Here is a 57,671-nt window from a genome sequence, read left to right as displayed (position 1 = left end):
CGGGATCCTGTCGCTGGAGGACGCTGCCAAGATCGTGGCGTTGCGCAGCCGGGCGCTGATCGCGCTGTCCGGGCGCGGCGGCATGCTCTCGATCGCCGAGCCCGCGGCCGCGGTGGAGAGGCGGGTGGCGCCGTGGGACGGCCGGGCCTCGGTGGCGGCCGTGAACGGCCCGGCCGCCACGGTGGTTTCCGGTGATCCGGAGGCTCTGCGCACGCTGCTCGCGGACTGCGAGCGTGACGGGGTCCGAGCCAGGATCCTGCCGGTGGACTACGCCTCGCACGGCCCGCAGGTGGACTCGTTGCGGGAGGAGATCCTGAACCTCCTGGACGGCGTCGCCCCGCAGCCTGGTCGGGTGCCGATGGTGTCTGCGATGACCGGGGAAATCCTGGAAGGCCCGGAGATGGACGCGGGCTACTGGTACGCCAGCCTGCGGGCCGGCGTCCAGTTCAGCCGGGCCATAGAAGCGCTGGATCGGACGGGCCACGGGGTGTACGTCGAGGTCTCCGCGCATCCGGTGCTGACGGCGTCGATCGCCGGCACGCTGGAGGAGCTCGCGAACCCGGAGGAGGCCGAACGTCTCTCCCGGCCGGCGCCGATCGTGACCGGGACGTTGCGCCGCGACGACGGCGGCCCGGCCCGGCTGCTGGCCTCGCTGGCCGAGGCGCACGTACGCGGCGTGCCCGTGGACTGGACCACCGTCGTGCCGGCGGCGCCGTGGGTGGAACTGCCGACGTACGCCTTCCAGCGGCAGCGGTACTGGCCCAAGCCGGTCCCGGCCCCGGTCGCCGTCAGCGGTGGCGGCGGGACCGCGGCCGAGGCCCGGTTCTGGTCGGCGGTCGAGGCCGGTGACCTGGACGGCCTGTCCCAGGCGCTCTCGGTGGACGGAACGACCCTGGGCGAGCTGGTGCCTGCTCTGGCGTCGTGGCGGAGGCGGGAGCGGGACGAGTCGCTGACCGCGGACTGGCGGTACCGGGTCTCCTGGGTGCCGGTTCGTGACCCGGCCCCGGCGGCGCTGACCGGGACCTGGCTGGTCGTGGTCCCGTCCGCCCTGGCCGGCGGCGACCTCGTGTCCGCCTGCGCGCGGGCGCTGAGCGAGCGCGGGGCCCGGGTGCTGTTCGCCGAGGTCGCCCCCGGCGAGGTGACCCGGTCGGGCCTGGCCGAGACGATCAGCGGTGCCCTCGCCCCGGTGACGGACGACGGCGGGCCGGCGGGGGTGCTCTCCCTGCTGGGACTGGACGAGTCGCCGCTGGCCGACCGGCCCGTGGTGCCGTCCGGCGTGGCCGGGACGCTGGGCCTGCTGCAGGCGCTCGGCGATGCCGGGACGACCGCGCCGCTGTGGGTGCTGACCCAGGGGGCCGTCACGACCGGCGACGGCGATGTCCTGACCAGCCCGATCCAAGCCCAGGTGTGGGGTCTGGGCCGGACGGCCGGGGTGGAGCATCCGGACCGGTGGGGTGGCCTGATCGACCTGCCGCCCGTCCTGGACGAGCGGTCGGCGGCGCGGCTCGCCGGGGTGCTCGCCGGCAAGAGCGAGGACCAGGCCGCGATCAGGGCCGGTGGGACTCTGGCCCGCCGCCTGGTCCGGGCCGCCCCCCGCCGCAACGGCGACGGCGCATGGGCGCCGCGCGGAACGATCCTGCTCACCGGGGCCAGCGGCGCGATCGGCCCCGATCTGGCCGCCTGGCTGACCGATGCGGGGGTCGAGCACGCGGTGCTGACCAGTCGCCGGGGGCCGGGGACGCCCGGTGCGGGGGTGCTCGCCGCCTTCTTGGCGGAGGCCGGTTCGGCGGTCACGATGGTCGCCTGTGACGTGGTGGATCGGGATGCGCTGGCCGGTTTGCTGGCGTGGATACCGACGGTCGCCTCGCCGTTGTCGGCGGTGATTCACGCGGCGGTGGCGGTGGAGCTGATGGCCCTCGACCAGGCCGATGTGGACCAGCTGGCGCTGGCTTTGAGCGCGAAGGTCGCGGGTGCGACACATCTGGACGAGCTGACCGCTGATCTGGATCTTGATGCTTTTGTCCTGTTCTCCTCCATCACTGCGACGTGGGGGGTGGGGGAGCACGGTACGTACGCCGCCGCGAACGCTCACCTGGACGCGCTGGCGGAGAACCGGCGTGCCCGGGGTCTGCCGGCGACGTCGGTGGCGTGGGGGGTCTGGAGCTCGGGCGGTCGCTTCGACGACTCGGCGAACGCCGCCCAGGACCCGGCCGAGCCGGCCCGGCCGCAGAGCCTGGTCCCGGACCGGTTGCGGCGTCAGGGCCTGCGGTTGCTGGATCCGGAGCGGGCGTTGACGGTGCTGGGGCAGGTGCTCGCCGATGACGAGACCGTGCTGTCGGTGGCGGATGTGGACTGGCCGAGGTTCTCGGCGGTGTTCAACGCGGTCCGGTCGTGGCCGCTGCTGGAGGAGATCCCCGAAGCCCGTCAGGTCGACTCCGGTGCCACCGTCGTCGCCTCGGGTGAGGCCGCGGCGCTGCTGGCGCGCCTGGCCGGCGTATCGGCCGGTCAGCGGGAACGGATCGTCACCGACCTGGTGGGCGGCCACGCGGCGGCGGTCCTCGGCCATGCCCCGGGCGAGGCGGTGGAGGCCAACCGGGCCTTCCGGGAGATGGGTTTCGACTCGCTGACCGCGGTCGAGCTGCGCGGCCGGCTCAATCAGGCCACCGGCCTGCAGCTGCCTTCCACGGTGGTGTTCGACTACCCGTCCCCGGTGATGCTGGCTCGGCAGATCGTGACCCAGCTGATGGGCACGCAGCAGCTGATGACGGCCGGATCGCGGGTCACCCCCGTCTCGGTCACCGATCCGGTGGTGATCGTCGGGATGGGCTGCCGGTATCCCGGCGGCGTGGACAGCCCGGAAGCGATGTGGAAGCTGCTGGCGAGCGGTGGGGACGCGATCGGCGGCTTCCCCGCTGACCGGGGGTGGGACATCGCGGGGCTGCTCGACGCCGTGCCCGGCTCGGCCCTGGGGTCGGTGACCCGTGAGGGTGGTTTCGTCGCCGGTGCGGCGGACTTCGACCCGGCGTTCTTCCGGATCAGCCCGCGTGAGGCGCTGGCGATGGACCCGCAGCAGCGCCTCCTGCTCGAAACGGCCTGGGAAGCGCTGGAGCGCACCGGGCTCGACCCGATGTCCCTGCGCGGCTCGCTGACCGGCGTCTTCGCCGGCGCGGCCTCGTCCGGGTACGCCGGGCAGACCGGCTACGGCGCCGACCTCGACGGCTCGGAAGGACACCTGATCACGGGCAATGTGACCAGTGTGATCTCGGGTCGGATCTCGTACACGCTCGGTCTTGAAGGTCCTGCCGTCACCGTTGACACGGCTTGTTCGTCGGCTCTGGTGTCGTTGCATCTGGCGGCGCAGGCGCTGCGGGCGGGTGAGTGTGATCTGGCTTTGGCCGGTGGTGTGATGGTGATCGCGGATCCGGCTGAGTTCATCGGTTTCTCGCAGCAGGGGGCGCTGGCCCTGGACGGTCGGTGCAAGGCGTTCTCGGCCGGCGCGGACGGGATGGGGTTGTCCGAGGGCGCGGGCATGATCGTGCTGGAGCGGTTGTCGGACGCGCGCCGTAACGGGCACACGGTGCTGGCCGTGGTGGCCGGCAGTGCCATCAACCAGGACGGCGCGTCGAACGGGCTGACCGCCCCCAACGGACCTTCGCAGCAGCGGGTCATCCGTGCCGCGCTCGCCAGCGCCGGCCTCGGCACCGCCGACGTGGACGCGGTCGAGGCGCACGGCACCGGCACCCGGCTCGGGGACCCGATCGAGGCCCAGGCGCTGCTGGCCACCTACGGTCAGGACCGCCCCGAGGGACGGCCGCTGTGGCTGGGCACGGTGAAATCCAACATCGGGCACGCCCAGCAGGCCTCCGGCGCGGCCGGGATCATCAAGATGGTCCTCGCCCTGCGGAACGGCCTGCTCCCGGCCACCCTGCACGCGGACGAGGCGACGCCGGAGGTCGACTGGACCGCCGGTGACGTCCGGCTGCTGACCGAGCCGGTGGACTGGGCGGCGGGCGATCGACCCCGCCGGGCCGGCGTCTCGGCCTTCGGGATCAGCGGCACCAACGTTCACGTCATCCTCGAAGAGGCACCGGCCGCGAGCGATGTTGAGGAAGGAGCACCTGCACGGGCCGGGTTCGAGGACGGGGCACCTGCACGGGCCGAGGTTGAGGACGGTGCGCCTGTACGGGCCGGGGTCGGGGAGGAAGTACCTGCACTGGTAGGGGTGGGCGATGGATCGGCCCACGCCGGGCCCGCGCCGGCGCTGTCGGGTACCCCGGCCTGGCTGGTGTCCAGTCAGGCCGCGTCCGGCCTCGTAGAGCAGGCCCGGCGGCTGGCCGAGCACCTCGCGGACCGGCCGGACCTCGACCCCGTCGACGTCGGCTGGTCGCTGGCGACCACCCGGTCCCTGTTCGAGCACCGTGCCGTCATCACCGGCGCCGACCGGGACGAACTGGTGGCCGGCCTCGGCGCGCTGGCGGCCGACGAGCCCGCCGCCGGGGTCGTGACCGGGGTGGCCGGCGGCACCGGCCCGGTCGTGTTCGTGTTCCCGGGACAGGGATCCCAGTGGGCAGGGATGGGCCGGGAGTTGGCGGCGTCGTCGCCGGTGTTCGCGGCCCGGCTGGCCGAGTGTGGTCGGGCGCTGGCCCCGTACGTGGACTGGTCGCTGGATGATGTGCTGCACGGCCGGGAGGGTGCGCCGGGCCTGGACCGGGTCGACGTGGTGCAGCCCGCGCTGTGGGCCGTGATGGTCTCGCTGGCCGAGTTCTGGCAGGCGGCCGGAGTGACCCCGGACGCGGTGCTGGGGCATTCGCAGGGGGAGATCGCGGCGGCCGTGGTGGCCGGGATCCTGTCGCTGGAGGACGCCGCCAAGGTGGTGGCGCTGCGCAGCCGGGCCCTGACCGCCCTGTCCGGGCACGGCGGCATGATGTCCCTCGCCGAACCGGCCGAGGCGGTGTCGGCCCGGATCGCGTCCTGGGACGGGCGGATCTCCGTCGCGGCCGTGAACGGCCCCGCGGCGACGGTCGTCTCGGGCCGGCCGGAGGCCCTGGCCGCACTGCTCGCCGCCGCTGAGCGGGACGGCGTCCGGGCGCGGATGCTGCCGGTGGACTACGCCTCGCACGGGCCGCAGGTCGACGCCATCCGCGACGAGGTGCTGAGCCTGCTGGCGACGATCACGCCGCGGCCCGGCCTCATCCCCATGGTGTCGGCGATGACCGGTGAGTTCCTGACCGGCCCCGAGCTGGACGCCGGCTACTGGTACGCGAGCCTGCGGGCGCCCGTGGAGTTCGCCCGCGCCACCGAGGTGCTGGGCCGGGCCGGATACGGGGTGTTCATCGAAACCTCCGCCCACCCGGTCCTGACCGCCGCCATCACCGACACCCTCGAAGATCTCCGGCAGCGGTCCGAGACCGACGAGGGATCGGGACCCGTGCGGGAGCCGGTCGTCACCGGCACCCTCCGGCGGGACGACGGCGGACCCGTCCGGGCGCTGACCTCGCTGGCCCTGGTGCACGGCCACGGCGTCTTCGTGGACTGGACCGCGGTGCTGCCGGCGGGCAGGCGGATCGACCTGCCGACGTACGCGTTCCAGCGGCAGCGGTACTGGCCCAAGCCGGCCACGGCCCCGACCGCGACGAGCGTCGTACCGGCGGCCGAGAGCGCGTTCTGGGCCGCCGTCGAGGGCGGCGACCTGGATGGCCTGGCGCAGACGCTGGCCGTCGACGGGCAGCGGCTGGGCGAGATCCTGCCCGCGCTGGCCGCCTGGCGGCACCGCGAGCGCGGTGAATCGACGGCCGCCGACTGGCGTTACCGGATCACCTGGGCCCCGGTCACGGTGCCCGGCTCCGCGGCCCTGTCCGGCACCTGGCTGCTGGTCGTCCCGGCCGGTGAGACGGGCACGGACCAGACTGAGCGATGCGTACAGGCTCTGACCGGTCACGGCGCCCAGGTGCTCCGCGCCGAGATCGCCCCGGACGAGACCGACCGGCAGGCGCTGGCCGGCCGGATCAGCGAGACCCTCCACGCGGAGACCGACCCGGATAGCGGCCCGGTGGTGGCCGGAGTGGTGTCGCTGCTGGCGCTGGACGAGTCGCCGATGGCCCGGTGGCCGGTGGTGGCGACCGGGCTCGCCGGGACGATGGGGCTGGTCCAGGCGCTGGGTGACGCCGGGATCGGCGCGCCGCTGTGGGTGCTGACGTTCGGTGCGGTCGCCGCGGGCGCCGGTGAGGTGCCGACCGGCCCGGTTCAGGCACAGACGTGGGCGTTCGGCCGGGTCGCCGGCCTGGAACATCCGGATCGGTGGGGCGGACTGATCGACCTGCCCCGGGCATGGGACGCGCGGGCGGCGGGACGGCTGGCCGCGGTCCTGGCCGGGTGCGGCGAGGACCAGGTCGCCATCCGGGCCGGGGGAGTGCTCGGCAGACGCCTGATGCGCGCGCCCCGGCCGCGTCCCGGTGACCGCTGGCAGCCAGGCGGCAGTGTGCTGGTGACCGGCGGTACCGGCGGCGTCGGCGGGCACGTGGCCCGCTGGCTGACCGGGCGCGGCGCCACCCGGCTGGTGCTGTCCAGCCGCTCCGGTCCGGCCGCGGCCGGGGCGCCGGCCCTGGCCGCCGAGCTGGCCGCCGCCGGGACGGCCGTGGCCGTCGTCGCCGGTGATGTCGGCGAGCGCTCGCAGGTCACCGGCCTGGTGAACTGGATCGGCGCCACCGGCCCACGGCTGAGCTCGGTCATGCATGCCGCCGGGGCCGGGCTGGGCGGCCCGATCGACGACATGGCGGCGTCGGATCTGGCGGAGGTGTCGCAGGCGAAGGCCGGTGGCGCCGGACACCTGGACGAGGCCACCGACGGCCTCGATCTGGACGCGTTCGTGGTGTTCTCGTCCGGCGCGGCGGCCTGGGGCAGCGGCCGGCTGGCCGGGTACGCGGCGGCGAACGCGGCGCTGGACGCCCTCGTCGAGGACCGTCGCGGGCGCGGACTCGCCGGGACGTCCATCGCCTGGGGGCTGTGGGGCGGTGGCGGCATGGGCGACGGTCCGGCCGGAGAGGTCCTGCAGCGCCTCGGCGTGCGGGAGATGGACCCGGAGCCGGCGATCGCCGCACTGGCCGGAGCGCTCGACGCCGGCGAAGCCCTGGTGGCGGTCTCGGACATCGACTGGGCCCGGTTCGCCCCGGTGTTCACCGTGCAGCGGCCCAGCCCGCTGCTGGCCGATCTGCCGGACGCCCAGCGGGCGCTCAACGGCCTCATGGCCTCCGACGACGGCGCGAAGGAGGCCGGGACGGCGCTGGGACAGCGGCTGCTCGGCCTGAACCGGCCGGAGCAGGACCGGATCCTCACCGACCTGGTCCGGGCCGAGGCCGCCGCCGTCCTCGGGCACGCATCCGCGGAGGCCGTGCCTGCCGGGCGGGCGTTCAAGGACCTCGGCTTCGACTCCCTCACCGCCGTCGACCTGCGCACCAGGCTCAACACGGCCACCGGCCTGAAACTCCCGGCCACGCTCGTCTTCGACCACCCCACCCCCGCCGCGGTCGTCCAGCTCCTGCGCGCCGAGCTGCTCGGCGCCCGCACCGCATCCGCGCCGCCGACTCACACGGCCGTGGATCCGGGCGAGCCGATCGCCATCGTCGGCATCGGCTGCCGCTTCCCCGGCGGCGCCGGCACCCCCGAGAGCTTCTGGGAACTGCTGGCCACCGGCACGGACGCAGTCTCCGGCTTTCCCGCCGACCGCGGCTGGGACGTCGAACGTCTCTACGGCGACGGTACGTCCACCACCCGGCAGGGCGGATTCGTCTACGACGCCTCCGGTTTCGACGCCGGGTTCTTCGGCATCAGCCCGCGTGAGGCGCTGGCGATGGACCCTCAGCAGCGCCTGCTGCTGGAGACCACCTGGGAAGCGCTGGAACGCGCGGGCATCGACCCCGTGTCACTGCGGGGCAGCCAGACCGGCGTCTTCGCCGGAGCCACCTATTCGGCCTACGGCGCCGGGCTGGCCGAGAGCGGCGGCTCCGAGGGCTACATGCTCACCGGGAACGCGACCAGCGTGATCTCCGGGCGGATCTCGTACACCCTCGGTCTTGAAGGTCCGGCGGTGACCGTGGACACGGCCTGCTCGTCCTCGCTGGTCGCGCTGCACCTGGCCGGCCAGGCGCTGCACGCCGGAGAATGCTCGCTCGCCCTGGCCGGCGGCGTCACCGTGATGGCGACCCCCGGAGCGTTCGCCGAATTCGCCCGGCAGCAGGGACTGGCCGCGAACGGCCGGTGCAAGTCCTTCGGCGCGGACGCCGACGGCACCGGCTGGGGCGAAGGCGCGGGCGTCCTCGTGCTGGAACGACTCTCGGACGCTCGCCGTCACGGGCACCAGGTCCTGGCCGTCATTCGTGGCAGCGCGGTGAACCAGGACGGCGCGTCGAACGGACTCACCGCCCCCAACGGGCCCTCCCAGCAGCGGGTGATCCGGGCCGCCCTGGCCGCCGCCGGCCTGGCCGCCTCGGACGTGGACGCGGTCGAGGCACACGGCACCGGCACGGTACTCGGCGACCCGATCGAGGCCCAGGCGCTGCTGGCCACCTACGGTCAGGACCGGGCCGAGAACCGGCCGCTCTGGCTCGGCTCGGTGAAGTCCAACATCGGCCACACCCAGGCCGCGGCCGGGGTGGCGGGCGTGATCAAGATGGTGCTGGCCCTGCGGCACGACGCGCTGCCGGTGACCCTCTTCGCCGACGAGCCGTCCCCGCACGTGGACTGGTCCGCCGGTGACGTGCGCCTGCTGACCGAGCCGGTGGCATGGCCGGCGACCGGCCGCCCCCGGCGCGCGGGCGTGTCGGCGTTCGGGGTCAGCGGCACCAACGCCCACGTGATCGTCGAAGAACCCCCGGCCCTCGCCGACGAGGTCACCGAGACCACGCCACGGCGGACGGTTCCGGTGCTGGAGCCGGCCCCGGCCGCGTGGCCGGTGTCCGGTCAGTCGGCCGCCGGTCTGGCCGCCCAGGCCGCACGGCTCGCCGCGCACCTCTCCTCCCGCCCGGATCTCGACCCGGTCGACGTCGGCTGGTCGCTGGCCCGTACCCGGTCGGTGTTCGAGCACCGGGCGGTCATCACCGGCGACCTGGCCTCCGGGCTGACCGCGGTCGCCGCGGGCACCTCCCCGGCCGGGGTGATCCAGGCCGCGGTGTCCGCCGGCGGCGCCGGCCGGGTGGGCTTCCTCTTCGCCGGGCAGGGGGCCCAGCGCGCCGGGATGGGCCGGGAGCTGTACGCGGCCTCCCCGGTCTTCGCCGAGGCGTTCGATCACGCCTGCGCGCTGCTGGAAGCCGAGCTCGGGCTCCCGATCCGGGACGTGGTGCTCGGCACCGGCGAGGACGCTCAGGCCACGCAGACCTTGTACGCCCAGACCGGGTTGTTCGCGGTCGAGGTGGGGCTGGTCGCTCTCCTGGCGGCGGCCGGGATCGTCCCGGACGTGGTCGCCGGTCACTCGGTCGGCGAGATCGCCGCCGCGCACGCGGCCGGCGTGCTGACACTGGCGCAGGCGTGCCGGCTCGTCGCGGCCCGGGCCCGGCTGATGCAGGCCCTTCCCGACGGCGGGGCCATGGCGGCGATCGCCGCCACCGAGGCCGAGATGCTCGCCACGCTCGCCAGCACGCCCGAGGTGTCGATCGCGGCGGTGAACGGCCCCTCGTCGACGGTGATCTCGGGCGACGAGGCCGCCGTGGACGCGATGGTCGAGGAGTGGCGCGAACGCGGGCGACGGGTGCGCCGGCTGCGGGTCAGCCACGCCTTCCACTCGGCCCGGATGGACCCGGTGCTGGACGAACTCGGCTCCCTGGCCGCCGGGCTTGAGCATGCGCCACCCGCCGTGGCCTGGGTCGGAGCGCTGACCGGTGAGCTGATCACCCGACCGGACGCCGGTTACTGGGTGGACCAGGCACGGCAGCCGGTACGGTTCGCCGACGCGGTGACGACGATGGCCGGACAGGGCGTCACGGTGTTCGTCGAGATCGGCCCCGACGGGACGCTGTCGGCCATGGGCCCGGCGGCTCTGCCCGGCGCTTCGGCTGACGCCGCGTTCATCCCGATGTCGCGGGCCGGCACCGACGCGTCGACGGCCGTACTGACCGCCTTGGCGCGGGCACACGTACAGGGCGTGAACCTCGACTGGTCCGCGGTCCTGCCGGCCGGGCGGCAGGTGGACCTGCCCACGTACGCCTTCCAGCATCAGCACTACTGGCCGCGGCCCGCGCCCGTCGCGGTTCGTACGGGTGACGGGACCGAGGCCGAAGCCCGGTTCTGGGCCGCGGTGGAACACGGTGACCTGGCCGGACTGGCCGGAGCCCTGGACGTCGACGGCGAACGCCCGTTCAGCGAGGTCCTCCCGGCACTGGCGTCCTGGCGTCAGCGCGACCGGGAGGAGTCGCTGACGGCGGGCTGGCGTTACCGGGTCGCTTGGACACCGGTGCCCGATCCGGCTCCGGCTCCGCTGACCGGAACCTGGCTCGTCGTCTCCGCGAACCCAAGCCGGGACATTTCTGATCGTACGTGCGCGCACGCGGGGGAGCTGACCCGTGCCTGCGCCGAGGCGCTGACCAAGGCCGGCGCCCGGGTGGTCGTCGCCGAGGTCGCGCCAGGCGAGGTGGACCAGGCCGCCCTGGCCGCCCGCATACGTGGGGCCCTGGCCGACACCCAGAACGACAACTCCCCGGCGATCTCTGGGGCCAACCTCCAGGAAGGCTCCCAGAGCGACTCCCTTGCGGACTCCGAGGGCGACTCCCGAGACGCATCCCGAGACGCGTCCCGGGGCGATGACGCTGCCGGGACACTGGCTGTGGCCGGGGTGTTGTCACTGCTGGCCACCGACGAGACGCCGCTGAGCGACTCACCGGCCGTCATCGCCGGCTTGGCCGGGACCCTCGGCCTGGTCCAGGCACTGGCCGACCTGGAGATTCAGGCCCCGCTGTGGGTGGCGACCTCCGGAGCCGTCGCGACCGGCCCGAGCGAAACGCTGACCAGCCCAGCACAGGCCCAGGTCTGGGGCCTGGGCCGCATCGTCGGCCTGGAACACCCCGACCGCTGGGGCGGCCTGATCGACCTGCCACCCGCCCTCGACGAGCGCACCATGGCCCGGCTCGTCGCCGTCCTAACCGGATCCGCTGAGCAGGGCGAAGACCAGATCGCCATCCGTGGCAGCGGCATCCTGGGCCGCCGACTCCTCCCAGCCCCGCAACCACGCGTGAACCCGGCTCCGCAGCCGGACGTAAGCCCAGCTCCGCACCCGGGCGGAAACCCCGCACTTCAGCGCGGCGGAAACCCGTCCTCGCGACCACGCCGTAACGGAGAGTGGACGTCGGCGGGTAGTGCGCTGATCACCGGTGGCACTGGTGCGATAGGCGGCCGGGTGGCCCAGTGGCTGGCCGGGCGTGGCGTGCCCCGGGTCGTGCTGGTCTCGCGGTCGGGCGCCCGCGCCTCCGGGGCGGCCGAGCGGGCCGCGCGGCTGGCCGCCGCCGGCACCGCCGTCTCGGTGGTCGCCTGCGACACGGCCGACCGGGCGCAGCTGGCCGGACTGCTGGACTGGGTCGACGGGAGCGGGGCCGCGCTGCGGGCCGTCTTCCACGCCTCCGGCGTCGCGCAGGGCGCCCCGGTCATCGGCACCACGGTCGCGGATCTGGACACCGCCGCGACCGCCAAGACGGCCGGAGCCGCGCACCTGGACGAGCTCACGGCCGGCCGCGAACTGGACGCCTTCGTGCTCTTCTCCTCCGGCGCCGCGATCTGGGGCAGCCGCCTCCAGGCGGCCTACGCCGCCGCGAACGCCTACCTGGACGCGCTGGCCGAGAACCGGCTGGCCCGTGGCCTGCCCGCGACCTCGGTGTCCTGGGGCCTGTGGGGCGGCGGCGGGATGGGCGAGGGCGAAGGCGGCGCCCAACTGCAACGACTGGGCCTGCGGGACATGGACCCCGAGCGCGCCATCGGCGCGCTGGCCACCGTCCTCGACCACGGCGAAGGCCTGGTCACCGTGGCCGACCTGGACTGGGCCGCCTTCGCCCCGGTGTTCACCCTGCACCGGCCCAGCGCGCTGATCAGCGAGCTCCCGCAGGTCCGGCTGGCGCTGTCCGAGGCCGCCTCCGACGACGGCCGGGCCCCGGGCGTCACGACCGAGCTGGGACGGCGACTGCAGGGCCTCGCCCAGGCCGACCAGGACCGGATCCTGACCGATCTGGTCCGGGCCGAGGCGGCGCTCGTCCTCGGGCATCCCTCACCCGACGCGGTGGAGGCCGGCCGGGCGTTCAAGGACGTCGGCTTCGACTCCCTGACCGCCGTCGAGCTGCGTAACCGGCTGAACACGGCCACCGGCCTGAAGCTCCCCGCCACCCTGGTCTTCGACTACCCCACCCCGGTCACCCTGGCCGAGCACCTGCGGGCCGGCCTGGTCGGCGAGCAGGCCGGAGCCCAGGTCCCGGTCCAGGCGGCGGCGACGTCCGACGAGCCGATCGCCATCGTCGGCATGAGCTGCCGCCTGCCCGGCGGGTCGGGCACGCTGGAGGACTTCTGGACCCTGTTGACCACCGGTACGGACGCCGTCTCCGGCTTCCCCGCCGACCGCGGCTGGGAGGCTTTCGGCTCCGCCGACGGTGACTCCTCCTTCACCCCGGTCGGCGGGTTCGTCTACGACGCGGGCGACTTCGATCCCGCGTTCTTCGGGATCAGCCCCCGCGAGGCGCTCGCGATGGACCCGCAGCAGCGAGTCCTGCTCGAAACGTCCTGGGAAGCCCTGGAACAGGCCGGAATCGACCCCGGATCGCTGCGCGGCACCACGTCCGGCGTGTTCGTCGGCGCCTGGTCGTCCGGCTACGGGATGAGCCTGCAACCGTCCGCCGATGCCGCCGGTACCGAGGGCTACTTCCTCACCGGCAGCGCCACCAGCGTGATCTCCGGGCGGGTGGCGTACACGCTCGGTCTGGAAGGCCCGGCGGTGACCGTGGACACGGCCTGCTCGTCGTCCCTGGTCGCGCTCCACCTGGCCTGCCAGTCCCTGCGTTCGGGGGAGTCGTCGCTGGCCCTCGCGGGCGGGGTGACGGTGATGGCGACCCCCGGGGCGTTCGCCGAGTTCGCCGTGCAGCAGGGACTGGCCGGGGACGGCCGGTGCAAGTCCTTCGGGGCGGGCGCGGACGGCACCGGCTGGGGTGAGGGCGCCGGGGTGCTGGTCGTGGAGCGGCTGTCCGACGCGCGCCGCAACGGTCACCGGGTGCTGGCCGTGGTCCGCGGCAGCGCGGTGAACCAGGACGGCACGTCGAACGGGCTCACCGCGCCGAACGGGCCCTCCCAGCAGCGGGTGATCCGTACCGCTCTGGCCGAGGCCCGGCTGACGCCGGCGGACGTCGACGCCGTCGAGGCGCACGGGACCGGCACGGTGCTGGGCGACCCGATCGAGGCGCAGGCCCTGCTGGCCACCTACGGTCAGGACCGGCCCGGCGATCGGCCGCTCTGGCTCGGCTCGGTGAAGTCGAACATCGGTCACACCCAGGCCGCCGCAGGCGTCGCCGGGATCATCAAGATGGTCCTGGCGATGCGGCACGAGGTCCTTCCGGTCACCCTGCACGCGCATGAGCCGTCCCCGCACGTCGACTGGACCTCGGGCGAGGTCCGGCTGCTGAGCGAGCCGGTGCCCTGGCCGGCGAACGGCCGGCCGCGCCGGGCCGGGGTGTCGTCCTTCGGGGTCAGCGGTACGAACGCGCACGTCATCCTGGAGGAACCGCCCGCCGTCGAGGAGGACGAGCCCACTCCGGAGACGGACCCGGCCGACGCCGGGCGGCGGGTCCTCACCGGTGGGCCGACCGCATGGGTGGTGTCCGGCAGGACCGCCGCCGGCCTGGCCCGTCAGGCGCACCGGCTGGCCGAGTACGGGCGGGCCCGTACCGGACCGGAGGGGCACCGGTCGGCCGAGTACGGGCGGGCCCGTACCGGACAGGAAGCCGGTGACGTGGCCGACATCGGCTGGTCGCTGGCCACCACCCGGGCGGCGTTCGAGCACCGGGCCGTGGTCACCGGCACGGGCTCCGGCGACCTGATCGCCGGACTGGCCGCGGTGGCGACCGGCGAACCGGCCGCCGGGGTCGTGACCGGGACCGTCCCGGCCGGTGACCGGCGAGCGGTGTTCGTGTTCCCGGGGCAGGGGTCGCAGTGGGTGGGGATGGGCCGGGAACTGGCCGAGACCAGCCCGGTGTTCGCGGCGCGGCTGGCCGAGTGCGGTCAGGCGTTGTCGCCGTACGTGGACTGGGTCCTGACCGACGTCCTGGCGGGCGCCGAGGGCGCGCCGGGGCTCGACCGGGTCGACGTGGTGCAGCCCGCGCTGTGGGCCGTCATGGTGTCGCTGGCCGCCGTCTGGCAGGCCGCCGGTGTCGAGCCTGACGCGGTGGTCGGGCATTCGCAGGGTGAGATCGCGGCGGCGGTCGTGGCGGGGATCCTCTCCCTGGACGACGCCGCCAAGGTCGTGGCCCTGCGCAGCAAGGCGCTGACGACGCTGTCCGGGCGCGGCGGCATGCTCTCCATCGCCGAACCCGCGGACGCCGTGGAGATCCGCGTGGCGGCCTGGGACGACCGGCTGACGGTCGCGGCGGTCAACGGACCGGACGCCACGGTGGTCTCCGGCGACCCGGACGCCATCGAACGGCTGGCGGCCGAGTGCGAGCGGGACGGCGTCCGGGCCCGGATCCTGCCGGTGGACTACGCCTCGCACGGCCCACAGGTGGATGAGCTCCGCGAGGAGATCCTGGAGCTGCTGGCGGGGGTCGTCCCGCAGCCGGGCCGGGTGCCGATGATGTCGGCGATGACCGGCGAGCTCCTCGACGGCTCCCAGGCCGGCGCCGGCTACTGGTACGCGAGTCTTCGCGCGCCCGTGCGGTTCTCGGCGGCGATCGAGGCGCTCGGCCGGGCCGGGTACCGGGCGTTCATCGAGTCCTCGCCGCACCCGGTGCTGATCGCGGCGATCACCGCCACCCTTGAGCAGACCGATGACGGCTCCTCCCACCGGACGCCGGTGGTGACCGGGACGCTCCGCCGCGACGACGGTGGCCCGGCCCGGCTCCTGCTGTCCCTGGCCGAGGCGCACGTGCGCGGAGTGGGCGTGAACTGGCCGGCCGTGCTGCCCACCGGCCGCCCGATCGACCTGCCCACGTACGCCTTCGAGCACCAGCGCTACTGGTCCCGGATGTCCCTGGGCGGCGCCGGGGACGTCCGGTCGGCCGGGCTCGGCGCGGTCGGGCATCCGCTCCTTGGCGCGGCGGTCGACCTGGCCGGCGGCGACGGGGTGGTCCTGACCGGACGGCTGTCCCTGCGCGCACAGCCGTGGCTCGGCGATCACGCCGTCGGCGGCACGGTGTTGCTGCCGGGCACGGCGTTCGTGGAGTTCGCGGTACGGGCCGGCTACGAGGTCGGGTGCGCCCGGATCGTCGAGCTGACCCTGGCCGCGCCGCTGGTCCTGCCGGCCGCCGGCGCGGTCCAGGTTCAGGTCATGGTCGGCGCACCGGACGAGGACGGCCAGCGAACCGTCGAGATCTACTCGCGCGCCGACGACGACGTCCCGTGGACGCGGCACGCCGGTGGCCGGCTCGCGCCGGACCAGCCTGACGGCCTGCGCGCGCCCGCCGACTTCCTGGTCTGGCCGCCCGAGGACGCCGAACGCGTCGACGTCTCCGGCCTGTACGAGATCCAGGCCGCGGGCGGGTACGGCTACGGTCCGGTCTTCCGTGGGCTGCGGGCGGCCTGGCGGCGTGGCACCGACGTCTTCGCCGAGATCGCCCTGCCCGACGCCGCCGCCTCCGACGCCGGCCGGTTCGGCATCCACCCGGCCCTGCTGGACGCGTCCCTGCACGCGGCCGCCCTGCTCACCGACCCTGGCCCGGCCGATGGCGAGTCGGGCGGCGAGTCGGCCGGCGTACGGCTGCCTTTCGCCTGGACCGGAGTGTCGCTCCAGGCGGCCGGCGCGGCCACGCTGCGGATCCGGCTCTCCCGGGACGGCGCCGGCAGCCTCGTCCTGGACGGGGCCGACCCCACCGGACAGCGGGTCGTGTCGGTGGAGTCCTTGGCGATGCGGCCGATCGCGGCCGGAGCCTTGCAGGCCGCCGGGAACGGGCTGCGCGACGCCCTCTTCAGCGTCGAATGGATCCCGGTCAGCGGCCCGGAGGCGGTGCCTGCCGGCCGGTGGGCGCTGATCGGCGCGGACCCCTTCGGGATCGGGGCGGCCGTCGGCGGCGCGGCGGTGGAGTCCTACCCGGACCTGACCGCCCTGACCGAGGCGATCAAGGCCGGACTGCCCGCACCGGACCTGGTGCTGGCCGAAATCGGCTCCGAGATCGCACCTGAGATCGGCTCCGAGACCGGACCTGAGATCGGCTCCGAGACCGCGACGGCGGGAATCGAGGCGGGCCGCAGCGTCGGCGAGACGTCCCGGCTGATCGCCGGCCAGATGCTGGGCCTGGTCCAGCACTGGCTCACCCTCTCGGCGCTGTCCGAAGCCCGGCTGGCCATCGTGACCCGGGGCGCGATCGCGGCACGGCCCGGCGAGCCGGTGACCGACCTGGCCGCGTCCTCGGCGTGGGGGCTCATCCGCTCCGCGCAATCGGAGGAGCCGGGCCGCCTGCTCCTGGTCGACCTCCCTGCGGACGACACCGCGCAAGCCATCGGCCACCTGCCGGCGGCCGTGGCATCCGAGGAGCCGGAACTGGCGATCCGCGAGCGGATCGCCTACGGACGGCGCCTGACCCGCCCGGACGCGAACCTCGGTGGGGACCCGCAGGCGGGCCGTCCGGTCGGGGGCGTGCTGATCACCGGCGGGACCGGCATGCTCGGGGCGCTGGTCTCCCGGCACCTGGCGGCGACCGGGCGGGCCGAGCGGCTGACGCTGCTCAGCCGTTCGGGGCCGGCCGCCTCGGGGGCCGCGCTGCTGGCCGCCGACTGCGCGCAGGCGGGGGCCGGGGTGCAGATCACGGCCGGCGACGCCGCCGACCGTCCCGCTCTGGCCGAGGTGCTCGCCCGGACCGAGGGCCCGCTGACCGCTGTCGTCCACACCGCCGGAGTCCTGGACGACGGCGTGATCGGCTCGCTGACGACCGAGCGGATCGACGCGGTGATGCGGCCCAAGGCCGACGCCGCCTGGAACCTCCACGAACTGACCCAGGGCCTCGACCTGGACGCCTTCGTCCTCTTCTCGGCGGGAGCCGCGACCTTCGGCGCCCCCGGACAGGGCAACTACGCCGCCGGGAACGCCTTCCTCGACTCCCTGGCCGCCTCTCGTCAGGCGGCCGGGCTGCCCGCGATCTCGCTCGCCTGGGGCCTGTGGGCCGACGCCAGCGCGATGACCGGACATCTCAGCGCCGACGACCGGCAGCGGGCCGGTCGCAGCGTGATGACGGAAATCACAGCCGACGACGGTCTGGCTCTGCTGGACCTGGCTCTGACCCGGGACGAGGCGCTGCTGGTTCCGGCTCGGCTGAATGTGGCCGTACTGCGAGGTCAGGCCGCCCGAGGCGAGCGACCGGCGGCCGTCTGGCGCCTCCTGGCCGGAAATCTGCCGCGGTCCGCGTCCGCCGCCGGCGGCGCGGAAGCGGGGCGGTTGTTGCGGCAGCAGTTGAACGCGCTGGTCGAATCGGACCGCGACCGGATACTACTGAACCTGGTTCGCACGCATGCGGCCGCCGTTCTCGGTCATTCCTCGGCGGACGCTGTGGGAGCCGGACGGGCTTTCAAGGATTTGGGTTTCGACTCGCTGACCGCTCTGGAGCTACGGAATCGGTTGAACGCAGCCACTGGGCTGAAATTGCCCGCGACTCTCGCATTCGACTACCCGACGCCGGTCGTTCTCTCCGATTTCATCAAAAAGGAAATCGGCTATGACCAGGTCAGCGCTGGTTCAGCCGCCCTGGATGAAATCAGCAAACTCGAAAAGCTAGTCAAGGGAGTTCCTTCCGGTGATGGTGCGCGAACTGCTCTGGCCGCGCGGGTGAAAGCTCTGCTGCTCACCTTGGAGAGCGATCACGACGCGACGGCCGACGACGCGGCCGACAACGATTTGAAAGCAGCCACGGCCGAGAACATCTTCGATCTTCTCGACAACGAGCTCGCCGAATAACGAGGGTCAAGGCTGACGCCGGGACGATGTGCGAGGAGCCGTCTCCATGGACAACGAAGCAAAATTTCTCGAATACCTGAAGCGGGCCACGGCAGATTTGCGCAAGGCCCGCCGACGGGTACGGGAACTGGAGGATCGCGACCAGGAACCGGTGGCGATCGTCGGCATGGGCTGCCGGTTCCCGGGTGGGGTCGGCGATCCGGACGGCTTCTGGCAGTTGCTCGCCACCGGCGTGGACGCGATCTCCGGCTTTCCGGCCGACCGCGGCTGGGACACCGAGAGCCTTTACGGCGCCGTTTCCGGCTCGGAGGCGTCGACGACGCGTCAGGGCGGGTTCGTCTACGACGCGTCCGGGTTCGACGCCGACTTCTTCGGGATCAGCCCGCGCGAGGCCTTGGCCATGGATCCGCAGCAGCGGGTCCTGCTCGAAACGTCCTGGGAAGCCCTGGAACAGGCCGGGATCGACCCCAGCGGGTTGCGCGGCTCCGCCACCGGGGTCTTCGCCGGGGCCGGGTTCTCCGCCTACGGCGCGGCGGTGCCCGCCAGTGACGCCGAAGGCTATGTCGTCACCGGCAACGCCACCAGCGTGATCTCCGGGCGGGTGGCGTACACGCTCGGCCTTGAAGGTCCTGCGGTGACGGTGGACACGGCCTGCTCGTCCTCCCTGGTCGCGCTGCATCTGGCGGTGCAGGCGCTGCGTACGGGCGAGTGCACGCTGGCTCTGGCCGGTGGCGTGACCGTGATGGCCGAGCCGGGAACGTTCGCCGAATTCTCCCGGCAGGGCGGCCTCGCCTTCGACGGGCGGTGCAAGGCGTTCGCCGCCGGCGCCGACGGCACCGGCTGGGGCGAGGGCGCCGGCATGCTCGTCGTCGAGCGGCTGTCCGACGCGCACCGCAACGGCCACCGGGTGCTGGCCGTGGTCCGTGGCAGCGCGGTGAACCAGGACGGCGCGTCGAACGGCCTGACCGCGCCGAACGGCCCCTCCCAGCAGCGCGTCATCCGGTCCGCGCTCGCCAGTGCCCGGCTGTCGGCCACCGAGGTGGACGCGGTCGAGGCGCACGGGACCGGCACGGTGCTGGGCGACCCGATCGAGGCCCAGGCTCTGCTGGCCACCTACGGTCAGGACCGGGACGACGACCAGCCGCTCTGGCTCGGCTCGGTGAAGTCGAACATCGGCCACACCCAGGCCGCCGCCGGCGTCGCCGGGGTCATCAAGATGGTCCTGGCTATGCGGCACGGCGTGCTGCCGCGCACCCTGCACGCCGAAGATCCCTCCCCGTACGTGGACTGGTCGGCCGGGCAGGTCCGGTTGCTGACCGAGCCGGTGCCGTGGCCCGCCGTCGAGCAGCCACGCCGAGCAGGCGTCTCCGCCTTCGGGATCAGCGGCACCAACGCCCACGTCATCCTCGAAGAGCCCCCGGCCCGCGCCCCCGCCGCCCCGACGCCCACCCCTGACGGCCCCGAGATCCCGACGGACGCGGACGCGGCGCGACCTCCCGCCGACGCCCCTGAGGCTCCGGCCGGCGCGAAGCTTCCCCTTGACAGTCCTGAGGTTCCGGCGGGCGCCGCGGGACTTTCCGCTGACGGTTCCGAGCTCCTGGCCGGCGCCGGTGCCGCGGGACTTCCTGTGTTGCGGAGCGGCACGGTGGGTTGGCTGGTGTCGGGCCAGAGCGCCGACGGCCTGCGGGCCCAGGCGTCGCGGCTCGCCGCGCACCTTGACGCGCGCCCCGCGACGACCCCGGTGGACGTGGCCTGGTCGCTGGCCACCACCCGCCCGGCCCTCGAACACCGGGCCGTCGTGCTCGGCGACGACCGCGACCAGCTCGTCACAGCGGTGTCCGCGCTGGCCGCCTCGACCCCGTCGGCCGCCGTCGTGGCCGGCGTCGCCGAGGTCTCCCGGCGGGTCGTCTTCGTCTTCCCCGGCCAGGGCTCGCAGTGGGTCGGGATGGGCCGCGAGCTGGCCGAGGCCAGCCCGGTGTTCGCGGCCCGGCTGGCCGAGTGCGGTCGGGCGCTGGCTCCGTACGTGGACTGGTCGTTGGACGATGTGCTGCACGGCCGGGAGGGTGCGCCGGGCCTGGACCGGGTCGACGTGGTGCAGCCGGTGCTGTGGGCCGTGATGGTGTCCCTCGCCGAGCTGTGGCAGGCCGCCGGGGTGAAACCCGATGCCGTGGTCGGACATTCGCAGGGCGAGATCGCGGCCGCGGTCGTCGCCGGGATCCTCTCCCTGGCCGACGCGGCGAAGGTGGTCGCGCTGCGCAGCCAGGCACTGATCGCCCTGTCCGGAGCCGGTGGCATGCTCTCCGTCGCCGCGCCGGTGGACGCCGTCGCCACCAGGCTGGCGCCGAGCGGCGACCGGCTGTCGGTGGCGGCGGTGAACGGGCCGGCCGCCACCGTCGTCTCCGGTGAGCCGGCCGCCCTGGCTGAGCTGGCCGACGCGTTCGAGCGGGACGGTGTACGCACCCGTCTGCTGCCGGTGGACTACGCCTCCCACGGGCCACAGGTCGACGCCATCCGCGACGAGGTGCTGAGGCTGCTGGCAGGCATCACCCCGCTGCCGGCGCGGCTGCCGATGGTCTCGGCGATGACCGGTGAGCATCTGGCAGGTCCCGAGGCGGACGCCGGATACTGGTACGCGAGCCTGCGCGCGACGGTCCAGTTCTCCCGGGCCGTCGAGACGCTGAGCCGGGACGAGTACGGCGCCTTCATCGAGGTGTCCGCGCACCCGGTCCTGACCACCGCGATCGCCGCCACCCTGGAGACGGACGCCCTGGAGGCCGGCGCCCTGACCGCGCCGGTGGTGTCCGGCACACTGCGCCGCGACGACGGCGGGCCCGCCCGGCTGCTGGCCTCCCTGGCCGAGGTGTACGTCCGCGGCGTCGCCGTGAACTGGCCGTCCGTGCTGCCCGAGGGCGAGCGCGTCGACCTGCCGACGTACGCCTTCCAGCGGCGGTACTACTGGCCGAAGCCCGTCCCGCGCGGCTCGTACGACGGCTCCGCGGCGGATCCGGTGTCGGAGGGCGAAGCCCGGTTCTGGGCGGCCGTCGAGGCCGACGACGTGGCCGGCCTGGCCGGCGCGCTCTCCGTCGAGGGCGGCTGGCCGTTCAGCGACGTCGTCCCCGCGATGGCCTCGTGGCGTCGCCGCGAACGCGACCGCTCGACGGTGGCCGACTGGCGCTACCGGGTGGCCTGGACACCGATCGCCGACCCCGCTCCGACCCCCCTCTCAGGTACCTGGCTCGTCCTGGCCCCGACCCCCGCGCCGGCCGCCCGTGAGGACTCGCGCGACGACCTGGCCGCCGCGGCCGCCCCTGAGGAGTCGGACGGCGACCTGGCCGCCACGGTCGGGCGGGCTCTGTCCGCTCGCGGTGCTGACGTCGTCCTCGTGCGGGTCGCGCCGGACGCGCTCGACCGTGAGGCGCTCGCCCTTCAGATCGGAACGGTTGCGACGTCGGCCGGGCAGCCGGCCGGGGTGCTCTCGCTGCTGGCGCTGGACGAGGCGCCGCTGGCCGGGTGGCCGGTCGTGGCCGGAGGGCTGGCCGGCACGCTGGGGCTGGTGCAGGTGCTCGGCGACGCCGGGATCGCGGCCCCCTTGTGGCTGCTCACCCAGGGGGCGGTCGCGGCGGGCCCGGACGAGGCGCTGACGAACCCGATCCAGGCTCAGGTATGGGGACTGGGCCGGGTCGCCGGCCTGGAGCACCCGGACCGCTGGGGCGGCCTGATCGACCTTCCGCCCGAGCTCGACGAGCGGGCCGCCGAGCGCTTCGGCGCCGTCCTGGCCGGATGCGGTGAGGACCAGGTCGTGATCCGGCCCGGTGGCATCCGGGCCCGGCGACTGGTCCGGTCGGGCACCCGCCGGACCGACCCCGTACAGCCGTGGACGACGCGCGGCAGCGTGCTGCTCACCGGGGCCGGCGGCGCGATCGGCCCTGACCTGGCCGCCTGGCTGGCCCGCTCACACGTACCGCACGCGGTGCTCGCCAGCCGCCGGGGCCCGCAGACGCCCGGAGCCGCGACCCTCGCCGCGACCATGGCCGAGGCCGGCACCGCAGTGGCCATCGCCGGCTGCGATGTGGCCGACCGGGACAGCGTCGCAGGACTGCTGCGCTGGATCCCGACGGTGGCCGCCCCGCTGTCGGCGGTGATCCACGCGGCGGTGGCCGTCGAGCTGACCCCGCTGCGGGATACGGACGTGGCCGAACTCGCCCTCGCCTCCAGCGCCAAGGTCGCCGGCGCGGCCCACCTGGACGAACTCACCGCCGACCTGGACCTCGACGCGTTCGTCCTGTTCTCCTCGATCACCGCCACCTGGGGCGTCAGCGATCACGGCTCCTACGCGGCCGCGAACGCCTACCTCGACGCGCTGGCCGAGCACCGGCGCTCCCGCGGCCTGCCCGCCACCTCGGTGGCCTGGGGCGTCTGGAATTCGGGCGGCCGTTTCGACGAAACCCCCGCCGGGGAGCCTGAGCAGGCGGAAGAGCCGGTGCACGCCGCGGAGTGGCTCCCGCAGAGCCTGATCCCGGACCGGTTGCGGCGCCAGGGGCTGCGGTTGCTGGACCCGGCTCGGGCCCTGATGGCGCTGGGTCAGGTGCTCGCCGCCGACGAGAGCGCGCCGGTCGTCGCCGACGTCGACTGGCCCCGGTTCTCGGCCGTGTTCAACGCGGCCCGCTCGTGGCGTCTGCTGGACGAGATCCCCGAGGCCCGCCAGGTGGCGGCCGAGCAGGGAGCCGTCGCGGTGTCGGGCGAGGCGGCCGAACTCCTCGCCCGCCTGCTCGGCGTGTCATCGACGCAGCGCGAGCGGATCATGACGGAGCTGGTGCGCGGGCACGCGGCCGCCGTTCTCGGGCACAGCTCACCGGACGCCGTCCAGGCCGCGCGGGCCTTCCGGGACATGGGGTTCGACTCGCTGACGGCGGTGGAGCTGCGCGGCCGGCTGAACCAGGCCACCGGCCTGCGACTGCCCTCGACCGTGGTCTTCGACTATCCGTCCCCGCTGGCGCTGGCCAGGCAACTCCTGACCCAGCTGATCGGGTCGGCGGCCCTGACGCCGGACGAGCCGAGAGTGACGCCGGTGTCGTCGGCCGACCCGGTGGTGATCGTGGGGATGGGCTGCCGGTTCCCCGGTGGCGCGGACAGCCCCGAAGCGCTGTGGGAGCTGCTGGCGACCGGCGCGGACGCCATCTCCGGCTTCCCCGCCGACCGCGGCTGGGACCTCACGGGCCTGGTCGACGCCGGTACGGGCGAGGCGTCGTACACGCCCGAGGGCGGGTTCATCACCGGCATGGCGGACTTCGATCCGGGGTTCTTCCGGATCAGCCCGCGCGAGGCGTTGGGCATGGACCCGCAGCAGCGGCTGCTGCTGGAGACGTCGTGGGAGGCCCTGGAACGGGCCGGGATCGATCCGGTGACGTTGCGCGGCTCGCTGACCGGCGTCTTCACCGGCGCGTCGTCCTCGGGGTACGCCGGCCAGGCCGGTTACGGGGCCGGGGTGGCGGGTTCCGAAGGTCACCTGATGATCGGGAACCTGACCAGCGTGATCTCCGGCCGGGTCTCGTACACGCTCGGCCTCGAAGGCCCTGCGGTGACCGTGGACACCGCCTGCTCGTCGGCGCTCGTCTCGCTGCACCTGGCCGCGCAGGCGCTGCGCGGCGGCGAGTGCGACCTGGCGTTGGCCGGCGGCGTCATGGTGATCACCGACCCGACCGAGTTCATCGGCTTCTCCCACCAGGGCGCGCTGGCGGCCGATGCGCGCTGCAAGGCGTTCTCGGCGGACGCGGACGGGATGAGCCTGTCCGAGGGCGTCGGAATGCTCGTCCTGGAACGGCTTTCGGACGCGCGCCGGAACGGGCATCCGGTCCTCGCGGTGGTGGCCGGCAGCGCGGTCAACCAGGACGGCGCCTCGAACGGGCTGTCCGCGCCGAACGGCCCGTCGCAGCAGCGGGTCATCCGGGCGGCTTTGGCCGGCGCCGGGCTGCGGCCGGGCGACATCGACGTGATCGAGGCGCACGGCACCGGGACCGCGCTCGGCGACCCGATCGAGGCTCAGGCCATCCTGGCCACGTACGGTCAGGACCGGCCCGAGGAGCGGCCGGTGCTGCTGGGGTCGGTGAAGTCGAACATCGGGCACGCCCAGCAGGCGGCGGGCGTGGCCGGGGTCATCAAGATGGTCCTGGCCCTGCGGAACGAGCTGCTGCCGGCCACCCTGCACGCGGACGTGCCGACGCCCCACGTGGACTGGACCGCCGGGCACGTTGAGCTGCTGCACCGGCCGATGCCCTGGACCCGCCAGGAGGACGCCCGCCCGCGACGGGCCGGGGTGTCCTCCTTCGGGATCAGCGGCACCAACGCTCACGTCATCATCGAGGAAGCCCCGGAAGAGGCGGCCCCAATCGCCGGCATCACGCCGCCCGCCGACAGCACGACGGACGCCGACAGGTCGGCGGACGCAGGAGGAACGAGCGGCGAGGCCGTCTCCGGAACCGCCGACCCTCGGCCGAAGGTCCTCACCGGCGCGAGCGCGGCCTGGCTCGTGTCGGGGCACACCCCGGCCGGCCTGACCGACCAGGCCCGGCGACTGGCCGCCCACCTGGACGCCGACCCGCGCCTCGACCCGGCCGATGTCGGCTGGTCGCTGGCCACCACCCGCACGGCGCTGGAGCACCGGGCCGTGCTGCGGGGCGAGACCCGCGACGACCTCATGGCCGCGCTGACCGCGCTCGCGGCCGGCGAGCCGTCGGCCGGGGTGATCACTGGCACCGCCGGAGCCGCTGGGCCCGTGGTGTTCGTGTTCCCTGGTCAGGGGGGTCAGTGGGTTGGTATGGGGCGGGAGTTGGCCGAGGCGAGTCCGGTGTTCGCGGCTCGGTTGGCTGAGTGTGGGGAGGCGTTGGCTCCGTACGTTGAGTGGGATCTCGTCGAGGTGCTGGGCGATTCGGGGGTTTTGTCGCGGCTTGATGTGGTGCATCCGGTTTTGTGGGCTGTGATGGTGTCGTTGGCGGCGGTGTGGGAGGCGGCGGGGGTTCGTCCGGATGCGGTGATCGGTCATAGTCAGGGGGAGATCGCGGCCGCGTGTGTGGCGGGGGTGTTGTCGCTTTCGGATGGTGCGCGGGTGGTGGCTCGTCGTGGTCAGGCGATGATGGCGCTGGCCGGCCGGGGTGGCGTGTTGTCGATCGCTGCTTCCCTGGAAGCTGTTGAGGCTCGGTTGCGGCCTGGTGTGTCGGTGGCGACGGTGAACGGTCCTGAGGCTGTCACGGTGTCGGGTGCGGTGGATGCGCTGAGTTCGCTTGCGGCGGAGTGTGAGCGGGATGGTGTTCGGGCGCGGTTCGTGCCGATGGATTATGCGCCGCATGGTCCGCAGGTGGAGGGCATCCGGGGTGAGGTGCTGGCTGCCTTGGAGGGGGTTGTTCCTGGTACTGCGGTGATTCCGATGGTTTCGGGGATGACCGGTGACTATCTGGATGGGTCTGAGGCGGGTCCGGAGTATTGGTATGCGAGTCTGCGTTCGACGGTGCAGTTCGCGCGGGGTGTGGAGCGGCTGGGTCGTGACGGCTATGGGGTGTTCGTTGAGGTTTCGCCGCATCCGGTGCTGACGACGGCGATGGCCGCCACGCTGGAAACCGCTGAGATCGTGCCGGTGGTGACCGGCACCTTGCGCCGGGATGAGGGTGGTCCGGCGCGGGTTCTGGCTTCGCTGGCCGAGGTGCATGTCCGGGGCGTTCCCGTGGACTGGACCGCGGTCCTGCCCACCGGCCGGCGCGTCGACCTGCCCACCTACGCCTTCCAACGCCAGCGGTACTGGCCGAAACCGATGGTGGCCACCGCCGCAGGGGCCAACGCCCTGGGGCTGGGCGCGGCCGACCATCCGCTGCTGGGTGCGGCCGTGGACCTGGCCGGCGGTCAAGGATTGCTGTTCACCGGACGGCTGTCGTTACGAGCCCAGCCCTGGCTGGCCGATCACGCGATCGCCGGAACCGTCCTGCTGCCTGGGACGGCGTTCGTGGAGCTCGCCGTCCGGGCCGGATTCCAGGCCGGTTGCCCCCGCATCGAGGAGCTGACCCTAGCCGCGCCGCTGGTCCTGCCCCCCGAGGGCGCGGTCCGGGTGCAGGTCATCGTGAGCGCCCCGGACGAGCGGGGACATCGGGCGGTCGAGGTGTACGGCCAGGCCGAGAAGGCGGCCGGCGACGGCGCTTGGACTCGGCACGCGGCCGGGCTGCTCGCCCCGGCCACGGCTCCGATGGACCTTGAGTCCGGCGATTTCCGGATCTGGCCGCCGGACGGCGCCGAACCGGTCGACCTGACCGGCCGGTACGAGGCTCAGGCCGAGGGCGGCTACGGGTTCGGGCCGATGTTCCGTGGCCTGCGCTCGGCCTGGCGGCGCGGAGGCGACGTCTTCGCCGAGGTGGCACTCCCGGAGGACGCGACCGACGACGCGGCCGGCTTCGGCCTGCACCCGGCGCTGCTCGACTCCTCCCTGCACGCCGCCGGCCTGGCCGGGAACGCCTGGACCGGAGCCACCGCCGGGGGACAGGAGGTCCTGCTGCCCTTCGCCTGGACCGGGCTGTCCCTGTACGCGGCCGGCGCCGCCCGGCTGCGGGTCCGCCTCCGTCAGGACGCCGACAGCGGCGGGATCTCGCTCCTCGCCGCCGACACCAGCGGCGCGCTCGTGGTCTCCGCCGACTCCTTGGTGCTGCGCCCGGTCGCCGCCGGAGCCCTCCAGACGGCCGGAGACGCTCTCGACGACAGCCTGTTCGCCATCGAATGGACACCGATCAGTGGCACCCCGAGCGCTGACACCGTGGACCGGGCCATGGACTTGGCCGTGGTCGGCGCCGATCCCTTCGGGCTGGCCACCGGGCTCACCGCGTGCGGCGTTCAGCCGCGGACCCAGGCCGACCTCACCGCCCTGGCCGAGGCCGTTGACGCCGGAGCCCCCGTCCCCGACCTGGTCTTCGCAGGCATCGACGGAACCGGTTACGCCACCGATCCGGCCCAGTCGGCCAGGCGACTGACCGGGGAGGTGCTCGACCTCCTCCATCAGTGGCTGGCCCTGGACGCGCTGGCGCCGGCCCGGCTGGTGATCGTCAGTCGCGGAGCCGTCGCCACCGAAGCCGGTGCGCAGGTGACCGACCTGGCCGCCGCAGCCGCCTGGGGACTGGTCCGCTCCGCGCAGTCGGAGAACCCGGACCGGCTGATCCTGGCCGATCTACCCGCGACCGGAGCCGACGACGACACCTTCGCCGTGCTCGCCGCCGCGCTGGGCTCCGGCGAACCGGAGCTCGCCGTCCGCGACCACACCGCCCGCGGACGGCGGCTGGTGCGCTCGGCCACCCCGCCGCTGACCCCACCCGCCACCGGCCCCTGGCGGCTGGACGCCCCGGAGAAGGGCGCCCTGACCGGCCTGGCCCTCGTGCCGTACCCGGAGGCGACCGCACCGCTGCAGGCGGGAGAGGTACGGATCGCCGTCCGCGCCGTCGGCCTGAACTTCCGCGACGTCCTGATCGCCCTCGGCATGTACCCGGTGGAGGCGCTGGTCGGCACCGAGATCGCCGGTGTCGTCACCGAGATCGGCGCCGGGGTGACCCAGCTGAGCGTCGGGGATCGCGTGCTCGGGATGGCGGCCGGTGGCGCCGGCCCCCTCACCGTCACCGACGCCCGCCTCCTGACCCGGATGCCGTCGGACTGGTCGTTCGCCGCGGCCGCCACCGTGCCGATCGCCTACTCGACCGCCTGGTACGCGCTGGTCGACCTCGCCGCCGCCCGCCCCGGGCAGCGACTCCTCGTGCACGCCGCGACCGGCGGGGTCGGCACGGCCGCGGTCGCGGTGGCCCGGCACCTGGGCCTTGAGGTGTACGCCACCGCGAGCCCGGGCAAGTGGGCCGCGCTGCGGGAGATGGGCCTGGACGACGACCACATCGCCTCGTCCCGGACGGCCGACTTCGAGACCGCCTTCCTGGCCGCCACGGGCGGCGAGGGCATGGACATCGTCCTCAACGCGCTGGCCGGTGAGCTGACCGACGCGTCGCTGCGGTTGCTGCACGGCGGCGGCATGTTCCTGGAGATGGGCAAAACCGACGTCCGCGACCCGGCCGAGCTCGCCCGCGACCACCCGGACGTGAACTACCAGGCCTTCGTCACCGGCGACGCGGCCCCCGAACGGCTCACCGAGATCCTGGCCGAGACCACCGGGCTGATCGAGGACGGCACGCTGGCGATGCCCCCGATGCGGGTCTGGGACGTGCGCCGGGCGCCGGAGGCGTTCCGGTTCATGAGCCAGGCGCGGCACGTCGGCAAGATCGTGCTGACCGTTCCCCCCGGCCGCGAGCCCGGCACAGTTCTGATCACCGGCGGCACCGGAACCCTGGGCGGCCTGGTCGCCCGGCATCTGGCCGCCACCGGACGTGCCACCCGGCTGGTGCTGACCAGCAGGTCGGGGCCTGCCGCTCGTGGCGCCGCCGCGCTGGCCGCCGACCTGGCCTCGGCCGGCCTCGGCGTACGGATCATCGCCGGCGACGCCGCTGACCGTTCCGCGCTGGCCACAGTGCTGGCCCCTATGGTGGGTTCAGCGCCCGTTCGCAGGGCGGTCGGTGAGAGGCTGCGCGGCGTCGTGCACACCGCCGGAGTCCTGGACGACGGCGTGATCGGCTCGCTGACCCCCGCCCGGATCGACGCGGTCCTGCGCCCCAAGGCGGACGCCGCCTGGAACCTGCACGAGCTCACCCGAGGCGTGGACCTGGACGCCTTCGTCCTGTTCTCGGCCGGCGCCGCGACGTTCGGCGCCGCCGGACAGGGCAACTACGCCGCCGGGAACGCCTTCCTCGACGCGCTGGCCGCTCACCGGCTCGCCGCAGGGCTGCCGGCCGTCTCCCTGGCCTGGGGACTGTGGGCCGACGCCAGCGCCATGACCGAGAACCTCAGCGCCCAGGACGTGAACCGGATCTCCCAAGGCGGTGTCGAAGCCCTCACCGCCGACCAGGGACTCGGCCTCCTGGACCTGGCCCTGACCAGGGACGACGCCCTTCTGGTCCCGGCCCGCCTCGACGTGGCCGGGATCCGGGCGCAGGCCGCGCTGGGCGCCGGCCTCGCCCCGCTGTGGCGGGCTCTCACCGGGGGCCCGGCCCGCCCGCCGATGGCGTCCGCCGTCGGCGCGCACGGAGGATCGGCCGCGGAGGCCCTGCGTCAGCAGCTCGCAGGCAGCTCCGGAGCGGACCGGGACCGGCTGCTCCTGGACCTGGTCCGCGGCCACGTCGCCGCCGTCCTCGGACACACCTCACCCGAGGCCGTCGAACCCCGCCGGGCCTTCCGCGACCTCGGATTCGACTCCCTGACCTCGGTCGAACTGCGCAACCGGCTCGCCACCGCCACCGGCCTGCGGCTCCCGGCGACGGTGGTGTTCGACCACCCGTCTTCCTCGGCTCTCGCCGACCACCTGCGTACGCGGCTCCTGGGCGAGGGCGCCCTGGTGACGGCGGCCCCGGCCGTGGCCGCCGCTGCCGGGGAGCCGATCGCGATCGTGGCCATGAGCTGCCGCTTCCCCGGCGACGTACAGGATCCTGAGGGGTTCTGGGAGCTTCTGGCCGCCGGCACCGACGCGATCTCCCCGCTGCCGCGCGACCGCGGCTGGGACACCGCCGGGTTGTCCGAGCAGGACCTCGCCCACGTCGGCGCGAACACCGGCCAGGGCGGATTCATCAGCGGCGCGACGGACTTCGACCATGACTTCTTCGGGATCAGCCCGCGCGAGGCGCTGACCATGGACCCCCAGCAGCGCCTGCTGCTGGAGACCTCCTGGGAGGCGCTCGAGCGAGCCGGTCTCGACCCGGGCACCCTGCGCGGCTCCGCCACCGGCGTGTACGTGGGGGCGGCGTTCTCCGGGTACGGCGCCGGTCTGCCCGCCGAACTGGCCGGCCACATGATGACCGGCACCGCCGCCAGTGTGATGTCCGGGCGGATCTCGTACACGCTGGGTCTTGAAGGGCCCGCGGTCACGATCGACACCGCGTGCTCGTCCTCGCTGGTCGCCCTGCACCTGGCCGTGGCCGCGCTGCGGGCGGGGGAGTGCACGATGGCGCTGGCCGGTGGGGCCACGATCATGGCCACGCCGGGAGGGCTGGTCAGCTTCTCCCAGCAGCAGGCCCTGGCCGCCGACGGGCGGTGCAAGGCGTTCTCCACCCTGGCCGACGGCATGGGCATGGCCGAGGGCGCCGGCATGCTGGTGATCGAGAAGCTCTCGGACGCGCAGCGGAACGGGCACCCGGTGCTGGCCGTGATCCGCGGCAGCGCGATGAACCAGGACGGCGCCTCCAACGGCCTGACCGCGCCGAACGGCCCCTCCCAGCAACGCGTCATCCGGGCCGCGCTCGCGAACGCCCGCCTGTCCCCGGCCGACGTGGACGTGGTCGAGGCACACGGCACCGGCACCGAACTGGGCGACCCGATCGAGGCGCAGGCCCTGCTGTCCACGTACGGACAGGATCGTCCTGAGGACCGGCCGTTGTGGCTCGGCTCGGTGAAGTCCAACATCGGGCACACGCAGTGCGCCGCCGGAGTGGCCAGCGTGATCAAGATGGTTCTGGCGCTGGGCCATGAGGAACTGCCGAGGAGCCTGTACGCCGACCGCCCGTCCACCCACGTGGACTGGACCGAGGGTGACATCCGGCTGCTGGCCGAGGCTCAGCCGTGGCCGGTGAACGGGCGGGCGCGCCGGGCCGGGGTGTCCTCGTTCGGGATCAGCGGCACGAACGTTCACCTTCTCCTTGAAGAGGCTCCCGCTCCGGTCCCGCCGGTGAAGGCCGCGACCGGGTCCCTGCCCGTTCTCACCGGAACGGCCACCGCGTGGCCGGTGTCCGGCCGGACCCGCGCCGCGCTGGCGGGCCAGGCGAGCCGGCTGGGCGAACTCGTGTCGGCCCAGCCCGGCCTGGACGTCGAGGACGTGGCCTGGTCGCTCGTCACCAGCCGGTCGGTGTTCGAGCACCGGGCCGTGGTCACCGGCCGGAACCGGGAGGAACTGCTCTCGGGCCTGTCGGCGGTGACCACGGGACTGCCGGCCGCCGGGGTCGTCTCCGGAGAGGTGCCGGTCGGCGGCGGTACCGGCCGGGTGGTGTTCGTGTTCCCCGGTCAGGGGTCGCAGTGGGCCGGGATGGGGCGCGAGCTGGCGGCGTCTTCGCCGGTGTTCGCGGCCCGGCTGGCCGAATGCGGGCAGGCTCTGGCTCCTTACGTGGACTGGTCGTTGGATGACGTGCTGGCCGGTGCGGCGGAGCTCGACCGGGTGGACGTCGTCCAGCCCGCGCTGTGGGCCGTGATGGTATCCCTGGCCGCGTTCTGGCAGGCGGCTGGGGTGGAGCCGGATGCGGTGGTCGGGCACTCGCAGGGGGAGATCGCGGCTGCGGTGGTGGCGGGGGTCCTGTCGCTGGACGACGCGGCCAAGATCGTGGCGTTGCGCAGCCGGGCGTTGACGGCTCTGTCGGGCGGGGGCGGGATGCTCTCGATCGCCGAGTCCGCGGATGCGGTCGAGGCGCGGGTGGCGTCGTGGGACGGCCGCGTGTCGGTGGCGGCCGTGAACGGGCCCGGCGCGACGGTCGTCTCGGGCGAGGTCGATGCGCTGGCGGCGCTGCTGGCCGACTGCGAACGGGACGGCGTCCGGGCACGGATGCTGCCGGTGGACTACGCCTCACACGGCCCGCAGGTGGACTCGTTGCGTGAGGAGATCCTGAGCCTGCTGGACGGTGTCACCCCGCAGCCGGGCCGGATCCCGATGGTGTCGGCGATGACCGGTGAATTCCTCGAAGGCCCGGAGATGGACGCCGGGTACTGGTACGCCAGCCTGCGGGCGAGCGTGCAGTTCTCCCGGGCGATCGAAGCGCTGGGCGGATACGGGGTGTTCATCGAGTGCTCCCCGCACCCCGTCCTGACCGCCCCGATCACCGCCACCCTCGAAGGACTCTCCGCCACCGCCGAGCCGGTGGTCACCGGGACCCTGCGCCGGGACGACGGCGGGCCGCTGCGGGCGCTGGCCTCCCTCGCCGAGGTGTACGTGCGCGGCGTCGGCGTCGACTGGACCAGGGTGCTGGCCGAGGCCGAACGGGTGGACCTGCCGACGTACGCGTTCGTGCCCCAGCGGTTCTGGCCGGCGCCGGTCGGGTCCGGGTCCGGGGACGTCACCTCGGCCGGTCTCGACTCCGTCGGTCACCCGCTGCTGGGCGCGAGCGTCGAACTGGCCGAGGGCGAGGGACTGGTCGTCACCGGGCGCCTGTCGCTGCGGGCACAGCCATGGCTGGCCGACCATGCGGTCGCCGGGATCGTGGTCCTGCCGGGCACGGCGCTCGCCGAACTCGCGGTCGTGGCCGGTCACCAGGCCGGTTGCCCCCGGATCGAGAAGCTCACCCTGACCGCGCCGCTGGTGCTGTCCGCCGACCATCCGACCCAGGTTCAGATCACCCTCGGCGCCCCGGAGGACGGCGGGCCGCAGCCCGGCCGGAGAACGGTCCAGATCTACGCCCGTACGGAAACTCCCGGCGACCCGAACGAACCCGCCTCTTCTTGGACCTGGCATGCCGGCGGCGTGCTGACCCCGGCGCGACCCGCCGAGCCCGCCCTGGCCCGGGACTTCCTCACTTGGCCTCCCACCGACGCCGAACCGATCGACCTCACCGGCCTCGCCGGCACCCAGACCGCCGCCGGGCACGACTACGGCCCGGCCTTCCGCGGCCTGCGGGCGGCCTGGCGGCAGGGGGATGACATCGTCGCGGAGGTCGCGCTGCCCGAACCGGCCGCCGCCGAGGCCGGCGTCTTCGGCCTCCACCCGGCCCTGCTCGACGCCGCCTTCCAGACCACGGCACTCCTCGCGGACTCTGACATGACCGGCCGGTCAGAGCCTGACACGACCGGCTCGGTGGGCCGTGGCGGAACCGGCCTGGGAGAGGCCGGCGGAACCGGGGTCCGGCTGCCGTTCTCCTGGGGCGAGGTCTCGGTGTACTCGGCGGGCGCGTCGCGGCTGCGGGTCCGGCTCCGTGCCACCCCCGACGGATGGTCGCTGACCGCCGCGGACGGCACCGGGGTGCCCGTGGCGTCGGTCGGCTCGCTGGAGCTGCGGCCGGTGACGGCCGGGCAGCTCCGGATCGCCGGGAACACCCTGCGTGACGCCCTGTTCGGGCTGGCGTGGGTGCCGGTCCCCGATCCCACCGTCGCGGTCACCGGTCCGTGGGCGGTCACCGGGCCCGACCTCATCGGACTCGGAGCCGGACTGCGCGCGGTCGGCGCCACCGTGGCCGACCACCCGGACCTGGACGCCCTGGCCGCCGCCGTCGAGGCCGGTGAACCCGTCCCGCAGTTCGTCGTCGCCTGCCTGCCGACGGCGGCGAAGACCACCGAGCAACCGGGCGAGGCCGTCCGGAGGGTGACCCGCGACGTCGAAGCCCTGGTACGCCAGTGGCTGGCGCTCGAATCGCTGACCGGAGCCCGTCTGGTGCTGGTGACCCGGGGTGCGGTCGCGACCGGACCGGACCAGCCCACGCCGGACCTGACCGGCGCCGCCGTCTGGGGGCTGGTCCGTTCGGCCCAATCCCGGAACCCCGGCCGCCTGATCCTGGCCGACCTGGCAGCCGAGAACCCCGACGGCAGTACGAACGACCGGCTGAGCATGCTGGCCGCCTCCTTGACCTCGGACGAGCCAGAACTGGCCCTGCGGGGCGACACGGTGTACGGCCGGCGGCTGACGCGCCCGGCCGGTGGCGTCATCCCCACGAACCCACCCACCGGCCACACGCCGGGGACGGTCCTGGTCACCGGCGGCCCCGGAACGGCGGCGGCCCGCGCCGCCCAGCACCTCGCCCGCACCGGCCGGGCCACCGCCGTCACCGTCGCCACCCGTCCCGGCCCGTCCGCCCCCGGCACCGCCACCCTGGCCGCCACCCTCGCCACAGCCGGGGCGGCCGTCCAGATCATCGCCTGCGACCTCACCACCTGGACCGACCGGGATCGGGGAGAGCGGCCGGACAGCGGAGTTCCTGGGGATCGGGGAGAGGCTGCGAACAGCGGAGAACTGATAGACAGCGGAGACGTTCAGGACGTTGGAGACCTCCAGAGCAGCCCGTCCGTTGAGGGCGGCTGGCCCCGCCAGGACAGGGGGGACGTCCGAGACATCCGAGCCGGCCTGGAGGGCATGCTGGGCGGCCGATTCGAGGCCCCGTTGAAGATGGTGATCCACCAGGACGACGACGCTCTGACGGCGCCCGACGTGGCCTGGAACCTGCACCGGCTCACCGCCGGTCTCGACCTTGACGCGTTCGTCTTGTTCTCCACCCTCACCGCCACCCTCGGCACCCCCGAGACGACCGAACGAACGAGCGCCCAGGCCGGCTTCCTACAGGCCCTGGCCGCCCACCGCCGCGCAGCCGGCCTCCCGGCCATCGCCCTGGCCTGGGGTCCGTCACCAGGTGGAGACACGGCCCCCGGATCCGGTTCCGAGGCTTCGGGTAAGCGCCTTGCGCCGATCGCTGATCTGAGCGAGGGCGACGCGCTGGCGCTGTTCGATCTCGTGCTGGAGCGGGACGAGGACTTCCTGGTGCCGGCGCGGCTGAATCTGGCCCGGCTGCGCACCCCGGCCGACTCGGAACCGGCCCCCGTATGGCGCAGCCTCGCCGGGGCCGTGGGCGCGGCGGAGCCGGAGGACGATCACTCCGAGGTCGCCGAGGCCCTGCGCCGGCAGCTGGAGACACTGTCGCCCGACGATCAGGAACGGATGCTGCTCACCCTGGTCCGGGCCCACGTGGCCGCCGTCCTCGGCCAGGGCTCGCCCGAGGCGATCGATCCGCGCCGCGCCTTCAGCGACCTCGGGTTCGACTCGATGATCGCGGTCGAACTGCGCAACCGGCTCAACACGGCCACCGGCCTGAAACTGCCCGCCACGGTCGTCTTCGACTACCCCACCACGGCGGCGGTGGCCGAGTACCTGCGCGAGAGCCTGGTGCTCGACGGCGCCCCCGGCGTCGACGCCGAGGAGGAAACGCTTCGGCGCATCCTGGCCACCACCGCGATATCCCGGTTCCGCGACGCCGGAATCCTCGACGCCCTCATGCGTCTGGCCGATCCCGACAGCGCGACCCCGGACTCCGACGGCGGCAGCCGCGCCGAGGACATCGACGGGCTCGACGCCGAGAGCCTGGTCCGGATGGCGCTGGATTCCGAAAGTGCTGACTACTGATGCCCTGTGACACGTGGAGGTTGTCGTCATGACCATGCCGGCGGACAAGGTTCTCGACGCCCTGCGGGCCTCCCTCAAGGAGACGGATCGGCTGCGCCAGCGCAACCGGCAGCTGGCCGCCTCGTCGTGGGCGCCGATCGCGATCGTCGGCATGGGCTGCCGGTTCCCGGGCGGGGTGAACAACCCCGAAGAGCTCTGGGACCTGGTGGCCGCCGGTGGCGACGCGATCACCGCGTTCCCTGATGATCGCGGCTGGGAGGCCGTCGTCTCCGAGACCGAGACGAAGTACGTCCAGACCGGCGGATTCGTCCAGGACGCGCCGCAGTTCGACGCCGGCTTCTTCGGCATCAGCCCGCGTGAGGCCCTGGCCATGGACCCGCAGCAGCGGATGCTGCTCGAGGTCACCTGGGAGACTTTTGAGCAGGCCGGGATCGACCCGGCCGGTCTGCGCGGTTCGAGAACCGGTGTCTTCGCCGGAGGCACCAACTCCGGGTACGGCGTGAGCGTGGCCGGCATCGAGGGCACCGAGGGTTACATGCTCACCGGCGGCCTGACCGCCGTGATCTCCGGGCGGATCTCGTACACGCTGGGTCTTGAGGGCCCGGCGGTGACGGTGGACACGGCCTGCTCGTCGGCGCTGGTCGCCCTTCACCTGGCCTGTCAGTCGCTGCGCTCGCAAGAGTGCTCGATGGCACTGGCCGGCGCCGTGACCGTGCTGGCCAACCCCGACTCCTTCGCCGACTTCGCCGAGCAGGGCGGCCTGGCCGCGGACGGGCGCTGCAAGGCCTTCGCCGGCGCCGCCGACGGCATCGGCTGGAGCGAGGGCGCCGGGATGTTCCTGCTGGAACGGCTTTCCGACGCACGCCGCAACGGTCACCCGGTGCTGGCCGTGATCCGGGGCAGCGCCGTCAGCCAGGACGGCGCCAGCAACGGGTTGTCCGCGCCCAACGGCCCGGCCCAGCGGCGGGTGATCCGGGACGCGCTGTCCAACGCCCGGCTGTCGCCGGCCGAGGTGGACGCTGTCGAGGCGCACGGCACCGGCACCGTCCTCGGCGACCCGATCGAGGCCCAGGCCATCCTGGCCACTTACGGGCGCGACCGGACCCCGGACCGCCCGCTCTGGCTCGGCTCGGTGAAGTCCAACGTCGGCCACACCGGAGCCGCCGCCGGGGCCGCCGGCCTGATCAAAATGGTGCAGGCTCTGCGTAACCGGCAGCTGCCCCGCACCTTGCACGTGGACGAACCCACCCCCCGGGTGGACTGGACGGCCGGCGAGGTCCGGCTGCTCACCGAACCGCGCCCCTGGAACCCCGAGGCCGACGACACCACAGGCAAGCCCCGGCCGCGCCGGGCCGGGATCTCCGCCTTCGGCATCAGCGGCACCAACGCCCACGTCGTCATCGAAGAAGCCCCGGAAGAGGCGGCCCCAACCGCCGACAACCCGGTGCCCACCGACAACCGGGCGCCCACTGGCAGCCCGGTGCCCGCCGAGAGGCTCGCGGACGCAGGAGGAGCGGGTGGTGAGGCCGGCCCCGAAACCGTTGAGCCGCAGCCGAAGGTCCTCACCGGGGCGAGCGCGGCCTGGCTCGTGTCCGCTCGGACGGCCGGCGGGCTGGCCGCCCAGGCCACCCGGCTGGCTGAGTTCAGCGCCAGGAAGCCGGATCTGGACCCGGTCGACGTCGGCTGGTCGCTGGCCACGGCCCGTTCGCTGTTCGAGCATCGCGCGGTCGTCGTGGGCGCGGACCGTGACGCGTTGACCGCGAGCCTGGCCGCGCTCGCCACCGGCGCCCCGGCGGCCGGCCTGGTCAGCGGCTCGATTCCGGCCGGGGGGAGTGCCGGCCGGAAGGTGTTCGTGTTCCCTGGTCAGGGGGGTCAGTGGGTTGGTATGGGGCGGGAGTTGGCCGGGGCGAGTCCGGTGTTCGCGGCTCGGTTGGCTGAGTGTGGGGAGGCGTTGGCTCCGTACGTTGAGTGGGATCTCGTCGAGGTGCTGGGCGATTCGGGGGTTTTGTCGCGGCTTGATGTGGTGCATCCGGTTTTGTGGGCTGTGATGGTGTCGTTGGCGGCGGTGTGGGAGGCGGCGGGGGTTCGTCCGGATGCGGTGATCGGTCATAGTCAGGGGGAGATCGCGGCCGCGTGTGTGGCGGGGGTGTTGTCGCTTTCGGATGGTGCGCGGGTGGTGGCTCGTCGTGGTCAGGCGATGATGGCGCTGGCCGGCCGGGGTGGCGTGTTGTCGATCGCTGCTTCCCTGGAAGCTGTTGAGGCTCGGTTGCGGCCTGGTGTGTCGGTGGCGACGGTGAACGGTCCTGAGGCTGTCACGGTGTCGGGTGCGGTGGATGCGCTGAGTTCGCTTGCGGCGGAGTGTGAGCGGGATGGTGTTCGGGCGCGGTTCGTGCCGATGGATTATGCGCCGCATGGTCCGCAGGTGGAGGGCATCCGGGGTGAGGTGCTGGCTGCCTTGGAGGGGGTTGTTCCTGGTACTGCGGTGATTCCGATGGTTTCGGGGATGACCGGTGACTATCTGGATGGGTCTGAGGCGGGTCCGGAGTATTGGTATGCGAGTCTGCGTTCGACGGTGCAGTTCGCGCGGGGTGTGGAGCGGCTGGGTCGTGACGGCTATGGGGTGTTCGTTGAGGTTTCGCCGCATCCGGTGCTGACGACGGCGATGGCCGCCACGCTGGAAACCGCTGAGATCGTGCCGGTGGTGACCGGCACCTTGCGCCGGGATGAGGGTGGTCCGGCGCGGGTTCTGGCTTCGCTGGCCGAGGTGCATGTCCGGGGCGTTCCCGTGGACTGGACCGCGGTCCTGCCCACCGGCCGGCGCGTCGACCTGCCCACCTACGCCTTCCAACGCCAGCGATTCTGGCCGTCGTCGCTGGGCGGAGGCGTGGGGGACCTGCGGTCGGCCGGCCTTAACTCGGTCGGTCACTCGCTGCTCGGCGCCGCAGTGGAGCTGGCCGACGGCGATGGGCTGGTCCTGACGGGGCGCTTGTCGGTACGGGCCCAGCCCTGGTTGGGCGATCACCTGGTCGGCGGGACGGCGTACTTCCCCGGGACCGGCTACGTGGAGCTGGCGGTCGTCGCCGGTCACCTGGTCGGATGCACCCGCATCGACGAGCTGACGCTGGCCGACCCGTTGATGCTCCTCCCCGATGAGGAGATGCGGATCCAGGTCACCGTGAGCGGTCCGGATCAGGACGGCCTGCGTGAGGTGGAGATCTTCGCCCGGTCGGCGGACGCCGGGGGCGAGTGGACCCGGCACGCGGCCGGACGAGTCGGTGCGGCGGCACCGGCCGATGCGAACGCCGATGACCTTTCGGTCTGGCCGCCGGAGGACGCCGATCCGATCCCGCTCGACGGCCTGTACGAGGCGCTGGCGGCGGCAGGGCAGGACCTGGGGCCGGCGTTCCGGGGATTGAACGCGGTCTGGCGGCGTGGCGAGGACGTCTTCGCCGAAGTGGCGTTGCCGGAGCAGAACGCCACGAATGCGGCGGTCTTCGGCCTGCATCCGGCCGTGCTGGACGCGGCGCTGCAGGCGGTCTGGCTGACGTCGTCGGGTGATGCCGGGGCACGGATGCCGTTCGTCTGGTCGGATGTGTCCTTGTACGCGGCCGGTGCGACGATGTTGCGCGTCCGGTTGCGGCAGGACGTGAACGGCGCGGTGTCGCTGCTGGCCGTCGACGCGGCCGGGACACCGGTCGTCTCCGTCGGGTCGCTGGTGCTGCGGCCGGTGGAGGTGTCCCGGTCGGGGGCCGGTCATGCGCTACGAGACGCGTTGTTCAGCGTGGAGTGGGTCCCCGTTCCGGTGTCGGCGGCACCGGTCGGGCGCTGGGGCGTCGTCGGCGCCGATTCCCTCGGCCTGGCCACAGGGCTGGCCGAAGCAGGGGTGGAGCTCAGCATCTACCCGGACCTTGCGTCGCTCACCGCCGCGGCCGAGTCCGGTGACCTCGTACCCGAGGTGGTGCTGCTGGGGATCGAGAGCGGCGAGTCCGCCCATGGCGACCAGGCACAGGCGGCCCGGCGGCTCACGGTCGAGGCGCTGGAGGCGGCGCAACACTGGCTGACACCGGCGTCGCTGCTCGACAGCCGTCTGGTGGTCGTCACCCGCGGCGCGATCGCGGCCCAGCCGGGCGAGGGCGTGACCGACCTGGGAGCGGCGGCGGTCTGGGGCCTCCTGCGCTCGGCCCAGTCGGAGAACCCGGGCCGTTTCGTCTTGGTCGACCTTCCTGCCAGGGAAAATACGGATAAAAGCGCAGAAAAGAACGACGAGGCAAACGGAAAGGAAGGCGCGGAAGGGAGCACGGCCGAGAGCGCGGGTGCGGGCGCTGGTGCGGGCGAGGGCGCGGACAAGACGGTGCCACCGCTGGTTTCGGTGGGCGTACTGGCCGGTGCGCTCGGTTCCGCAGAGCCGGAACTGGCGGTTCGGGATCAGCGCGCTTACGGACGCCGCCTGGTCCGTCCGGCCACCGTCCCGTGGTCCACGGACCCGACCGGAGAGTCCCCAGGGGCCAGCGCGGCCGGAGAACCCGGCGCGGCCGATGAGGTCGGCGCGGTCGGTGTGGGTGAGCGGGTTCCCGGTACGGTGCTGATCACCGGTGGCACGGGCACCCTGGCCGGTCTCACCGCGCGGCACCTCGCGACCACCGGCCGGGCCCGGCAACTGCTGCTGGTCAGCCGTTCCGGCCCGGCCGCCGCCGGGGTCGCCGCTCTGGCCGCCGATCTCGCCGAAGGCGGCGCCGGCGTACGGATCGCGGCGGCCGACGTCGCCGACCGGGCGGCCGTGGTCGGACTGCTGGCGACGCTCCCCCGGACGCACCCGCTGACCGGCGTCGTGCACGCCGCCGGCATCGTCGACGACGGCGTGATCGGCTCACTCACCCCCGAACGCGTCGAGGCGGTGATGCGGCCGAAGACCGACCCGGCCTGGATCCTGCACCAGCTGACCGAGGACTACGACCTGGACCTGTTCGTCCTTTTCTCCTCGGCCGCCGCCACCTTCGGCGGCCCCGGACAGGGCAACTACACGGCCGGTAACGCGTTCCTGGACGCCCTGGCCGCCCATCGCCGGGCCGCCGGTCTGCACGGTCTGTCGCTGGCCTGGGGAGCGTGGGTCACGGGAGCCGGCATCGGCCGGAACCTGAGCCATGGCCTGCTGGCCCGCGCCACCGGCGGCGGCACCGCCGAGCTGGGGGCCGAGGACGGCCTGCTCCTGCTCGACCTGGCCCTGAGCCGGGACGAGGCCCTGCTGGTGCCGTTCCGGCTGGACGTCGCCGGGCTCCGGGCCGCGGCTGTGCGCGGTGGAGCGCTGCCGCCGCTGCTGCACGGGCTGGCCGGCCCGATCCGCGCGGGAGTGACCTCGGCGGTGAACACCGGCGCCGGATCAGGGGCGATGCAGCGGCTGGCCAGGGTGCCGGCGGCCGAACGCGACCGGATCCTGACCCAGCTGGTCCGCTCCCATGTCGCCGCCGTCCTCGGCCACGCCTCGCCGGAGCTGATCGAGCCGAACCGGACCTTCGCCGAGCTCGGGTTCGACTCCCTCACCGCCGTCGAGCTGCGCAACCGGCTGAGCGCGGCCACCGGCCTGCGGCTGACCGCCACCCTTGTCTTCGACTATCCCACCGCGCACGCTCTGAGCGGCCACCTCGGCGAGCAGTTGGCCGGCGCCGGTCCGGCGTCGGGCCTCCAGGCCGCACCGCCCCTCCAGGCGGCGGTGACCGGTGACCCGATCGCCATTGTCGGCATGGGCTGCCGGTTCCCCGGCGGCGTCGACAGCCCGGACGACATGTGGCGGATGCTCAGCACCGGCACGGACACGATCTCGCGGTTCCCCGCCGACCGGGGCTGGGACACCGCCGCCCTCTACGACCCGGACCCGGAGAACCTCGGCACCTCGTACACGAACGAAGGCGGATTCGTGGACGGCGCGGGCGAGTTCGACCCGGCGTTCTTCCGGATCAGCCCGCGTGAGGCCATCGCCATGGACCCGCAGCAGCGGCTGCTGCTGGAGACCTCCTGGGAGGCGCTGGAGCACGCCGGCATCGACCCGACCTCGCTGCGCGGCTCGATGACCGGGGTCTTCGTCGGCGCCGCCGCGTCCGGGTACTCGGCCCTGGGCTTGACCGGTGACGGCGCCGAGGGGCACCTGCTCACCGGGAACGTCCCCAGCGTGATCTCCGGCCGCGTCTCCTACACCCTCGGGCTGGAGGGCCCGGCGGTGACGGTCGACACGGCCTGCTCGTCGTCGCTGGTCGCCCTGCACCTGGCCGCCGCCGCGCTGCGGACGGGGGAGTGCACGATGGCGCTGGCCGGCGGTGTGATGATCATGGTCGACGCGGCCGAGTTCCTCAGCTTCGCCCAGCAGCGGGCGCTCGCCGCCGACGGCCGGTCGAAGGCGTTCTCCGACGGCGCCGACGGGATGGGGCTCGGCGAGGGCTCGGGCATGGTCGTCCTGGAACGGCTTTCCGACGCCCGCCGGAACGGGCACCCGGTCCTGGCCGTGGTGGCCGGCAGCGCGATCAACCAGGACGGCGCCTCCAACGGGCTGACCGCGCCGAACGGCCCCTCGCAGCAGCGGGTGATCCGGGCAGCCCTGGCCGGCGCGGGTCTGTCCGCCGCCGACGTCGACGCCGTCGAGGCGCACGGCACGGGAACGACCCTGGGCGACCCGATCGAGGCGCAGGCCCTGCTGGCCACCTACGGCCAGGACCGGCCCGAGGGGCGGCCGCTGTGGCTGGGCTCGGTGAAGTCGAACATCGGCCACGCCCAGCAGGCCGCGGGCGTGGCCGGGGTGATGAAGATGGTCCTCGCCCTGCGGAACGGCGAGCTGCCGGCCACCCTGCATGCCGCCGAGCCGTCCTCGCACATCGACTGGACCATGGGTGACGTCCGGCTCCTCACCGAGCCGGTGCCCTGGCCCGCCGGCGGCCGCCCTCGCCGGGCCGGCATCTCCTCCTTCGGCATCAGCGGCACCAACGCCCACCTGATCATCCAAGACCCCCCGGCCCCCGTCGCCACCCCCGCGCGGACCCTGGACCCCCTGATCACGCACACGCCGACGACCGCTTGGCTCGTCTCCGCGCAGACCTCGGCCGGTCTGGCCGCCCAGGCCGGGCGCCTGGTCACCCGCGTCAGCGCCGACCCGGAGCTGACGCCGGCCGACGTCGGCTGGTCCCTGGCCACCACCCGGTCCACGTTCGAGCACCGCGCCGTCGTCCTCGGCGGCACCCGGGACGACCTGCTGAGCGGCCTGTCCGCCGTCGCCGCCGGTCACCCGGCCCCCGGCCTGGTCACCGGCGTGGCGGCCACGCCCGGCCCGACCGTGTTCGTCTTCCCCGGCCAGGGCTCGCAGTGGGCCGGCATGGGCCGGGACCTGGCCCGGACCAGCCCGGTCTTCGCCGCTCGGCTGGCCGAGTGCGAGCAGGCGCTGAGCCCTTACCTCGATTGGTCCCCGAGTGACGTCCTGGCCGGTACGGAGGGCGCGCCCGGCCTGGACCGCGTCGACGTCGTACAGCCGTTGCTGTGGGCGGTGATGGTGTCCCTGGCCGCGGTCTGGCAGGCCGCCGGGGTCCGGCCGGACGCGGTCGTCGGTCACAGCCAGGGGGAGATCGCGGCCGCCGTGATCGCCGGCATCCTCACCCTGGACGATGCCGCGAAGGTCGTGGCACTGCGCAGTCAGGCGCTCACCGCGCTGTCCGGTCGCGGCGGCATGCTCTCGATCGCCGAGCCCGCCGGCCTGGTCGAGACCCGGCTGCTCTCCCGTACCGGACAGGTCGCGATCGCGGCCGTCAACGGCCCGGACGCGACCGTCGTCTCCGGCGACCCCGAGGCGTTACGCCAGGTCAGGGACGAGTGCGAGCGCGACGGCGTACGGGCGCGGATGCTGCCGGTCGACTACGCCTCGCACGGCCCCCAGGTGGATGCGTTGCGGGAGGAGATCCTGAGCCTGCTGGACGGGATCAGCCCGCGACCGGCCACCCTGCCGATGGTGTCGGCGATGACCGGCGAGCACCTGACCGGCCCCGAGGCCGGCGCGGAGTACTGGTACGCGAGCCTGCGCGCGCCCGTCCGGTTCGAACGCGCCATCAGGGCGCTGCGGGCGGGCGGCTACGGGACCTTCGTCGAGGTGTCGGCCCACCCCGTCCTGACTGCGGCCATCGGCGTCACCCTGGAGAGCATGGCCGACGCTACCGGCCCGGCGCCCGTCGTGGCCGGGACGTTGCGTCGTGACGACGGCGGCCCCGCACGCATGCTGGCCTCCCTGGCCGAGCTGCACGTCCGGGGCGTCGCCGTCGACTGGGCCGGGGTGCTGGGCGGCGGGGCCCGGGTCGACCTGCCCACGTACGCGTTCCAGCATCAGCGGTTCTGGCCGTTGCCGCCGGCGGCGGGATCGGGGGATCTGCGCTCGGCGGGCCTGAGCTCGGTCGGTCACGCGCTGCTCGGCGCGGCGATCGAGCTGGCCGACGGCGACGGCCTGGTGATCACCGGACGGTTGTCGGCGCGGACCCAGCCGTGGCTGGGCGATCACGTTCTGGGCGGGACGGCGTTCTTCCCCGGCACGGGTTACGTGGAGCTGGCGGCGGTGGCCGGTCACCTGGTCGGGTGCACTCGGATCGACGAGCTGACCCTGGCCGCCCCGCTGGTTCTGCTCCCGGAGGAGGAGGTCCAGGTCCAGGTCACGGTGAGCGGCCCGGATCAGGACGGACTGCGGGATCTGGAGATCTTCGCCCGCGTGCAGGACGCCGGCACGGGGTGGACCCGGCACGCGGCCGGGCGGGTGGGTCCCTCCGAGCCCGCGGCCGACCTGGACACGGCCGACTTCGCGGTGTGGCCGCCGGAAGGCGCCACCCCGCTCGGGGTGGACGGTCTGTACGAGGCGCTGGCGGCGGCCGGGCAGGACTTCGGCCCTGCGTTCCAGGGATTGAACGCCGCCTGGCGGCGAGGCGACGACGTCTTCGCCGAAGTGGCGCTGCCGGACCGGACCGACACGAACGCGGCGATCTTCGGCCTGCACCCGGCCGTGCTGGACGCGGCGCTGCAGGCGGTCTGGCTGACGTCGTCGGGCGAAGGCGGTCCCAGGATGCCGTTCGTCTGGTCGGACGTGTCCCTGTACGCGGCCGGTGCGACGATGTTGCGGGCCCGGTTGCGGCAGGACGCGAACGGCGCGGTGTCGCTGCTGGCCGTCGATGGCGCCGGGGCGCCGGTCGTCTCCGTCGGATCGCTGGTGCTGCGGCCGGTGGCCGCGTCGGCGCCGGGGGCCGGTCATTCGCTGCGGGACGCGCTGTTCGGCGTGGAGTGGGTCCCGGTCCCGAGCGTGGGACCGGCGGCGGCCGGGCGGTGCGCCGTGGTCGGTGCCGACTCCCTCGGCCTGACCCAGGATCTCGCCGCGGCCGGTATGGCTCCGGCCTCCTACCCCGACCTGTCCGCGCTGGCCGACTCCGGCGACCCGATCCCCGAGGTGCTGCTGATCGCCGTCGGCACCGACGGCGCCGACCAGGGGCGGGCGGCCCGGCGGCTGACCAACGAGGTCCTGGCCCTGCTACAGCGGTGGCTGACCCTGGATGCGATGGCCGACAGCCGCCTGGTCGTCGTCACGCGCGGCGCGGTCGCGGCCAGGCCCGGTGAGAACGTGACCGACCTGGCCGCCGCGGCGGTCTGGGGCCTGCTGCGGTCGGCGCAGTCGGAGAACCCCGGCCGCCTCACGCTGGCCGACCTGCCCGCGAACACGTACGAGAGCCCCGGCGACGGTGGCGCGCCGGTGAGCGTGCTGGCCGGTGGGCTCGGTTCCGCCGAGCCGGAACTGGCCGTCCGGGATGAGCGTCTTCACGGCCGCCGCCTCACCCGCCCGGCAGCTTCGCCGGGCTCGGCGGAACCGGCGCGGACGCCGGGCGCGGTGCTGATCACCGGCGGTACCGGCACGCTGGCGGGCCTGACCGCCCGGCATCTGGCCGCGACGGGCCGGGCGCGGCACCTGCTGCTGGTCAGCCGTTCCGGCCCGGCCGCCCCCGGTGCCGCCGCCGTGGCCGCCGGAGTCGCCGAGGCGGGCGCCGACGTCCACGTCGTGGCCGCCGACGTCACCGACCGTGCCGCCGTGGCGGGCCTCCTGGCAGGAATCCCCAGGTCGTACGCGCTGACCGGGGTCGTGCACACCGCCGGGATCGTCGACGACGGCGTGATCGGCTCCCTGACCCCTGACCAGGTGGACGCCGTGATGCGGCCGAAGACCGACGCCGCCTGGATCCTGCACGAGCTGACCGAGGGGTTCGGGCTGGACCTGTTCGTCATGTTCTCCTCCGCCGCCGCCACGTTCGGCAGCGGTGGCCAGGGGAACTACGCGGCCGGTAACGCGTTCCTGGACGCCCTGGCCGCCCGCCGCCGCGCGGAGGGACTGCCCGGCCTGTCGCTGGCCTGGGGAGCGTGGGTCGCCGGGGCCGGCATCGGCCGGAACCTGAGCGAGGGCCTGCTGGCCCGCGCCACCGGCGGCGGCACCGCCGAGCTGGGCGCCGACGAGGGGCTGGCCGTGTTCGACCTGGCGTTGAGCCGGGACGAGGCTCTGCTGGTGCCGTTCCGGCTGGACGTCGCCGGGCTCCGGGCGGTGGCCGCGCGCGGTGGGGCGCTGCCGCCGCTGCTGCACGGGCTGGCCGGCCCGATCCGCGCCGGGGTGGCCTCGGCGGTGAACGCCGGCGCCGGGTCGAGCGCGCTGCGGCAGCAGCTGGCCCGGGTGCCGGTGCCCGAACGCGACCGGCTGCTGATCCAGCTGGTCCGCACCCATGTCGCGGCCGTGCTGGGGCACGCGTCGCCGGAGCTGATCGAGCCCGGCCGGGCGTTCAGCGATCTGGGATTCGACTCGCTCACCGCCGTAGACCTGCGCAACCGGCTGAACGAGGCCACCGGGCTGCGGCTGCCGGCCACCCTCGTCTTCGACTACCCGACCACGGCCGTCCTGGCCGGGCACCTGGCGGCCGAACTGCTCGGCGTCCTGGTCCAGGACACGTCCGTCCCGGCGATCAGCGCCCCGGTGACGGGAGAGCCGATCGCCATCGTGGCGATGGGCTGCCGCTTCCCCGGCGGCATCCACGACCCCGAAGGGCTGTGGGAGCTGCTCTCCGCCGGCAAGGACGCGATCAGTCACCTGCCCGGCGACCGCGGCTGGAACCTGGAGGCCCTGTACGATCCCGATCCGGACAAGGCCGGCACGTCCTATGCCCGCTCGGGCGGATTCGTGCACGACGCGGCCGAGTTCGACCCCGGCTTCTTCGGGATCAGCCCGCGCGAGGCCCAGGCGATGGACCCGCAGCAGCGGCTGCTGCTGGAGGTCTGCTGGGAGGCGCTGGAGCGCGCCGGCATCGATCCGACCTCGCTGCGCGGATCGCCCACCGGGGTCTTCGCCGGGGGATCGTCGTGGGGTTACGGCGCGTCCGGTGGGGGCGGCTCCGAAGGCCACCTGATGACCGGCGCCTCGACCAGCGTCATCTCGGGACGGGTCTCGTACACGCTGGGCCTGGAGGGTCCGGCGGTCACCGTCGATACGGCGTGTTCGTCGGCGTTGGTGGCCATGCATCTGGCCGCGTCCGCGTTGCGGGCGGGGGAGTGTTCGCTGGCGTTGGCCGGTGGTGTCACGATCATGGCGACGCCGGGGGCGTTGGTGGGGTTCTCCCGGCAGCGTGGTCTGGCCGAGGACGGCCGTTGCAAGGCGTTCTCGGCGTCGGCGGACGGCATGGGGATGGCCGAGGGCGCCGGGATGATCCTGCTGGAGCGGCTGTCGGACGCGCGGCGGAACGGGCATCCGGTGCTGGCCGTGATGCGGGGCAGTGCGGTGAATCAGGACGGCGCGTCGAACGGGTTGACCGCGCCGAACGGTCCCTCCCAGCAGCGGGTGATCCGGGCGGCCCTGGCCAACGCCAAGCTGGCGGCCGGGGACATCGACGTGGTGGAGGCGCACGGCACCGGTACGACGCTGGGCGACCCGATCGAGGCCCAAGCCTTGCTGGCCACGTACGGGCATGATCGTCCTGAGGATCGGCCGTTGTGGCTCGGGTCGGTGAAGTCCAACCTCGGGCACACCCAGAGCGCGGCAGGCGCCGCCGGCGTGATGAAGATGGTCCTCGCCCTGCACCATCAGGAACTGCCGCTCAGCCTGCACGCGGACGAGCCGGCGGAGAACATCGACTGGTCGGCCGGGGACGTCCGGCTCCTGGCCGAGGCCAGGCCGTGGCCGGCGGGCGACCGGGTCCGGCGGGCCGGGGTGTCGTCGTTCGGGATCAGTGGCACGAACGCCCACCTCATCATCGAGGAAGCCGCACCCCCCGAGGAGAACCCCGAGCCGGCCGAACCGCCGGTGCTGTCGGACGGCGCCGCCTGGCTGGTGTCCGGCCGCACCGCCGCCGGCCTGGCCGAGCAGGCGGCCCGGCTGGCCGAGTTCGCCGGCACGGACGAGACCGCCAAGGCCGCCGGCGTCGCGGACATCGGCTGGTCGCTGGCCACGACCCGGTCGATGTTCGAGCACCGGGCCGTCATCGTGGGGCGGAGCCGGGAGGAGCTGCTGGCCGGGCTGACGGCGGTCGCGACCGGCCGGCCGTCGGCCCAGGCCGTGACCGGGACGGTGCCGGCCGGTGGCGGTGGCGGCCGGGTGGTGTTCGTGTTCCCGGGACAGGGGTCGCAGTGGGCCGGGATGGGCCGGGAGCTGGCGGCCTCGTCCCCGGTGTTCGCCGCCCGGCTGGCCGAGTGCGGTCAGGCGCTCGCCCCGTACGTGGACTGGTCGCTGGACGACGTGCTGCACGGCCGGGAAGGCGCGCCGGACCTGGACCGGGTCGACGTGGTCCAGCCTGCTCTGTGGGCGATCATGGTGTCGCTGGCGGCGGTGTGGCAGGCCGCCGGGGTGCACCCCGACGCCGTGCTCGGGCACTCCCAGGGCGAGATCGCCGCCGCGTACGTGGCCGGGATCCTGTCGCTGGAGGACGCCGCCCGCATCGTGGCCCTGCGCAGCCGCGCGCTGACCGCGCTGTCCGGGCGCGGCGGCATGCTGTCGCTCGCCGAATCCGCCGAAGCGGTCGAGGCCCGGCTGGTCTCGCGGGCCGACCGGGTGGACATCGCCGCGGTCAACGGCCCGGACGCCACCGTCGTCTCCGGTGACCCCGACGCCCTGGACGAGCTCGCCGCCGAATGTGAGGCGGCCGGGATCCGGGCCCGCCGGCTCCCCGTCGACTACGCCTCCCACGGCCCGCAGGTCGAGGAGCTCCGCGACGAGATCCTCACCCTGCTGGAGCCGATCACCCCACGGCCCGGCCGGATCCCCATGGCGTCGGCCATGACCGGCGAGATCCTGGAGGGAACCGAGGCCGACGCCGGCTACTGGTACGCCAGCCTGCGCGCCCCGGTTCAGTTCGCCGAGACCGTCCAGATGCTGGGTGACGCCGGGTACACGGTCTTCGTCGAGACCTCCGCGCATCCGGTCCTGACCACCGCCGTCCAGGCCACCCTCGACGACCCCGGCCCCGACCAGCCTTCCGGCACGGGCGGCGGCGACCGGGTGGTCACCGGCACCCTCCGGCGGGACGACGGCGGCCCGGACCGGGTCCTGGCCGCCCTCGCCGAGGCGCACGCGCACGGCGTCGTCGTCGACTGGCCGAAGGTGCTCCCCGCCGCACGCCGGATCGCCCTGCCGACCTACGCCTTCCAACACGAGCGGTACTGGTACCGGCCGGCCCTGCCCGGTGCCGGGGACGTCAGCTCGGCCGGGCTCGACCCGGTCGGCCACCCGCTGCTCGGCGCCGCGGTCGAGCTCGCCGACGCCCACGGACTGGTCGTCACCGGGCGCCTCAGCCTCGCCGAGCAGCCGTGGCTCGCCGAACCCGCGGCGGCCGCGACCGTGCTCACCGAACTCGCGGTCGTGGCCGGCTATCAGGTCGGCTGCCCCCGGATCGCCGAACTCACCCCGGCCGAGCCGCTGGTGATCGAGCCGGGCGCGCCGCTGCAGGTCCAGGTCGTCCTCGGCGACCCGGACGACGACGGGCGGCGTACGGTCGAGATCTACGCCCGGCGCGCCCGCTCCGACGAGCTCTGGACCCGGTACGCCGAGGGGCGGCTCGACCAGGACCGGCCCGCCGACGCGTCACTGTCCGGCGCCTACACGATCTGGCCGCCGACCGGCGCGACCCCGCTCGTCAGCGCTGACGCCGCCTCGGACGGTCCGCTCCGATCCGCCTGGCGGGACGGGGATGACATCCTCGCCGAGCTCGCGCTGCCCGACGAGGCCTCGGGCGCGGCGACGTACGGCCTGCACCCGGCCCTGCTGGCCGCGCTCCCGGACGTCGTCGCGGTCGCCGGGGACGGCTGGCCCGCCGCCGATCCGGCCGAGATCCTCCTGCCGTCCGGCTGGACCGGGATGACCCTGCACGCCGCCGGCGCCTCGACCCTGCGGGCCCGGCTCAGCCGCCCCGCCGACGCCCGGCCCGGCGACGGGCGACTGTCGCTGGTCGCGGTCGACGCCACCGGCGCCCCGGTGCTGTCGGTGGAATCCCTGACGCTGCGGCCGGTCCCGGCCGAGAGACTGCGGACCGGCACCGGTCGTACGCGCGACGCGATGTTCGGTGTGGACTGGGTGCCCGTGCCGGTTACGGACGCCGCCCCGGCAGGTCGCTGGGCCGTCGTCGGCGACGATCGGCTCGGCCTCACCGGCGCGCTGACCGCCGCCGGGGTCGACGCCGAGGCCCACACCGACCTCGCCACCCTCGTCGAAACCGGCGAACCGGCCCCCGATGTGGTGCTGGCCTGCATCGGAGACACCCCGGCGGACGATGAGGACACCGCCCAGGCCGCCCGCCGGACCACCGTCGAGGCGCTCGAACTGATTCAGCGGTGGCTGGCCCTGGACGCCCTGGACGAGGCCCGGCTGGTCATCGTCAGTCGTGGCGCTGTCGCCACCAGGCCCGGCGACGTGGTCACGGACCTTCCGGCCGCCGCCGCCTGGGGGCTTGTCCGCTCGGCCCAATCCGAGCACCCCGGCCGCCTGATCCTCGCCGACCTGCCGTCTTCCCGGACCGTCGCCGAGCTTGCCGACAGCGCCGGGACCGCCGAAAGAGCCGCGCCCGCCGACAGCGCTGAAAGCGCCGAGACCGCTGAGGCGATCGGCGTGCTCGCGGCCGCTCTCGGCTCGGGCGAACCCGAACTGGCGATCCGTACCGGCCGTGCCCACGCCCGCCGTCTCACCCGCCGCACCGCCACCCCCGCCCCAGCGCAGCCAGGCGACCGGGTTGGGACCGTAGCCGCGGCGATGCCGGGCGATGCGGCTGGGACCGTGTTGGTCACCGGTGGGACCGGGACGCTGGCTGGGCTGGTCGCGCGGCATCTGGTCGTGACCGGTCGTGCCGGGCGGCTGCTCCTGGTGAGCCGAAGTGGCCCGGTCGCCGCCGGCGCCGCCGCGCTGGCCGCCGGACTGGCCGGATCCGGGGCCGGCGTACGGATCGTCGCCTGTGACGTCGTCGATCCGGGCGCCCTGGCCGGTCTGCTGGCCGGGACTCCGCTGACCGGCGTGGTCCACACCGCCGGGGTGCTCGACGACGGCGTCATCGATTCGCTGACCGCAGAGCGCGTCGACGCCGTCATGCGGCCCAAGGTGGACGCCGCCTGGCACCTGCACCGGCTCACCGCCGAGCTGGACCTCGACTTCTTCGCCCTGTTCTCCTCGGCGGCCGCGACGTTCGGCGCCGCCGGGCAGGGCAACTACGCGGCCGGGAACGCCTTCCTGGACGCCCTGGCCGCCCACCGGCGGGCCGCCGGTCTGCCCGCCGTCTCACTGGCCTGGGGGCTGTGGGCGGACGCCAGCGGCCTGACCAGCCACCTCAGCGCGGGCGACCGCGACCGGATGACCCGTGGCGGGGTCGGCGCGATGTCCGCCGACGAGGGGCTGGCGCTGCTGGACCTGGCCCTGACCCTGGACGACGCCCTGCTGGTCCCGGCCCGGCTCAACGTGGCCGCGCTGCGCGCCCAGGTCGCGCAGGCCGGCACCAACGCCCTGGTCCCGGCCCTGCTCCGGACCCTGTCCGGCGGCTCGAACCGCGCGCTCGCGGCGGGCGGGACGGCGGGGGAGGCGCTCCGGGCGCAGCTGGCCGCCCTGTCTCCGGCCGAGGCGGACCGTACGCTGACCGACCTGATCCGCGCCCACGCCGGGGCCGTGCTCGGACACGGCCCGACCGGGGTGATGGAGACCGGCCGGGCCTTCCGGGACGTCGGATTCGACTCGCTGACGGCCGTCGAGCTGCGCAACCGGCTGGCCGCCGTCACCGGGCTGAAACTCCCGGTGACCCTGATCTTCGACTACCCGACGCCGGCGGCGCTGGCCGCCCATCTGCGCGCCGAGCTCCAGCAGCAGGCCCGGCCAGGTCAGCGCCAAGGGGCCCGGCCGGAGCTTCCCGCCGTGGCCGCCGCGGCCCCGGACGAGGCGATCGCGATCGTCGGCATCGGCTGCCGGTTCCCCGGCGGCGCCGACAACCCCGAGCACTTCTGGGAGCTGCTGAGGACCGGCACCGATGCCATCGCGGGATTCCCGACGGACCGGGGCTGGGACACCGACGCCGTCTACGCCGCCGACGCGGGCGGTGGAGCCTCCACCACCCGGCTCGGCGGGTTCCTCTACGACGCGGGCGAGTTCGACCCCGGCTTCTTCGGGATCAGCCCCCGTGAGGCGATCGCCATGGACCCGCAGCAGCGGCTGCTGCTGGAGACCTCCTGGGAGGCCCTGGAACGGGCCGGGATCGACCCCGTGACCCTGCGGGGCAGCGCGACCGGCGTCTTCGCGGGCGGATACGGCGGCTCCTGGTACGGCATCGGCCAGGAGGGCTACGGCACCACCGGCAGCGCGGGCAGCGTCATCTCCGGCCGGGTGTCCTACGCGCTCGGGCTGGAGGGCCCGGCGGTGACCGTGGACACGGCCTGCTCCTCCTCCCTGGTGGCCATCCACCTGGCCGCCCAGGCGCTGCGGTCCGGGGAGTGCACGCTCGCGCTGGCCGGCGGCGCCACCGTGATGGCGACGCCGGGGCTGTTCACCGAGTTCTCCCGCCAGGGCGGGCTCGCCACGGACGGGCGCTGCAAGTCCTTCAGCGCCTCGGCGGACGGCACCGGCTGGGGCGAGGGCGCCGGGATCATCCTGCTGGAACGGGTCTCCGACGCGCGGCGGAACGGGCACCGGATCCTGGCCGTGATCCGCGGCAGCGCGGTGAACCAGGACGGCGCCTCGAACGGGCTCACCGCGCCGAACGGCCCGTCCCAGCAGCGGGTGATCCGGGCCGCCCTGGCCAACGCCCGGCTGCGGGCGGGCGACGTGGACGCGGTCGAGGCACACGGGACGGGGACCGTACTGGGGGACCCGATCGAGGCGCAGGCGCTGCTGGCGACGTACGGGCAGGACCGGCCGGAGGGCCGGCCGGTGTGGCTGGGGTCGGTGAAGTCGAACATCGCGCACACCGGCGCCGCCGCCGGCGTGGCGGGTGTGATCAAGATGGTGCTGGCGCTGGAGAACGAGGTCCTGCCGCGCACCCTGCACGCGGACGAGGCGTCCCCGCACGTGGACTGGAGCATGGGCGAGGCCCGGCTGCTGACCGAGCCGACGGCCTGGCCGGTGGGTGAGCGTCCGCGCCGCGCCGGGGTGTCGGCATTCGGGATCAGCGGCACCAACGCCCATCTGATCATCGAGGAGGCGCCGGACGCGTCGGCGCGGCACGACGCCGTCGCCGTCCCGGACGGCGGCGCGAGCGCGCCGCAGGTGCTTCGGGACGCTCCCCTGGCCTGGCTGCTCTCGGCCCGGACGGTGGACGCCCTGGCGGGACAGGCGCGGCGGCTGGCGGGGCGGGCGCGCGACGGCGCGGGCGTGGACCCGGTCGATGTGGCCTGGTCTCTGGCCACGACCCGGTCGGTGTTCGAGCACAGGGCCGTGGTGCTGGGCGCGGACCCGGCCGAGTTGCTGTCGGGTTCGATGGCACTGGCCGCGGGCGAGCGGGCGGGCAACGTGCTTTCTGGTGCGGTTCCGGCCGACCGGACGGGCCGCGTCGGGTTCCTGTTCGCCGGGCAGGGGGCGCAGCGGGCCGGGATGGGCAGGGAGCTGTACGCGGCCAGCCCGGTGTTCGCGGCGGCCTTCGATCGGGTGGTCGAGGTGCTGGAAGCCGAGCTGGGGCTGGCCATCAGGGACGTCGTGCTCAGCGCTCCCGATGTGCGTGACCTGAACGGCGTCTCTCCTGGGGGTGACGCGCTGAACGCGGTCCGCGCCGATCAGACCCTGTACGCCCAGACCGGGTTGTTCGCGGTGGAGGTCGGCCTGGTGGCGCTGCTGGCGGCGGCCGGGATCGTGCCGGATGTGGTGGCCGGTCATTCGGTCGGCGAGATCGCGGCGGCGTACGCGGCCGGAGTGCTGACCCTCGAAGGCGCGTGCGCGCTGGTGGCGAGGCGGGCCCGGCTCATGCAGGGGCTGCCGCTGGGCGGGGCGATGGCGGCGATCGCGGCGAGCGAGGCCGAGGTCGCGGCTGAGCTGGAGAGCGTGCCCGGGGTGTCGTTGGCGGCGGTGAACGGGCCCGCCTCGGTGGTCGTCTCGGGTGATGAGGCCGCCGTCGACCGATTGGTGGAGGTGTGGCGGGAGCGGGGCCGCCGGGTGCGCCGGCTGCGGGTGAGCCACGCGTTCCACTCGGCGCGGATGGACCCCGTGCTCACGGAACTGGACGAGGTGGCCGCCGGTCTGGAGCACCGGATGCCGGCGGTGCCGTGGGTGGGCGCCCTGTCGGGCGAGCTGATCGCGGCCCCGGAGACCGGGTACTGGGCGGCTCAGGCGCGCCGGCCGGTCCGGTTCGCGGACGCGGTCACCACGATGGCGGCTCAAGGCGTCTCGACGTTCATCGAGATCGGCCCGGACGGAACCCTCTCCGCGATGGGATCGACGGCGCTCACCCTCCCCGGCACCGACGACACGGACTTCCTCCCGATGCTCCGCCCCGACACGCCGGCCTCGACCTCGGTCATGACCGCGCTCGGCCGCGCGCACGCCCGGGGGGTGGAGGTGGACTGGACCGCCGTCCTGCCCACCGGACGGCGGATCGACCTGCCGACCTACGCCTTCTCCCGTAAGCGTTTCTGGGCCGAGGCGCCGGCGATCCCGGCCGGGAGCGGGACGGCGGCGGAGGCGCAGTTCTGGGCCGCGGTCGAGCAGGGAGACCTGGCCGGTCTGGCCGGCGCCTTGGACGTGGACGCGCAACGGCCGTTCAGCGAGGTGCTGCCCGTGCTGGCGTCGTGGCGGCAGCGCGACCGGGTGACGTCGGCGGCCGGGGACTGGCGCCATGGCATCACCTGGGTACCGATCTCCGATCCGGAACCGGTCGCGCTGACCGGGACCTGGCTCCTGGTGACGGGTCCGACCGGGCTCGGCCTGGCCGCTGACTGCGTGCGGATGCTGGCCGACCGGGGCGCGACGGCGATTCAGGTCGAGGTGGGCGCATGCGATGCGGACCGGGAGACGCTGGGCGCCCGGCTGAGCGAGGTCCGGTCCGCGCACACGGCCGACGGGCCGGCGCCGTCGATCAGCGGGGTGCTGTCGCTGCTGGCTTTGGAGGAGGCGTCGCTGCCGGGGTTCGCGTCGGTGCCGGCGGGGCTGGCCGCTACTCAGGGGCTGATTCAGGTGCTCGGGGATGCCGGTGTGACCGCGCCGTTGTGGGTGGTGACGCGGTCGGCGGTGGCGGTCGCGCCGGGGGAGAGTCTGACCAGTCCGGTGCAGGCGCAGGTGTGGGGGCTGGGCCGGGTGGCGGCGCTGGAGCACCCGGATCGGTGGGGTGGCCTGATCGATGTGCCGCAGGAGTCGACCGATCGCGTCGCGTCCCGGCTGGGCGCGGTGCTGGCCGGGTGCGGTGAGGATCAGGTGGCGATCCGGGGCGCGGGGATCATGGCTCGGCGGCTGGTCCGCGGCCCGCGGCCGGGTGGTGGCCGTTCGTGGGCGCCTCGCGGTGCCGTCCTGGTGACAGGTGGGACCGGGGCGCTCGGCGGGCGGGTGGCCCGGTGGTTGCCGGGACGCGGCGCTTCGCGGGTGGTGCTGTCCAGCCGCTCGGGTCCGGCGGCGGCAGGTGCCGCCGCGCTGGCCGCCACGCTGGCGGCGGCCGGGACCCGGGCCGAGGTGGTCGCCTGTGACACCGCCGAGCGGGCGGAGGTGGCCGGGCTGCTGGCCTGGATCGGTTCCGGTGGTGCGCCGTTGAGCACCGTCTTCCACGCCGCGGGGACGGAGCGGGGCGGCCCCTTGCAGGCGGGCGGCCCGGAGGAACTGGCCGCGAATCTGGCGCCCAAGGCGTCCGGGGCGGAGCACCTGGACGAGCTCACGGCCGGCCTCGACCTGGACGCGTTCGTGTTGTTCTCCTCGATCGCCGCCGTGTGGGGCAGCGGGCATCAGTCCGCCTATGCCGCCGCCAACGCCTACCTCGACGCGCTGGCCGAAAACCGCCGTGCACGCGGTCTGACGGCCACGTCCGTGGCCTGGGGCCTGTGGGGCGGCGGTGGGATGGGAGCCCGGGACGGGGGCGAGGCCGCGGCGCAGATGGCGCGGATGGGCATCCGGGCGATGGACCCCGATCAGGCGATCGGCGCCCTGGCCGCGACGCTGGACGGCGGCGAAGGGCTGGTGACGGTCGCCGACATCGATTGGGAGCGGTTCGTCCCGGTCTTCACCTTGCGCCGGCCCAGTCCGTTGATCAGTGATCTGCCCGAGGCCCGGCAGGTCCTGCACGCAGGCGCCGCGGATGGTGAGGTCACGGAGGCGGCGCGCAGCCCGCTGGGTGAGCGCCTGGCCGCCGTCTCACCCGCGGAGCGGGATCGTATCCTGACCGACCTGGTCCGGGCCGAGGTCGCGGCCGTCCTCGGACACGAGTCCCCGGACTCCGTCGGCGCCAGACAGGCCTTCCAGGACCTGGGGTTCGACTCCCTCACCGCGGTCGAACTGCGTAACCGGCTGTCCACGGCCACCGCCATGCGGCTGCCCGCCACGCTGATCTTCGACTACCCGACCCCCACCGCGCTGGCCCGGCATCTGCAGTCGGAACTCGTCCCGTCGGCCGGCGACAGCGGCACCGAGAACGCCGAAGAGGCCGAACTCAGGAAGGTCCTGTCGTCGGTCCCCCTCAGCCTGCTGAGAAGTGCCGGACTGCTCGAACCCCTTCTCGAACTGGCCGATGTCGCGGACGGCGCGCCAGAACCGGACGAGGAATCCGTGAGCATCGAGGAGATGGACGTCGCCGATCTGATCAGGATCGCCCGCGACCGGTCCAGCTCCGAAGAACTCCTCTGACGTCCCGAGCCCGGATCGTCTCGAACGCACGGCAAGAGTGAAAAGGAGCCCAAGGTGGCATCGTCTACGGAAGATCTGGTCGCGGCGCTGCGGGGATCGCTGGTGGACAACGAGCGCCTGCGGCGTCAGAACAAGCGCTTCACGGCCTCTTTGACCGAGCCGATCGCGATCGTCGGGATGGGATGCCGTTTTCCGGGCGGTGTCCGTGGCCCCGAGCAGTTCTGGGAGCTCCTGGCCTCGGGTACCGACGCCGTGTCCGGTTTTCCGGTGGACCGGGGGTGGGACACCGCCATGTTCGGCGCGCCGGGGCTCGACGGCTCCGCCTCGTCCGCGGCGCAGGGCGGGTTCATCTACGACGTGGGCGATTTCGATCCGGGGTTCTTCGGGATCAGTCCGCGTGAGGCGCTGGCGATGGATCCGCAGCAGCGGTTGTTGCTGGAGACGTCGTGGGAGGCGCTGGAGCGGGCGGGGATCGAGCCGCGGTCGTTGGGCGGCAGCCGGACCGGGGTGTTCGCCGGGGGAACGCCCACCGGGTACGGCGCCGGCCTGGAAGGCACCGGTTCGGAGGGATATCTGCTCACCGGTACCTCGGGGGCCGTCATCTCGGGCCGGGTGTCGTACGTGCTGGGCCTGGAAGGGCCGTCGGTGACCGTGGACACGGCGTGTTCGTCCTCGCTGGTGGCCCTGCACCTGGCGGTGCAGGCGTTGCGGTCGGGGGAGTGCACACTGGCGCTGGCGGGCGGGGTGACGGTGATGGCGACCCCGGCCGGGTTCGCGGCCTTCGCCGAGCAGCAGGGGCTGGCCTCCGACGGGCGGTGCAAGTCGTTCGGCGCCGGCGCGGACGGGACGGGCTGGGGCGAGGGAGCCGCCGTCCTGGTGGTGGAGCGGCTGTCGGACGCGCGGCGCAACGGGCATCCGGTGCTGGCGGTGGTGCGCGGCAGCGCGGTGAATCAGGACGGTGCGTCGAACGGACTGTCGGCTCCGAATGGTCCTTCGCAGCAGCGGGTGATCCGGGCCGCGTTGGCGAGTGCCCGGCTGTCGGCAGCGGACGTCGATGTGGTGGAGGCGCACGG

4 protein-coding genes (1 of these 4 running past the window's edge) are annotated in these 57,671 nt (G+C 74.2%); all 4 read left to right on the top strand.

Annotated features, from left to right (window positions below; all coding sequences use genetic code 11):
- On the top strand, positions 1-18,109 hold the 3' portion of the coding sequence (locus ACTMTF_RS46325; protein ID WP_441116467.1) for a type I polyketide synthase. Its footprint begins 2,042 nt before the window's first position; the window shows 18,109 of its 20,151 coding nt (coding positions 2,043-20,151); its start codon lies beyond the left edge, outside the window; it ends in the stop codon at positions 18,107-18,109.
- 46 nt (positions 18,110-18,155) lie between these two features.
- Positions 18,156-35,300 carry a beta-ketoacyl synthase N-terminal-like domain-containing protein gene (locus tag ACTMTF_RS46320; protein ID WP_441116466.1) on the top strand — a complete coding sequence of 5,715 codons (17,145 nt, stop codon included), beginning with the start codon at positions 18,156-18,158 and terminating at the stop codon, positions 35,298-35,300.
- A 28-nt stretch (positions 35,301-35,328) separates the two neighbouring features.
- A complete protein-coding gene (locus ACTMTF_RS46315) occupies positions 35,329-56,598 on the top strand; it encodes a type I polyketide synthase (protein ID WP_441116465.1) in 21,270 nt (7,089 codons plus the stop codon).
- A 54-nt stretch (positions 56,599-56,652) separates the two neighbouring features.
- Positions 56,653-57,671, top strand: a 1,019-nt coding sequence (locus ACTMTF_RS46310) for a beta-ketoacyl synthase N-terminal-like domain-containing protein (RefSeq protein WP_441116464.1), incomplete at its 3' end; no start/stop codon positions are given.

The organism is Nonomuraea sp. ZG12 (assembly GCF_052068115.1).
GTDB lineage: Bacteria > Actinomycetota > Actinomycetes > Streptosporangiales > Streptosporangiaceae > Nonomuraea.
Note: the sequence above shows the minus strand (reverse complement) of the source record. Positions and strands in the feature narration are given on the sequence as shown.

Excerpts from the sequence above, each read along its gene's own strand:
- ACTMTF_RS46320 (WP_441116466.1), top strand. The coding sequence starts at position 18,156 with ATGGACAACGAAGCAAAATTTCTCGAATACCTGAAGCGGGCCACGGCA.
- ACTMTF_RS46315 (WP_441116465.1), top strand. The coding sequence starts at position 35,329 with ATGACCATGCCGGCGGACAAGGTTCTCGACGCCCTGCGGGCCTCCCTC.